The sequence below is a fragment of the Promicromonospora soli genome (assembly GCF_014653785.1).
GTDB lineage: Bacteria > Actinomycetota > Actinomycetes > Actinomycetales > Cellulomonadaceae > Promicromonospora > Promicromonospora soli.
Genome location: NZ_BNAS01000003.1, coordinates 426474 through 482244, shown reverse-complemented (window position 1 = coordinate 482244; position 55771 = coordinate 426474). Strand labels below are relative to the sequence as shown.

The following is a 55771-nucleotide window of genomic DNA, read 5'->3' as shown; positions in this document are numbered from 1 at the left end:
CGCGAGAATCGCGAGGACGATCTTCCAGGCCGACCACGGCCGCTGCCCCACCACCTCGGCCGTGCGTGCGTTGACCAGCACCTGGAACGGCTTGCCGCCGTACAGGTACGTGGCGATCCACGCCGGCAGCAGCAGGAGCTTGTACGTCACGTCGGCATAGCTCGTGCTCACCTGGTGCACGCGCTGCACGTCGCCGCCGATGTCCCGCTCGCAGTCGTTCTCGATGACGGGCGCCATCTCCTGCTTGGCCACGTCCAGCCCGGCCTCGGGCTCGACGTCGTACCGCAGGGTCTCGTAGCCCGCGAGGTAGTCGGGCTGGTACGACCGGGCCTGGTCGAGCGGCCACGGGCTGAGCTTCGCCAGGTGCTCTGGCATGACCCGCCCGGTCCCGGCGACGAGCACGTCGTCGAAGTCCCGCGCCACCGTGCCCGACGCGTGGTACCAGCGGGTCTTCTGCACCTGCCGGGTATGGGTCTGGCTCCGGCCCTCGGAATCGGTGGTGGTGTAGGTCTCGGTGACCCAGTAGTGCTCGCCCCGCTGCCCGGTGTAGTCGGACCGGGTCCGCGCGTCGAACGTCCAGTGCGGCAGGTAGACGCCGTGCGCCTGCTCCGCGGACACCACCTTCTTCAGGGCCGACGGCGCGAACCACCGCGAGCGCACCCATTTCTGCAGGGCGGCCTGCATCGACGCCCGGTCGACCTCGAAGGGCAGCACGGCCTCCGGTTCGACGAGTCCGAGGGACTCCACCTCGGCGACCATCGGCGACCCGCAGAACCCGCACTTCTGGGACAGGTGGTCGCTCGTCGTGAGCGCGCCGCACGTGCCGCACCGGTAGTCGTGCGTGGCCGGCGCGGCGGGACGCGGCTTGGCGGCCAGCGCCGCGAAGTCGTGCTCGCGCACCTCCCGGACGCCGGCGGTGACCAGCTGTGTGTGGCCGCAGTACGGGCAGGTCAGCGTTCCGGTCCCGGCCGCGAACTCGACGCTGGCGCCGCACTGCTCGCACGGGTAGGCGTGGTGGGCGGTCGTGCCGCCGTCGGTCAGCTCCGCCATCTCAGGCCTGCGGCGGGAGCGGCGGCGGTGTCGCGCCGAGGTGCTTCGCGATGTCGGGCACGGACGACGCCGGTTCCCAGCCCGCCATGCCGGCGCGCCAGATGAGCGTGCCGGCCGTCAGGGTGCCGGCGGCGGCCTGACCGGCCAGCGCGGCATCGTCGAACGGGCCGGTCTGCGCGCCGCCGTTGCCCAGGTACCAGCCGGGCAGCGGCGGCGGGCCTGACGGCGCCCCCGGCGCGGCGGGCGCGGACGACGCCGCCGGCACCGGCTGAGCGGGCGGCACGATCGCGTTACCCACCGACTGCCCGAGGCCCATGCCGACCACCGCGCTCGCCCCGCCGCCCGCACCGGCGGCGGCCTCCATCGCCTCGCCCGCCTGGAACTGCTGGAATGCGGCCATGCTCCCCACCGTCCCGGAGGAGACGATGCCCATGGACGTGCGCTTGTCGAGCGCCTCCTCGACCTCCGGCGGAAGCGAGATGTTCTCGATGACGAACTTCGGCACGGAGATGCCCAGGTCCGCCAGCTCGTCGGTGAGCTTGGTCGCCAGCTGGTCGCCGAAGTCGCTGTGGTGGGCGGCGAGGTCGATCACGGGGATCCCCGCCGACGCGAGCACGCTCGCGAGGTGGCTCACGATGTTCTGCCGCAGGTACTCGTGCACCTCGTCGGTGCGGAACTGCGGGTCGGTGCCGACGAGCTCGCGCAGCAGCTTCTGCGGGTCCGCGACCCGGGCCGAGAACGCGCCGAAGGCACGCACGCGCACCATGCCCAGCTCCGGGTCCCGCATCATGACGGGGTTCTTGGTGCCCCACTTCATGTCGGTGAACTGCCGGGTGCTGACGAAGTACACCTCGGCCTTGAACGGCGAGCGGAAGCCGTGCTTCCAGCCCTTCAGCGTCGACAGCACAGGCAGGTTCTGGGTCTCGAGCGTGTACGTGCCGGGCCCGAACACGTCGGCGATGACGCCCTCGTTGACGAAGACGGCGGTCTGCGACTCCCGCACGACGAGCCGCGCGCCCATCTTGATCTCGTTCTCGTAGCGGGGGAACCGCCACACGATGGTGTCCCGCGTGTCGTCGAGCCATTCGACGATGTCGACGAGCTCGCCCTTGATCTTGTCCAGCAGGCCCATGACGTGCTCCCTCTGTTCTCCCCGGCCGCGACGCTGCGCGCATTCGGACCTTACAAGCCGAGTACGACAGTGGAAACGAAAACAGCCTTGCCGCAGCCCACGTGGGCAGGCGATGACTGCCGGAGTCCCGGACTTGTGAGAGAGTTTCACCAGCAGGGGTGACAACCCGGCGAACCTGTCCGGAGGTGCAAAGGCCGATGACCGTCCTCGTGGCGTACAACGAGTCACCCCAGGGTGAGGCCGCGATGCGCGCGGCAGTCAACGAGGCGGTGCGACGCCGGCAGGAGCTGGCTGTCCTCGTGCTCACGCCGCAGGCGGACCGCAAGGTCCCCGCGGCGCTCGCGCACCTGCTCGACGCCATACCCCCCACCGTCACCATGGCGCCGATCACCTTCCGCGCCGAGCAAGCCGACGTCGCCGACGCGATAGTCGACCGGGCCGAGGCCGTCTCTGCGCAGCTCGTGGTCATCGGCTCGCGCAAGCACTCCACCGTCGGCACGTTCCTCGTCGGGTCGACGACGCAGCAGGTGCTGCTCGACTCGCCGGCCCCCGTACTGGTGGTCAAGGCCAGCTACGCCTGAGCGCCGGGCCGGCCCCGAGCCTTCTCACGTGAGGCGAGCGGTCAGGCGGCGGCACGGGATGCCAGGACGGCACCGATCTGCTCGCGGATGTCGGCAAGGACGGCGTCATCGCTGCGGTGCAGGTACACGGTGGCGGTCGTGCTGACGTGGATGACCGCGGTGATCACCCGCGCCAGCAGCGCCGCAACGGTGGCATCGATGGACCCGTCGCGGGTGAGCACGCCGATGACGCCGTGCTCGAGTCGAGCGGCAAGGACCAGGCCCTCCCGCCGGTAGGGCTCGGCAGGATCCCCGAAGACCAGCTCGTGCAGGTACGTGCGGCCGTTCTCGACGTGCTCCCGCACACACACCACAACCGGACGGATGAGGGCCACGGCGCTCTCGAGCGCGCCCTGCTCGGCGGCGTCGCTCGCGGCGACCAGGCCCTCGTCGATGGCGGCGGCGAACTTCTGGTTCTGGACCATGATCAGCAGCTCCGCCTTGGTGGACGCGTACAGGTACAGGGTGCCGATCGCGACATCGGCCCGATCGGCGATCTCCTGCGTAGTGACGCCGCTGACGCCGTGCTGCGCGAGCAGCTCCCGGGCCGCGGCCATGATCCGTTCGCGCTTGTCCTGCTTGGCCCGCTCGCGGCGCCCGATCGGCATTCGTCGGTGTTCCATGTGGTCCCCTCTTGACAATGTTTCTGAGTCTGCTCATGATTGAGCATACTCGGCTTCATCGAGCCGGACGAGACCCTCGGGAGAGAGACATGTCGCAGCAAGGAACGGTGCGGAGCTACACGGACGCACCGACACGCACGATCCCGGCCGCGGGTGCCCTGTTCGCCTACCGCGAGCTCGGCCCGCAGACGGGGATCCCGCTGGTCCTGCTGACGCATCTCGGGGCGAACCTCGACGGCTGGGACCCGCGCATCGTGGACGGTCTGGCGCAGGATCACCGGGTCATCGCGGTCGACTACCGCGGCGTCGGCGACTCCACAGGACGCGCCCGCGAGTCGTTCGAGGAGATGGCCGACGACGTCGTGGCGCTGATCCGGGCGCTCGGTCACGACCGCGTGGACATGTTCGGCCTGGCGGTGGGCGGGATGGTCGCCCAAGCCGTCGCCGCGCGGGCACCGCGGCTGATCGACCGGCTCATCCTCGCGAGCACGGGACCTGCAGGTGGGCCCGGCCTGGCCACCATCACCCGTACCGCCGTCATCACGGGGGTCCGCGCCGCGCTCAGGCTCAACGATCCGAAGACGCTGCTGTTCTTCACCTCCACCGCCACGGGGGCGCGCGCCGCCCGTGCCTACCTCGCGCGGCTGAAGCAACGCACGACGGGGCGCGACAAGCCCGTGACCCTGGGGGCGGTTCGCGCGCAGCTGACCGCGGTGCGCCGATGGGGCCTGCAGGCTCCCGTCGAGCTGTCGTCAGCCGTCGACGAGGTCTTCATCGTCCACGGCGACAGCGACCGGTTGGTGCCGCCAGCGAACGCCGCCGAGCTGGCCCGGCGATTTCCGGGCGCGGCGGTGACGGTCTACCCGGACTCCGGTCACGGCGCGGTCTTCCAGTACCACCGCGAGTTCGTCGACGCCGCGCGCGACTTCCTCCGCCGCTAGCCCCCAGCCCGCGGCAGTCACAAGCCATCAGCACAAGCCATCAGCACAACACCAGACCAAGAAGGAAAGTCACCATGCGTGCGTTTGTCATCAACAAGTACAAGGAGCCGCTGCAGGAAGCGGACGTTCCCGAGCCCGTCGTCGGAGAGCATGACGTGCTGGTTCAGGTCCAGGCCGCCGGGCTCAACGTCGTCGACGAGAAGATCCGGTCGGGAGCGTTCAAGTCGTTCCTCCGCTACGAGCTGCCGCAGGTCATGGGCAGCGACGTCGCAGGGACGGTGATCCGCGTCGGGGCCCAGGTGCGGGGGTTCGCGCTCGGTGACCAGGTGTATGCCCAGCCCCGCACGGACCGCATCGGGACCTTCGCGGAGCGCATCGCGGTCCCCGAGGCCGATCTGGCGCTCAAGCCAGCGACGGCAACTCTCGAGGAGGCGGGCTCGCTGCCGCTGGTCGCCCTGACCGCATGGCAGGCGCTGGTCGAGAGGGGCAACGTTCAGCCGGGTCAGCGGGTCCTCATCCACGGCGGCTCCGGCGGCGTCGGGACAGTCGCGATCCAGCTCGCCAAGCACCTCGGCGCCACCGTCGCGACCACGGTCAGCGCGGGCAACGTCGACTTCGTCCGGGAGCTCGGCGCCGACAGCGTCGTCGACTACCGGAACCAGGACTTCGAGCAGCTCCTGGACGGGTACGACCTGGTGCTGGACAGCGTCGGCGGCGAGAACCTCGAGAAGTCCCTCCGGGTGCTGCGCCCCGGCGGCAAGGCGATCAGCATCGTCGGGCCGCCCGACCCCGCGTTCGCCCGCGAGGCCGGCCTGAACCCGGTGCTGCGCCTCGCGATGGCGGCGCTCAGCAGCAAGATCCGCCGGCAGGCGAAGAAGCTCGGTGTGACGTACGAGTTCCTCTTCATGCGCGCCAGCGGCGACCAGCTGCGCAAGATCAGCGCCCTCGTCGACAGCGGCGTCCTGCGTCCCGTCGTGGGACGGGTCTTCGACTTCGACCAGACCGCGGAGGCCGTGCAGTCGCAGGGCAAGGGCGGCGTCCGCGGCAAGGCCGTCATCACCCGGGCCTGAGGAACCCGTCGCACATCAGACCGACCGGCCCTGGCGCCCTCGTCGGACCAGCCACCGCACCGCCTGGTGGACGAGGACGCCGACAGCCGCGTTCGCGGCGCCGAGGAGCGACGCTCCGATCACCTGACCGACGGACAACGGTCCCGCCGTCCAGGCGACGAGCGCCGGCCAGAGGACCGCGGCGGCGATCAGCGTGGTTCGCCACCAGCGGCCGAACACCAGCCCGACCAGCATCATCGTCGGGACCATCGCCGCCTCCTCCGCACGACCCCAGGTCAACGACGCTACTCCCGCTGCTCCAGGGGCTCTCGCCCCTGGAGCGCGGGCCGCTCGCTACTTGACCGCCCCGGAGGTGATGCCGGAGATGATCTTGCGCTGCGCGACGATGAACACGACCAGCAGCGGCAGGCTCATGAGCACCACGTAGGCGAAGATCAGGTGCCAGTTCTCGAGGTACAGCCCGGCGCTGGCGACCTGGAACAGGTTCAGCGGCAGGGTGTCCAGGCGCCCGCCGACGACGAAGAACGCGTAGAAGACGTCGTTCCACACGTACAGGCAGATCAGGATGGTCGCCGTCGACAGCACGGGGGCCAGCAGCGGCAGGATGATCTTGCCGAACACGCGCAGCGGGCCGGCCCCGTCCACGCGCGCCGCCTCCTCGAGCTCCATCGGGATCGTGCGGATGAATCCGGTGACGAAGAAGATGACCGTCGACATGTACATGCCCATGTAGACGCCGATCATCCCGATCGCCGTGCCTGCGAGGCCGAGCTGGCGCAGCAGCAGCACGACGGTCACGACGGCGGGCGGCAGCACTATGCCGCTGATGGCCAGGGCGTAGAGCACGGCCATGCGCCGGGAGCTGCGGCGCGCGAGGACCCACGAGGCGAGCGACCCGAGCGCGAGCACCCCGATGACCGCCGGGACCATGACCAGCAGGCTGCCGAAGAACGCGGCGGGTACCCGGCCCTGCTCCCAGACCGCCGCGAAGTTCTCGGCGTACTGCCACGTCGTGGGCAGGGACAGGTCGGGGTTGAGGGCCTCGCCCTGGGTCTTGCCAGCGGTGACGACGACAATCCACAGCGGCATGCCGATGAGCAGGACGACGGCCAGGATCGCGGCGACCGGCTGGATGCGCCGCCAGACTCCGTGCCTGGTGGTGTTCACAGGACTTCCTCTCGCTTGCGCAGGGTCCGGATGACGGGGAACGCGAGGGCCACGACGACGACGAAGAGCACGAGGCTCATGGTCGTGGCCTGGGCGAACAGGCCCTGTCCGAACGTGCGGAAGATGAAGATGTTGAGCAGCTCGGTGGTGCGGGCCGGCCCGCCGCCGGTGGTCGCCTGGACGATGTCGAACCCGTTCATCGAGCCGAGCAGAGCGGTGGCGACGTTGAACGTCAGCGCGGGCGCGAGGAGGGGAAACCGGATGTCGCGGAACATGGTCCACGCCGAGGCGCCGTCGAGCCGGGCGGCCTCGAGCACGTCCTCGCTGATCGTCTTCAGGCCCGCGAGGTAGATGAGCATGGACAGGCCCATCCACTTCCAGGAGTGGATCAGCGCGACCACCACCAGCGTCCACGTGGTGTCCCCCAGCCAGGGGATCGTGACCGGCTGTCCGCTCAAGGCGCTGAGGATCGCGTTGGCGGCGCCGTCCGGCTTGAGGATCGCCTGGAACACGTAGCCGGCGGCGAGCGCGGACATGACGACCGGGATGAAGAACATGACCCGGGCGAAGCGGTTGATCTTGGTGTCGCGCTCGAGCAGGAGCGCGAGCAGCAGCCCGAAGAGGTTCTGGAAGATCGCCACCAGGACCGCGTAGACCAGCGTGATCCGCAGGGACGACAGGAGGGTGCCGCTCGAGATGAGGTCCTGGATGTTCTGCAGCCCGACGAAGCCGATCTCGCTCTTGAAGCTCGACCAGTCGGTGAGCGCGTAGACGAAGTTGAAGATCGTCGGCAGGAAGAAGAACACCCCGAGGATCAGGAACGCCGGGATGAGGAACGTGGCCGGGTGGCTGGCGCGGTGGCGATGGTCGGTGCGCGCCGTCGGCCGGCGCGACGCCGAGGGTCCGGCGGGCGGCATCGGCGGGATGGCTGTGGTCTGTGCGGTCACGATCAGTCCTCGGACGGTGGGTGCCGGGCCGCCTCACGGCGGCCCGGCACCCAGCGGGTCTGGGTCAGAAGCCTTCGATGCCCTGGGCTCGGGCGAGCTGGGCGAACTGGTCCTGGGTCTGCTGCGCGACCTCTTCGGGCGTGGTCGTGCCCTGGATCATGTCGGCCAGGTAGATGTACAGGTCGGGGTTCGCCACGGCGAGCGCCTGCATGGACCCGACGGACTCACCGAGGGACGCGTGGACGTCCAGGAGCGCCTGCGGCACGGACTCCGGCGTCGGGACGCCGTCCTGCAGCGAGATCGTGTCGCGGTCCGCCACGAAGTCGGCGTACCCGTCGCCGAGCCAGTACGACAGCAGCTGGCGCGCGGCCGCCTCCTGGTCGGCGGCGCCGGTCTTGAAGGCGACGAGCGCGTTCGACTGGTCCGGGATGAACGTGCCGACGTTGCCGGTGGGCGAGATCGGGAAGAAGCCGATCTTCTCGTCGAGCTCGGCCGAGTCCGCCTTGGCCTGGAGCTGGCCGAAGAACGAGTTGACCTGGACCGCCATCGCGGCGTCCCCCGCCAGCAGGGCGTCCGCCTGGTCCTCGAACGTCGCGGTCTTGATGTCCTCGTTGAAGAGGCCCTCGTCGACCAGGCCCTTGTACGTCTCGATGGCGCCGAGGATCGTGGGGTCGGTGAACTTCTCCTCGCCGGTGTTCACGCGGTCCCACAGGCCGTCCTGGGCGGCGTCGGCGAGCTGGACCTGCACCCACCACTGCGTGGCCCACTGGTCGCCGGCCATCTCGAAGAACGGCGTCTCGCCGTCGGACTTCAGGGTGCGGGCGGTCTCGAGGAAGCTGTCCCAGTCGGTGGGCGTCTCCGTGATCCCGTGCTCGGCGAAGACCTCCTTGTTGTAGTACACGCCCTCGACCGCGGGGCTGGTGATCAGGGCCGCGTAGCGGGTGTCGTCCAGGATGCCGGTGATGTCGGCGAGGCCCTCGCTGTACGAGTCGACCCACGGCGCGCCGTCGAGCGGCTGCAGGTTGGTCGGCGCGTTGAGCGCGGTGAGCATCGAGCCGGTCGGCTGCCAGAACGCCAGGTCGGGCAGGTCACCCGTGGCGACCTTGGTCTGGACGCCCTGCTCGTACGGGTCGGGGATCGTGACGACCTCGACCTCGGCACCGGTCAGCTCCTCGAACCCGGCGACGACGGCGTCGGGCGCGGTGTTGGAGTTCTGCGCGGCCCAGATGGTGAGCGTGGTCCCGGTCAGGTCCGTGTCCTGCGCGGGCCACTCCGCCGAACCGGCGCTCGGGTCGGCGCCGCCGCTGCCCGCCGTCGGGTCGCTGCACCCGGCGGCGAGGAGGCCGACGGCGACAGCCGCCGTCGTGATGGTCAGATACCGCTTCATTTCGACTCCTTGGATGGACGCAGTCTTCGCCGACTGCGGGTCGAGCCGGGGCCGGCCAGCGGCCCCGATGGTCAGGTGAGGCCGGCGTGCCGGACTCGGAGGACGCGGGCCTGTGGGCCTGCGGGGATGCGGAGTTGGACGGGTCCGTCCGCGTCGCGCGTGACGTGCCACCCGTCGTCGGGCGGCCCATAGGCGATGTCGACCGCTCCCGCGGGAAGGTCGAGGTCGAGCTCGGTGGCCTCGGCCCCGCGCCACCAGACGACGACGAGCGACTCGTCGGCGCTGCGCAGACCGGCGGCCACCAGCGGCGCGCTCCAGGTCGGCAGACCCAGCGGCCAGAACGGCACGGAGTCGACCAGCCGCGACGTCCACTGCTTCGCCAGGTCGACCCCGGCGGCGACGAGCGCCGCCTGCTCGGGCGACATCTCGTGCAGCTTGCCGGAGAGGTAGAGCCGGCCGGCGAGCCCCGTGCACAGGGTGAAGACGATCTGCTCGTCGGTCATGTCGGGCTGGGGGTAGGCCCAGTTCGCCGCCTGCTCGGGGACGATCCCGACCAGCGCGCCGGCCGCGATCGGCGGGTAGAGCAGCGGGTTCTGCTGGTCCGACGTCGACTGCAGGTCGAGCCGGGACAGCAGCGCGTAGTCGGAGCGCATGGCTCCCGACGCGCAGTTCTCGATCACGAGGTTGGGGTGGCGCGCCAGGACGCCGTCGATCCAGTCGAGGTGGGCCCGGTTCTGCTGGAGGAGGCCGTCGCCCGGGCTGTCGGCGTCCTGGTCGGTGCCCACGCCGGGGGTGACGTTGTAGTCGAGCTTGAAGTAGCCGACGCCGAAGCACTCGACCAGGCGGTCGACCACCTCGTCCAGGTGCTTGACGACGTCGCGGTGCCGCAGGTCGAGCAGGTGCCTGCCGTGCTCGGTGATCCGCACGCCGTGGCGCTGCAGGAACGCCTCGTCCGGCAGCCGTTCGACCAGTGGGCTGCGCACGCCGATGACTTCGGGTTCGAGCCAGAGCCCCGGCACCATGCCGCCCGCGCGGACAGCGGCGGTGACCCGCCGCAGGCCGCCGTCGGGGAACCGCGACACCGACGGTTCCCAGAGGCCCACGGAGTCCCACCAGTCGCCGCCGTCGTCGTACCACCCGGCGTCGATGCAGAAGTACTCCGCCCCGGCCCTGGCCGCCCCGTCGATCAACGGCAGGAGCTTGGCCGTGGTCGGGTCGCCCATGAGCGTGTTCATGTAGTCGTTGAACACGACGGCGGGGCGGCGCGGGTTGCGGCGCAGCGCCCGGCGGTGCCGGGTCATCTCCGCCAGGGCATCCTGCCACCCCGACGACGCCGCGAGGGAGACCTGGACAGACTCGAACGACTCGCCGGCCCCGAGGACCCGGGTCCAGGCGTGGTCGTCGTCGGTGGGGCCGAACAGGCCCAGTACGAGCACCTCGTCGTCGCTCTCGTCGAGGCGGACCCCCAGCTCGGCGCGCCACGCGCCGTTGTGCTCGACCTGCCACGCGAGGCCGGGACCGCCTTCGGCCAGGAGGACGCCGGCCGGGTTGTACCGCCCCGACGACCACGAGCCTGTGCTGACCAGGCTGCGCGCGCCGCGCGCGTCCTGGTGCTGGTGCGCGGGCAGGTCGAGCCCGACGAGCCCGTCCTGGCCCGAGAGCGACGTCCAGGCCCAGCGGTTCTCGCCGACCCATTCGCTCCTGCCCTCCAGCGACAGCGTGTCCGCGACCGGGACCGCGCCGACCGGGCGGCCGATCATCAGCGACGACACCGTCTGGAGCACGACGGGCGCCGACCCGTCGTTGCGGACGGACGTCCACGACTGCAACGAGCTGCCATTCGCGCGGACCCGGAGGTGGGAGGTCACGTGCAGCCCGGTGACCGCGTCGCCCTGGAACACCCGGACGGTCGTCCAGCCGTCCTCCGACGTCACGTCATGGCCCAGGACCCGCAGCCGCGCACCGATCGCCGTCGCGGTGTTGCGGGTGTTGGCGTTGGCTCGGCCCTGCCCGACCGCGAGGATCTCCACGAGAGGCTGCGTCGGCGTTCCCGCGCCGGCGCTCGTGGCCAGGCCGGCCGGGGCGTCGTCGGGCAGGACGAGCACGAGCTCGCCCGAGTCCTCGGACCAGAGGATCAGTCGCGTCGCTGCGGAGCTGTGGTTCGCCGTCGTCGGCTGGCTTCCTTGCACGGCCCTATGAAAGCGCATATCAGAATCGAGCGCAAGACCCTCCGGGCAGGTCCCTTTCAGGCGGGCCCAGGGGGCGCAACCGCTTTCAGACGGAGTGGACGGCGCGCGGGGCCGCCGACGACCTCAGGATCAGGTCGGGCACAAAACGCACGGACGCGGGGACGGTGCCGCTGTCGATCTGCGCGTTGAGCAGGTGGAACGCCTTCTGACCCAGCCGGACGAAGTCCTGCCGCACGGTCGTCAGGGGCGGGGTCCACAGGTGGCTGAGCGGATGGTCGTCGAAGCCGATGACGCTGACGGCCTCGGGGACGCTCTTGCCGGCGTCGGTCAGCCCCTTGGTGAGCCCCATCGCGAGCTCGTCGTTGCCACACAGCACCGCCGTCACTTCGGGATCGAGCGCGAGCCTCGTGCCGGCGTCGTAGCCGGAGTCCGGCGCCCAGTCGGCGTAGAGCACGGGCGGGACGGGCGCGCCGGCCTCCGTGAGCGCGTCGCGCCAGCCCAGCATGCGGGCGCTCGGGCGGCCCGGCGACGGGATCGCCACGTGATGCACCGTGTGATGGCCGATCTCAAGGAGGTGCTTCGTCGCGCGGGCAGCCGCGAAGCGGTCGTCCATGAAGGCGTGCGCCACCTGCTCGTCCGCCGGCCGGCCCGAGGCCGCCGCCACGACGGGCAGCCACGGGGGGATCGCCGCGAGCGCGGCCACGCCCGGCGGGTCGTACTCGAGCACTATCGCGCCGGCCATCGGCTGGCCGAGCGCGTGGTCGATCGCCGCGTCGACGGTGCGCTTGTCGTCGGTCTCGACGACCGAGATGACCACCATGTAGCCGGCCTGGCGCGCAGCCTCCTCAATACCCTGGAGGGTCGAGGCGTAGCCGTACCGCGTGGTGTCCCCGGCGAACACGGCGATCATCGGCTGGCCGCCGGTCGCGAGCGCCCGGGCGGCGCCGTTCGGCCGAAACCCCAGCTCCTTGATCGCCGCCATGACGCGGGCGCGGCGCTCGGGGCCGACCGGCACGGAGCCGCTGAGCACGCGCGAGACGGTCGGGACGGAGACGCCGGCGACGCGTGCGACGTCGGCGATGACAGGCGGCTTCATCGGGCGGTCAGGTTCCACGAGGCCAGGTTACGTGCAAGTGCGGCAATCATCGAGGGCCCTCTTGCCAAACACGGATGATTAGCGCTTTCATGTTCCCGGCATCGCGTCTTCGACACGATTGCCGCCCCCTCCCGCCCTCTCGGCACGAATGACACCGCGCGGCACGGAGGGTCGACCACTGGTCCCGATCCACGAAGGACGATCCACGAAGGAGTGGAACACAGGTGAGCATTCCTGATAGCGCAGATCAGACTCAGCCCGGAGGCCGATCCAGGCGGCGGCGAGGATGGAGCGGCATCGCGGTGACAGCACTCGTCGCGACCACCCTCACGGTCGCGCAGCCGGCGATGGCAGAGACCGACGTCCTAACGGTGGACTTCGCTGCCACGACCGGCGCCTTCCGCGGCGGCGCGACCGGCACGCTGTACGGCTTCGGAGACATCGGCGTCCCGACGTCGGCGCTCGTCAACGGCGCCCACATCACCAACTCGTCCCAGCGTGCCCCGTTCGGCACCCAGCACCCCAGCGGTGACTCGCTGCGGATCGAGGACGGGTTCTTCGCCAAGCACGGTACGGAGCTGGCGATCTACATCCAGGACTACTACCCCGACTGGCCCTACAACGGCGGACAGCGCCCGGGGGACACGCGCACCTACAACCAGTCGACCGGCACGTTCACCAACCAGGCGAACGGCGTGTGGGACTACCTCGAGGTCGTCGAGTTCGTCACCGAAGCGGTGGCCTCGCAGTCCGACCGCCCCGAGTCCTACCTCTTCATCCCGTTCAACGAGCCCGACGGCGGCAACTGGTACCCGAACTGGTCGACCCAGCGCGACCAGTTCCTTGCCGACTGGACCGCGGTCCACGCGAAGATCCAGCAGGTCTGGCAGCGCCACGGCCTCGGGCACGCGCGCATCGGCGGCCCCGGCGACACCGGCTGGCGGGCCACACGCTCGGCCGACATCCTCCGGTACACGCGTGACAAGGGGAACCTGCCGGACGTGTTCATCTGGCACGAGCTGGGCATCAACAACCTCGCCACCTACCGGACGCACTTCGCCGACTACCGTGCGCTCGAGCAGTCGCTGGGCGTCCCGCCGATCCCCGTCAACATCACCGAGTACGGCATGTTGCGCGACATGGGCGTACCCGGACAGCTCGTCCAGTGGTTCTCCATGTTCGAGGACACGAAGGTCGACGCCCAGACCGCCTACTGGAACTACGCCGGCAACCTCTCCGACAACACCGCCCGTCCGGGCGGCGCCAACGGCGGCTGGTGGATGTTCAAGTGGTACGGCGACCTGGCCGGGTCGCAGACCGTCAAGGTGACACCGCCTCAGCCGAACGCGGTCGACAGCCTCCAGGGCATCGGGGCGATCGACACGGCCAACCGCCGCGCGACCGTGCTCTACGGCGGCACCGGCGACGACGTCCAGGTCGACCTACGCGGCCTCTCCTCCGCCGTCTTCGGCACCGCCGTCGACGTGGAGGTCCGCGAGGTCACGCTCACCGGCGCAGAGGGCCTCGCCGGCACTCCGCGCGTCGTCCGCGCTCTGGACGGGGCTGCGGTCAACGGCGGCAACCTGAGCCTCACCGTCCCGACGTACGACCGGTACGCCGCCTACCAGGTGGTGGTCACGCCGGCGCAGGATCGAGCGATCACCGTCGATCCGGTCTGGACGACGAGCGTGGAGGCCGAGGCTACCCAGCTCACCGCCGCCACGGCCTACAACCAGGACCCCCAGGCTGGCGGGGGCTGGAAGTTCCTCGCCTCAGGGAGCACCGACGTCGGGTCGTTCAACCAGCCGACGTCCAAGGCGGACTGGACGGTGACCGTTCCCCGAACCGGCACCTACCGATTCCAGGTCATCGGCTCCGCGCCGGGCAAGCCCGGCCGACACGCCCTCTTCGTCGACGGCTCCAACCGGACCACCATCCAGTACACGGGCGACCTCGCGCTCAACGCGACATCCAAGTGGCAGTACCGCGGCAGCGCCGAGGTCTCGGTGTCGCTCACCGCGGGGACGCACGTCCTGTCCGTCCGGGCGAGCCAGAACGGCACCCAGGTCCTCCCGGGCTCGGACATCACCCTCGACAAGTTCGTCCTGACCGACACCACCGACGGCGAGCCGACGGCGTACCCCGCGAGCACCCTGCGGTACTACGGCGGGGCTGCCCTCGGCTGGCAGTCCGGGACGCGAGGCTTCGGCAGCATCACCGGCCAGGCACAGCGGGCCGACGCCTACCTCAACGCGATGGAGACCGGCTACTACGACCTCGCGGTTGAGTACAACACCACGGGGGCGTCCGACCTGCGCCTCAGCCTCGGGGGCCGCGCCCTCCCGGTGGTCCAGGTCCCGAACGGCGGTAACCGCCGGACCACTGTCCGCGCCCACCTCACGGAGGGAATCAACGAGCTCGAGCTGAGGTCCAACCTTGGGGTTCGGGTCAAGTCGGTGACCGTCACGCGCGCGCCGGGGGGCGACGCCTCGGCGTCGACCATCGAGGGCGAGGCACTGACGCGTAACGGGAGCGCCGCGGTGGCGAACGTCGATCCCAATGCCGGCTCGAACGCCTCGGGCGGCCAGTACGTGGGGTGGGTCGGCAAGGGGAGCAACAACTACGTCTCGATCCCCCGTAGCGGCGGGTTCGCCGCTCCCGGCAGCTACGACCTCGTCGTCCACTACGCGAACGCCGAGCTGGCGGGTTCGCACGACTACAACCCACAGGTGGTCGACCGGCAGGTCGTCGTGACCGAGGGCACGGGGACGACGCCCGTCGGTTCCGCGTTCTTCCGGTACACCTACGCGTGGAACAGCTTCTGGCAGCGGACCGTACCGATCACCCTGACCACGAGCACCGGCGCTATCCGGCTCGGGAACCCCACGGCCTATGCTCCCGACATCGACAAGGTGACGGTCGCCCCGCTCGTCATCGGCTCACCCACCACGGTCCAGATCGGCTGACGCCCACCCGTAACTCGCCGAGGTAGTCATCTGGCGACGTAGTCATGCAGCGAGGTAGTCACCCAGCGCGAACCGGGTGGCTACCTCGCCGCATGACTACACCGCCACCCTTGCCAACACGGATGATTGACGCTTTCATGGTCCCGGCGCCACGTTTTCGACGCGGCCGCCGCCCTCCTCCCGACCCGGCACCGTTGCGACGTCGCAGGATGGAGGACCGACCGATGGCCCCGATCCACGAAGGAGTGGAACACAGGTGAGCAATCCTGATAGCGCAGATCAGACTAAGCTCGAAGGCCGATCCAGGCGACGGCGAGGATGGAGCGGCACTGCAGTGACAGTCCTGGTAGCAGCCACACTCACGGTCGCTCCGTCGGCCGCGGCCGAGCCCGAAGGCCTCGCGGTGGACTTTGGCGCCACGACCGGTGCCTTCCGGGGCGGCGCGACCGGCACGCTCTACGGGTTCGGCGACGAGGGCGCGCCCACGCAGGCACTGATCAACGGCGCGCACATCACCAACTCCTCGCAGAAGCCGCCGTTCGGGACGCAGCACCCGAGCGGGGACATCCTCAAGATCGAGGACGGTTTCTTCGCCAAGCACGGCGAGGAGCTCGCGATCTACATCCAGGACCACTACCCCGACTGGCCGTACCACCGCGGGGTGCGCGTCGGTGACGTGCGCACCTACGACCAGACCACCGGGGAGTACGTCGAGGAGCCGAACGGCGTCTGGGACTACCTCGAGGTCGTCGAGCTCATGGTGGAGGTAGTCGCCACGCAGTCCGACCACCCCGAGGAGTACCTGTTCATCCCCTTCAACGAGCCGGACGGCATCTGGTACCAGAACTGGCCAACGATGCGTGACACCTTCCTGACCGACTGGAAGGCGGTGCACGACAAGATCCAGGAGGTCTACGCCCGCCACGGGCTGGCGCCCGCGCGGATCGGCGGCCCCGGCGACGCGCGCTGGCAGCCCGAGCGGTCACGGGACTTCCTCACGTTCGCGAAGCAGCACGACGTGCTTCCCGACGTCTTCATCTGGCACGAGCTCGGCATCAACAACCTTTCCACGTACCGGACGCACTTCGCCGACTACCGCGCGCTAGAGCAAGAGGTGGGCGTCTCGCCGATCCACGTCAATATCACCGAGTACGGCATGCTCCGCGACATGGGCGTGCCCGGCCAGCTCATCCAGTGGTTCTCCATGTTCGAGGACACCAAAGTCGACTCGCAGACCGCCTACTGGAACTACGCCGGCAACTTCTCCGACAACAGCGCCCGGCCGAACGGGGCCAACGGCGGCTGGTGGATGTTCAAGTGGTACGGCGACCTGGCCGGGTCGCAGACCGTCAAGGTGACGCCGCCCGAGCTGAACGCCGTCGACAGCCTCCAGGGCATCGGGGCGATCGACGCCGCCAACCGCCGCGCGACGGTGCTCTACGGCGGCACCGACTCCGACGTGCAGCTCGACCTGCGCGGCCTCTCCCACGCCGTCTTCGGCAACACCGTGGACGTCGAGGTCCGCGAGGTAACAGTCACCGGCGCCGAGGGGCTCGCCGGCACCCCGCGCGTCGTCCACGCCGTCGACGGGGCGCGCGTGACGGAAGGCAAGCTGAACCTGACGGTGCCGACGTACGACCGGTACGCCGCCTACCAGGTGGTGGTCACGCCCGCGCAGGACCGGGCGATCACGGCGGACCCGGTCTGGTCGACCAGCGTGGAGGCCGAGGACACGGCGCTCACTGCTGCCCGGACCTACTTCCAGGACCCGCAGGCGGGCGGCGGCTGGAAGTTCCTCGCCTCGGGGAGCCACGACGTCGGCTCGTTCAACCAGCCGACCTCCAAGGCCGACTGGACCGTCACCGTGCCCCGCACCGGCACCTACCGGTTCCAGGTCATCGGCGCGACGCCGGGCTCGGCCGGCCGGCACGCCCTCTTCGTCGACGGCGCGCACCGGACCACCATCCAGTACACGGCGGACCTCGCACTCAACGCCACCTCCCGGTGGCAGTACCGGGGCAGCACGGAGGTCTCCGTGCAGCTCACCGCGGGCACCCATGTCCTGTCCGTCCGGGCGAGCCAGAACGGGAGCCAGGTGCTGCCGAACTCGGACATCACGCTGGACAAGTTCGTGCTGACGGACATCACCGACGGTGAGCCGACCACCTACCCGGCGAGCACCCTGCGCTTCTACGGCGGGGCGGGCCTCTCCTGGGATTCGGGTACGCGCGGCTTCGGCGGCATCGCGGGCTCAGGCCAGCGGGCCGACGCCTACCTCACCGCGATGGAGACCGGCTACTACGACGTCGCGGTGGAGTACCAGACCACCGGCGCGTCCGACCTGCGCCTCAGTCTCGGGGGCCGCGCGCTCCCGGCGGTGCAGGTGCCGAACGGCGGGCACCGCCGCACCACGGTCCGTGCCCACCTGACCGAAGGGATCAACGAGCTCGAGCTGCGGTCGAACCGCGGCGTCCGCGTGAAGTCGGTGACCGTGACGCGGGCGCCGGCCGGCGACGCGGCGGCGTCGACCTTCGAGGCCGAGGACCTGCCGCTGGGCGGGGACGCCGCAGTGGTGAGCGTGGACGCCGCGTCGGGCTCGAACGCCTCCGGCGGCAAGTACGTGGGCTGGGTAGGCATGGGGAGCGACAACCACATAGCGATCCCCCGCGGCGACGGGTTCGACGCTCCTGGTGACTACGACCTCGTGGTCCACTACGCGAACGCCGAGACGGCCGGGCGGCACGACTACAACCCGCAGGTGGTCGACCGTCAGGCCGTCGTGACGGAGGGAGCGCAGGCGACACCCGTGGGTTCCGCCTTCTTCCGCTACACCTACTCGTGGACCAGCTTCTGGCAGCGGACGGTGCCGATCACGCTGACCACGAGCACCGGCGACCTCCGGATCGGGAACCCTTCGGCCTGGGCTCCCGACATCGACAAGGTGACGATCGCCCCGCTCGTCGTCGGAACGCCCACGACGGTCCGGGTCGGCTGAGGCCCACCCCGGCTCGCCGAGGTGGCACATCCCGCTGGTCGAGCTTGTCGAGGCCCGGTCTCGACAGGCTCGACCAGCGGAGAGTTCTGCTTCGCCGGACGGCTACTTCAGCAGGCCGGCGTCGGTCAGCCAGTCCTTCGCGATGTCCGCGAGGGCCTCGCCAGAACCGGCACGGCCGTTCATCTCGATCAGGTCCTCAGTGGTCAGCGCCGCGGACACGTCGTTCAGCGTCGTGGTGATGGTGTCGTCCACCTTGTCGGTGCGGACGATGGGCAGGATGTTCTCGGCGGCGAACAGCGACTTGTCGTCCTCCAGCGACACGAGGTCGTTCTCGGCGATACCCGGGTCGGTGCTGAAGATGTCGCCCGCCTGCACCTGGCCGGAGGTCAGCGCCGTCATGGTGAGCGGCCCGCCAGCGTCCAGGCTGACGAACTCCTTGAACTTCAGGCCGTAGACCTCCTCCAGGCCGACGACGCCGCTGACCGTTTCTTCCACTCCGGCGGGCCGCCGAGAGAGATCTCGCCGGCCACCGGCTCGAGGTCGGAGATGGTCTCCAGGTCGTACTTGTCGGCCGTCTCCTGCGTCACCGCGAGCACGCCCTTGTCCTGCGCGTCCGAGGCGTCGAGCATCGTGAGGTCGTCGGGCAGGACCTCCCCGCCCGCGGCGAGCACGTCCTCGGTGGTGCTCGCGGTGGCCTTGGTGTCGAGGTACTTGAGCAGGGAGCCGGCGTAGTCCGGGACGAGGTCGATCGAGCCGTCCTGGACGGCCTCGATGTAGACCTCGCGGCTACCGATGTTGAACTTCTCGTCGACGTCGACGTCGGCGTCCTGCAGGGCCAGGGAGGCGGTGAGCGAGCAAGGGAACCTTTAGGAGTACCGGAGATCGGTGAGTTCTATTACCGCAACCAGTCCATGCCGGATGATGATCTCGTCACCCGCTGTGAAGAGGGCAGCGTCGAGGTATGCGAGTGCAACCGTGTCTGTGACGACATCGTCTGAGAGCGCCACGACCAGAAGGCTCTGCCCGGGGCTCGGCGCAAGTCGTGATCCTGGCGCGGCGCCGATCTTCAGGTCAGCTGTGCCGCGGTCGCGGGAGACGATGATGTTGAGGTCGGTGGTCCGATGCGTCACGTCGACGGCCCGGACGTCTTCCTCGCCCCGGAATCGGAGTGCGCCGAGTCTCGGCACATCGCGCGGGGTCCCGGCTATGGCGAGGCGTACTGCACCGTCGAGCGGGACGAGGACGCGGTCGCAGCCGGGGAACGGCGAGAACGTCCCGTCCTGCGTGATCGTGGCGATGCTCGCACGCCACCACCAGTCCGTCTCCGCACCCGGGGGGTGGTGGGCGATCTCGGAGGTCTCGCCTCCTCCGTTGCGCCACCGGCTCACCGGGCGCGAGGCGGCTCGGAGGATCTGCACCCGAGTCATGAGCGGCGACCGTCCTTCCAGACGGCGTAGGTCAACGGCGTCCCCGGCCGATAGGCCAGGTGCGTCGCCGACGGCGCATCGAGCGCGTGGAGGTCGGCGCGGTGACCGACGGCGATCGAACCGACACCGTCGCCCAGATCGGTCGCACCATTCATGCGATCACCGCCCTTCGAAATCGGGCACGTCGCGGGCGCGGAAGGCCCGCAGGCCCTCGTTCCGGTCGGCGCTGGCGGCGATGAGTGCGGACAGGGCCCGCTCGTGGGCGACACCTACCGTGAGGGGAGCGTCGAACGCCGTGAGCACCGCGTGCTTGGCCATCCGGGTTGCCAGAGGCCCGGCGGCCGCGATGCGGTCCGCGATCATGCGGCTCTCCTCGGTCAGGTCCACCAGGGGCACGACCCGACTCACGAGACCGGAGCTGAGGGCTTCGGCCGCGGTCAGGCGCCGTCCTGTGAGCAGCAGGTCCATCGCCATCGGCTTGCCGATCGCGCGCACGATGCGCTGGGTGCCGCCAGCGCCCGGCACGATGCCGATCGAGGTCTCCGGGAAGCCGAACTGAGCGTTGTCAGCCGCGATGACCACGTCGCAGATGAGCGCGAGCTCGAGTCCGCCGCCGAGTGCGTACCCTGCGACCGAGGCCACGAGCGGCAGCCGGATGGCGGCCACGTCGTCCCATAGCTCGCTGAACCCGCTGGTGTACAGCTCGATCGCCCCGGAGTCGCCGAGCGAGCCGAGGTCCGCGCCGGCGGCGAAAGCGCGCTCGTCTCCCTGGAGCACCACCGCCCGGGTCGTCTCGTCGCGGTCCAGCATGCGCAGGGTGTCGACGAGCTGCAGGAGCAGGTCGCGACTGAGGGCGTTGCGCTTCTCCGGCCGATTCAGAGTGATGACCGCGACGGCGCCGTCCTGCTCGAAGGTGATCGCTCCGGTCATCGTGCGCTCCTCCGCTCGGTCAGTGCCCGCACCGTGTCGTCGCGCTCGGCGACGGCGGAGGCGAGGGTCTCGGGTGTCCACTCGTAGAACCCGCGGCCGGCTTTCGCGCCGAGGGCGCCGTCGGCGACGAGCGAGCTGACGATCGCCGGTACTCCGGATGTCGTGTCGAGCTCGGGCATGATCACGGCCGAGACCTTCTCGACGGTGTCGAGTCCGGCGAGATCCATCAGACGCAGAGGGCCGGACGCCGACCACCGCGGCGCCAGCGTCGTCTCGACGGCGCGGTCGACGTCGGCGACGGTGGCGACACCCGATTCGACCAGGGCGATCGCCTCGCGCAGCAGCGCGTACTGCAGTCGGTTGATCACGAAGCCCGGCACCTCCCGCCGCACCTCGATCACCTCCTTGCCGATGGCGGCGCACAGCGCCATCACCCGCTCGACAGTGACGTCATCGCTTGCTGAGCCGCGAACGACCTCGACCAGGGGCATCACGGCCGGCGGATTGAACCAGTGCAGTCCGACGACGCGTCGGGGGTTCTCGAGCCCGGCCGCGATGGCGGTGATCGGAACACTCGAGGTGTTGGTGGTCAGGATGCAGTCCTCGCGCACGAGCTGTTCGAGCTCGGCGAACACCGCGCGCTTGAGCTCAAGCTGCTCGACGACGTTCTCGCTGACGAACCCGGCCTCCTCGGCGCAGGCAGCGAGGTCCGTCGTGACGGTCACGTGATCGACGGCGTCGCCGATGCGCGCCTCGATCGCGGTCAGGGCGGAGGTGAGCGTCGCACCGCTACGGGAGTAGAGCGACACCGGGTGGCCGTGGGCGGCGAAGACGCCGGCGACGCCGGCACCCATGGTTCCGGCGCCGATCACGGCGATCCTCGTCGGTTCGGGTGCTCTCATCGTCACACCACCCCGCTCGCGCGCAGATCCGCGATCTCCTGAGCAGAGAGTCCCAGGTCGTCCGCGAGGATCTCGTCGGTGTGCTGGCCGAGGGTCGGCGCTGCGAGATCCGTCGACCGGGCGGCCGCGCTGAAGTGCACGGGCTGCGGGACGACACCCACGGCGCCCGCGACGGGATGTTCGACCGACTGCACGAGACCGCGGTGCGCGGCGTGCTCGCTTGCCGCGACTTGGGCGATGTCCCAGATCGGGGCAGCGGGAACGCCGGCGTCCTCGAGCTCGGCGACGATGGTGTCGACGGACCGCGCGGAGGTCCAGGACTCGATCAGCGCGCGGAGGTCGTCCTGATGAGCCATGCGGGCCGGGTCGCTCGCGAAGCGCACGTCCGTCACCAGCTCCGGCTGCCCGAGGGCTCCGGCGAGCCGGGCGAAGAGCGGATCGTTCGCCACGGCGATCACGACGTGCCCGTCGGCGGCCGCGTAGCCGTCCATCGGCGCGCTGATCGGATGGCTGTTGCCGATGCGCCCGGGCAGTGGGGCGCCGCCGAGCAGCTGGGACAGCGACACCATCTGCAGCGAGAAGATGGAGTCGAGCATCGCCACATCGACGTGCTGACCGGTTCCGGTGGCCGCTCGCTGCAAGAGGGCGGCGAGCGCACCCCAGGACCCATAGATCCCGGCGACGACATCGCCGACGGCGTCGCCGATGCGGGTGGGCGGGCCGTCGGCCCAACCGGTGACGCTCATGATCCCGCCCATGGCCTGCACGATGTGGTCGTACGCGGCGCGCTTGGACAGCGGTCCGCTCTGCCCGAAGCCGGAGATGCTGACGTAGACGAGCTTGGGGTTGATGGCCTTGACGGTCTCCCAGTCGATGCCGAGGCGGGCGGTGACACCGGGCCGGAAGTTCTCGATCAGCACGTCGGTCTGCTCGATCAGCTTCAGGAGCAGGGCATGCCCCCGTTCCGATTTCAGGTCGATGGTGATGCTGCGCTTGCCCCGGTTGAGGAGCATGAAGTACGTGCTCTCGCCGTTCTGGTGCGGCGTGAAGTGCCGGGAGTCGTCTCCATGCTCGGGTAGCTCGACCTTCGTGACCGTCGCGCCGAGATCACCGAGCATGGCTGCGCACAGCGGGCCGGCGAGCACGCGCGCCAGGTCGAGCACTCTCACCCCGTCCAGCGGAGCGGTGGAGGGAGTCGTGTCAGGCATGCGCGTTGTCCTTCACGGTGGTGGCGATGATGCGGTGCAGCGTTCCGTCGACGACGAGAGTGCGCACCGACTCGATGTCGGGGGCGATCTCTGTGTCGATCGTGCGGTGGGAGACATGGGACCGGATGGCGTCGTAGACCGCGCCGGTGCCGGCGCCGGGGCGCAGCGGCACGTGGAACTCGACGGCCTGCGCGGCGCACAGGAGTTCGATGGCCACGATGATCTGCGCGTTCGCCGTCGCCTGGCCGGCCTTCCTCGCCGCCGTCGTCCCCATGCTGACGTGGTCCTCCTGCCCGGCAGACGTCGAGACGGTGTGCACTGTGGAAGGTGCGGCGAGCCCTCGGTTCTCGCCCGCGAGGGCGGCGGCCGCGTACGGAGGGATCATGAAGCCGGACGCGCCCGACGTGCCGTCCATGAGGAAGGCCGGCAGCTCGCTGTAGTGATGATTCGTGAGGCGATCGGAACGGGCCTGCGACATCGTGCTGAGCTCGGCCACGGCGATGGCCAGGTAGTCGAGAGCGAGGGCTGTCGGAGCCCCGTGCCCGTTTCCTCCGGGCAGGGCGGTGAGCTCCCCGTCCTCCACGACGAAGACCGGGTTGTCGGTGACCGAGTTGATCTCGACCCCGATGACCCGCTCCACCTCGGTGAGTGCGTCTCGTACTGCGCCGTGCACCTGGGGGATGCACCGCAGGCTGAGCGCGTCCTGCAGCCGGTGCGTGCGGTGGGCCGCGAGGATCTCGCTCGAGGTGAGGAGCGCCCGGAGCCGCTGGGCTGTTTCGACCTGGCCGGGGTGCGGCCGCACAGCCTGCAGCCGAGCGTCGTAGCCGCGGCTGTTGCCGCGCAGCACCTCGAGAGAGAGGGCGCCGGCAGCGTCGGCGACGTCGACGAGTCTCCGGGCCGCGTGCACGGCGAGTGCGCCGACGCCGGTGATCTCGTACGTACCGCTGATGAGCGCGTGTCCCTCGCGGGGTCCCGGCTCGATCCGTTCGACTCCGGCTCGCCGGAGCGCTTCGGCGCCGGGGAGCAACGCGCCCTCGAACCAGGAACGCCCCTCTCCGAAGACCGCCAACCCGATATGGGCGGTCGCCGTGAGGTATCCGACCGAGCCCTGCGCCGGCGCCCACGGCGTCACGCCCTTGTTGAGCATGTCGACCATCGTCTGCAGCAGGCGCACCCCCACGCCGCTGAACCCCTGCGCGAGCGCCTTGATCATGGTGGTCATGATCGCGCGCACGGCGCACTCGTCGTGGGGCTCGCCCACGCCGCTGGCGTGGCTGCGCAGCATGCCAAGCTGGACATCGGCGACCCGTTCGGTCCCCACCCCGACGGTGTAGAGGTCGCCCACTCCTGTGGTGAGCCCGTAGACGGGTCGTCCCGAGTCGAGAACGTCCGCGATCAAGGCGTGGGTGCGCGCCACTCCTGCCAGCGCGGCGGGGTCGAGTTCGACGTGCGCGCCCCGGGCGACGGCCACCACCTCGTCGAGGGAGGTGGTGGCTGCGCCGAGAATCACCGTGGTGCCGGAGTGCACGATCAGACGCTCTGCGCCGCGACGGCCGGCGTCTTCGACGCGGTGTCCGGCTCGGCGGCGGCGCGCGCCGCCTCGAGCATCGGAATGCGGACTCCGTGCTGCTCGGCTACCTCGATGGCCCGCTCGTAGCCGGCGTCGACGTGCCGGATGACGCCCGTGCCGGAGTCGTTCGTCAGCAGACGCTCGAGCTTCTCCGCGGCGAGCGGGGTGCCGTCGGCGACGGAGACCTGCCCGGTGCGGCTTCCGATCATGGTGGTTCCTTTTTCAGTGGTGCAGCAGCAGCGGGTGCCGGGCCGCGGGTCAGCCGAGGTCGTGCTCGCTCAGCCAGTCGGCCGCGACGTCGTCGATGCTCTCCTCATCGGCGAGACGGCCGTTCATCTCGATCAGGTCCTCCGTGGTGAGCGCCGCCGAGATGGCGTCGAGGACCGTCGTCACCTCATCGGAGGCCTGGTCCTCGGCGATGATCGGCACGATGTTCTGCGCGCGGAAGAGGTTCTTGTTGTCGACCAGCGAGACGAAGTCGTTCTCCTCGATCGCCGGGCTGGTGGAGTAGAGGTCGGCCGCGGCGATCTGGCCGTTGGCGAGAGCGCTGATGGTGAGCGGTCCACCGACGTCGAGGGTCCGGAACTCCTTGAAAGTGAGGCCGTAGACCTCCTCGAGACCGACGACGCCCTCGTGCCGGGTCTTCCACTCCGGCGGCCCGCCGAGCACCAGGTCGGACGCGTGGGGGACGAGGTCCTCGATGGTCTCGAGGTCGTACTCCTCCGCGGTGGCGCGAGTGACGGCGAGGACGTCGGAGTCCTGCGCGTCGGAGGGCGTGAGCATAGCGATTCCCTCCGGCAGAGCCTCGGCCAGCTCGGTGGCCACGTCCTCCGGTGCGGTGCCGGTGGCGTCGCTGTTGAGGTAGCTGAGCGTGGCTCCCGTGTACTCGGGCAGCAGGTTGATCGATCCGTCGAGCAGAGCCGGCATGTAGACCTCACGGCTGCCGATGTTCAACTTCGTGGTGGCGTCGACGCCGGCCGCGGTGAGCGCCTGGGCGTAGATCGTGGCGAGCAGCTGGCTCTCGGGGAAGTCGGCGGACCCGACGGTGATGCCGCCCGTCGACGCAGCGGGCGTGTCGGCGGCGAGCGGATCTCCGCCGGAGCTCGACGAGCACGCCGAGAGGGTGAGGGCAGTGGTGGCGGCGAGGGCGGCCAGGGCGAGGGCGGGGCGGGTTCTCATTGCTGTCCTTTGGTCGGATGTGAAGGGTCGGATGTGAAGGGTCGGATGTGAAGGGATGGAGCGAGGGAACTGAGGGGAGAAGGGGAGTCAGGCGGTCGCAGTCGTCGCGAGAACCGGTTGAGCGGCAGTGGCGCGGATGCGGCGGCGGGTGAGCCCGGGAGACACCGCGAACCGCCCGATCAGGCCGATGCCGAGATCGACCAGCAGCGCGAGGGCAGCGACGAGTACGGCTCCGGCGAGCATCTGGTCGTAGTCGTTCTGCGCTCGGCCGTCGATGATCAGCCGGCCGAGACCGCCCAGTGAGACGTAAGCGGCGATCGTGGCCGTCGAGATGACCTGCAGGGTGGCTCCGCGGAAGCCGGACAGGATGAGGGGTAGTGCGCACGGCACCTGCACCGCGAAGAGCACCTTCAGCGGCCGATAGCCCATCCCGACCGCCGCGTCGACCGCGGCGGCGTCGACGGCGCGGACGCCCGCGTACGTGTTCGTCATGATCGGGGGGATGGCCAGCAGCACCAGAACGATGAGACTGGGGATCACGAAGGCCAGCTCCGAGGCAAACGCCGGGGCGATGACGATGACCAGCAGGATGACCAGGCCGAGTGTCGGCAAGGCCCGCAAAGCGTTGGCGACACCTGCGATGAAGAACGTGCCCTTGCCGGTATGGCCCACGTAGAGACCGATCGGCACCCCGATGACAGCTGCGACGAGCAGCGAGAGGCCGGTGTAGATCAGATGCTGCACCAGGAGTGTGCCGATGCTGTCGCTGCCGGTCCAGTGCGCCGGGTCGAGGAGATAGTCGATCATGCGTGCACCGCCCTCGGCGTCCAGGGCGTGAGCCTGCGAGCAAGCAGCACGACGAGACCATCGAGCACGACCGCGAGCACCAGGCAGAGCACGATGCCCACGATGATCGGTGTGAGGAATCGAAGCTGCGCGCCCTGCGTGAACAGCAGCCCGAGCTGCTGGGTGCCGATCAGCGCCGCGATGGAGACCACGCTCACGTTCGAGACGACGGCGACGCGCAGGCCCGCCGCAATCACCGGCACGGCCACGGGGAGCTCCACGGACACAAGGCGCTGCAGAGTCCGGTATCCCATCGCCTGAGCGGCCTGCACGGTCTCCACCGGCACCGAGTCGAGGCCGTCCGACACGGTGCGCACGAGCAGAGCGACCGTGTAGACGGTGAGAGCGACGACCACATTGAGGGGGTCGAGGATGCGGGTGCCAAGGATCGACGGCAGCATGACGAACAGTGCGAGCGAGGGGACGGTGTAGAGCAGACCTGTCGTCCCGAGGACTACCGATTTGAACGCGCCGCTGCGGTGCGCGACCCATCCGAGTGGTAGTGCCATGGCAAGGCCGATGACAACGGGGACGACCGACAGCCCGAGGTGCCACACCAGCAGGACGAGGATGGAGTCGGATTCCCGCACGATCCAGTCGAGGTTCATGAGGCGGTGCCCCCGGTCGTGACGCCGGCGGCGTGGATCTCGGCAAGGGACCCGACGACCTCGGCGGCCGTCACTGAGCCCACCAGGGCGCCGTCCTCGTCCACCAGGACTCCGCGCCGGCTCGGCGCGCTGAGGCTGGCGTCGAGAACATGGCGCATCGTTCCCGTGCGGTGTGCCACGGTTCCACTGAGGTTGAGGTCGCTGAAGGAGATCGGAGCGCGCAGTGTGCGCGGTTCGACCCACCCCAGCGGATGTGCGCGTTCGTCGACGACGAGCAGCCAGTCGTCGTCGGTGGCGGCCCGCGCGTCCTCGACGCTGCTGCCGATCGGCACCGAGGGTTCGGAGCGCACCACGAGACCGGGAGCGGCGGCGACGAAGCCGAGCGATCGATACCCGCGGTCGCGTCCCACGAAGTCGGCCACGAAGGCGTCCGCGGGAGCGGTCAGCAGCTCCTCGGGGGTGGCGAGCTGAGCGAGCTTGCCGCCAGTGCGCAGAACGGCGACCTGGTCGCCGAGCTTGAGCGCCTCGTCGATGTCGTGCGTGACCATGATTATGGTCTTGCCGATCTCGCGCTGTAGTCGCAGGAACTCGTCCTGCAGCTGGCTCCGGACGACGGGATCGACGGCGCTGAACGGTTCGTCCATCAGCATGAAGTCGGGGTCGGAGGCGAGCGCGCGAGCGACGCCGACGCGTTGCTGCTGACCGCCCGACAACTGCCACGGATATCGGGAGGCGAAGGTGGCGGGCAGCCCTACGCGTTCGAGGAGCTCACCGGCGATCAGCCGCGCTTGGCGCTTGGATGCTCCGGAGAGCCGTGGGGTCGCAGCGACGTTGTCGAGAACGGTGCGGTGCGGGAAGAGGCCCGCATGCTGGATCACGTAGCCGATGCGACGCCGGAGCAGCGCCTCGTCCATGCCATTGGTCGATTCGCCGTCGAGCAGGATGTCGCCGGACGTGGGACGGATGAGTCGGTTCACCATGCGCAGCGAGGTGGTCTTCCCGCAGCCCGAAGGACCCACCAGCACCGTCAGCTTGCCGGTCGGGGCGTCGAAGGTGAGGTCGTGCACCGCGTGCGTTCCGTCGGGGTACACCTTGGAGACGTGCTCGAACGTGATCATGCCGTGGCTCCTTCGAGGTTCTGGCCCGCCGGACCACCGAGCTCCGACGAGATGGTGGCGACCTCGGCGGCGAGCAGCCGCCCGTAGCGGGCCGCGTCGTCCTCGCTCAGCCGGTAGCTCGGGACGACGAGGCTCATGGCGGCGACCACGCGCCGGCCCACCTGGATCGGTGCGGCGATCCCGGTGACGTCGCTCTCGACGCCGCTCCTGACGAGCGCCCAGGACCCGGGCGGGACCGCGCCGGTGAGGGCCTGCCCCGCGGCCGTACCGTCCAGCGGGATGGTGCCGCCCACCCAGCTTCGATGCCGGATCGAGTGCGAGCCCTCGACGATGGCGATGTAGAGCGCGGTCTCGTGGTGGCCGATGCTGCTCAGGTACACGGACTCGCCGGTCGCTTCCGCTAGCGTCTTCATCGCGGGTCGCGCGAGGTCGACAAGAGACTCGTTGCTCAGCGCCTGCGCGCCGAGCTGGATGATCCGCCCGCCCGGCGTGAACGAGGCGTCGTCGTCCCGGCGGACGAACCCCGCGCCCTCCAGCGTGCGCAGCAGCCGCAGGGCGGTGCTGGGTGCGAGCCCGGTGGCGCGGGCCGCCTCGGAGAGGTTGGCCCGCCCCCGCTCGCAGACCACGGCGAGGAGCGCGAGCACCCGCTCGGCTGTCCTGGTCCCGGCCTCTGCCATGTCTGGGTCCCTCCACGCGTCGTGTGCTGCCGTGTCCTGCGTCGAACTTTCTCCAGCGAAAGTAGGGGCCGGGAGTTTTCGGCAGATCGCCAGCACATTGCCACTGTGTAAAACTCTCTTGCCACTGGGCGGCACTACTCTGACCGGCACAATGGCAGGTGGTGGATACACGGGACACAAGAGAAAGGGCCGCGCCGATGATCGAGCTTGGCGGGAGCGCAGTACTGGCGGACGTGGTCGCCGTCGCCGACGGCGGGCGCGCGCGTGTGCCCGACGCCGCGATCGAGGAAGTGGGCCGGGCGCACGAGCTGACGCGCCGGCTGAGCGCGGAGGTGCCGATCTACGGCCGGACGACGGGCGTGGGCGCGAACAAGTCCGCCGCCGTCGTCGACGACGATGCCCACGGGCTCCGGCTCTTGCGCAGCCACGCGGTGGACGCAGGCCCGGAGCTGCCCGAACGGGCGGTGCGGGCGATGCTCGCGGTGCGGCTCAACCAGCTCTGCACGGCCGGGTCGGGCGTGGACCCGGCGGTGCTGCGCGCGCTGGAGGGGATGCTGAACGGGAATGCCCTGCCCACCGTCCGCGCGCACGCCTCGATCGGTACCGGCGACCTCGGGGCACTGGCCGGCACCGCCCTGACCCTCATGGGCGAGCGCCCGGCGACGGGGCCGCTCGAGCCCATGGGGCCCTGGAGCAGCGACAGCGCGCTGCCGTTCATCAGCTCGAACGCCCTCACGATCGGGCGCACCTGCCTCGTGGTCGACGCCCTCGGCCGGCTCGACCGTGCCGCCGCTGCCGTCTACGCGCTCAGCTTCCGCGGGCTCGACGGCAACCCGTCGGTTCTCTCGCCCGCCGCCGTGCGAGCCGCTGCCGCCCCCGGGGTGGACGTCGTGGCCGAACGTGCGCGGCGCCTGCTGGAGGTCCCGGCCGGGCCCACGGGGCAGTCCGCGGTGCCGCCGGCCCGGATCCAAGACGCCTTCGGGCTGCGGGCGTTCCCGATCAGCCAGGGAGCCTTCACGCACGCGCTCGGGGTGCTGGCCGAGCAGGCGGGCCGGGTCCTCGGCGTCGCGCAGGAGAACCCGCTGTTCGACCTGGCCGGCGAAGCCGTGGTCCACCACGGCGCCTTCCACCAGGCCGCGCTCGGGCTGGCGCTGGACGGGTGCAACCTCGCCCTCGCCCAGACCGGGCCGCTCGTGATGTCCCGGATCGGGATGCTCAACGAGCCCGCCCTCACCGGGCTCCGGCCGTTCCTCGCGACGGGTCAGGTGGGCGCCTCGGGCCTGATGATGGTCGAGTACGTCGCCGCGAGCGCACTCGGCGAGCTGCGCGCGGCGGCGCAGCCCGCCTCGCTCGGCACCGTCGTGCTCTCCCGCGGCGCCGAGGAGGACGCGAGCTTCGCATCGCAGGCCGTCGTCCAGGCGGAACGGGCGGTCGCCGCCTACCGGACGCTGCTCGCCTGCGAGCTGGTCGGAGCCGTGCGGCTGCTCCGCCAGCGCGGTGTCGTGCTGCCCGCTGGACCGCTGAACGACGCGCTCGAGCTGGCCGCCGCGCTGCCGGCCGACGACGCCGACCGGGACCAGCGGGACGACCTAGAGATCGCCCAGAAGCTGCTCGACGCGCTCGCGTGGGTGTAGTGCCGACAGGTGGTCGGGCCAGCGGGCAGCGGTACGGGCTGGACTACTCTCGGGGAATGGCCGCTGTCACTCTCGGGATCCCGTCGGTGCGCGGCGTGCCCCGGCGGGCCGCCGCCCCGGGGGGCAAACCGCGCCCCGAGACCCCGCTGCTCGTCGACCGGTACGGGCGCGTCGCGCGTGACCTGCGCGTCTCGATCACGACTGCGTGCTCGCTGCGCTGCACCTACTGCATGCCCGCCGAGGGCCTGCCCCTCGTGCCGCGCGACGAGCTGATGACGCCGGACGAGATCGGCCGGCTCGTCGGCATCGGCGTCCGCGACCTCGGCATCCGCGACATCCGGTTCACCGGCGGCGAGCCCCTCATGCGGCGCGACCTGGAGCAGATCATCGGCGCGGCGCGGACCGCGGCCGACGACGGCATGGCCGCCGTCCGCGGCTCCGGGGCGACCCCGTCGCCGTCGGGCCCTCGCGCGGCCCCCGAGCGCGTCCGCATCGCCATGACCTCCAACGCGCTCGGGCTCGACAAGCGTGTGGACGCCCTGGTCGCGGCCGGGCTGGACCGCGTCAACGTCTCGCTGGACACGGTGGACCGGGAGGCGTTCGCGACCCTGACGCGGCGCGACCGCCTCGACGACGTGCTCAAGGGGATCCGCGCGGCCCTCGCCGCCGGGCTGGCGCCGGTCAAGATCAACGCGGTGCTCCTGCCCGAGACCCTGGTGGGCGCGGCCGACCTGCTCGCCTGGGCCGTAGAACACCGCTGCAACCTGCGCTTCATCGAGGAGATGCCGCTCGACGCCGACGGGCAGTGGACGCGCGACGACGTCGTGAGCGCCGCCGACCTGCTGGGCGTGCTGCAGTCCCGCTTCACGCTCACCCCGGCGGGCCGCGAGGACCCGTCGGCCCCGGCGGAGGAGTGGCTGGTCGACGACGGCCCGGCCACCGTCGGGATCATCGCGTCGGTGACCCGCTCGTTCTGCGGGGCCTGCGACCGCACCCGGCTGACGGCCGAGGGCACCGTCCGGTCGTGCCTGTTCGGCAACGAGGAGACCGACCTGAAGGCGCTGCTGCGCAAGGGCGCCACGGACGACGAGGTCGGCGACGCGTGGCGCGCCGCAATGTGGGCCAAGCCCCGCGCGCACGGCAGCGACGCCGTCGAGCTGGCGGCCGACGCGTTCGCCGAGACCCAGCGCAGCATGGGCGCCATCGGCGGCTGACCCCTCTGGCTGTGGGCGTCTTACGGGCTTTCCGGGCGGACGTGGTTGAATCACGCCCGTGATTACAGCGACCGATCGGCCGCATCGCATCATGATCGTGACCGACGCCTGGGAGCCGCAGGTGAACGGCGTCGCCACGGCCCTCTCGCGCACGGTGGTCGAGCTGCGCCTGATGGGCTGCGCGGTCGAGGTGGTCACGCCCTGGGACGGCTACCGGACCATCCCCCTGATCACCTACTCCGAGATCCGCGTGCCGATCCTGGCCCGCGACGACGTGGAACGGCGGTTCCTGGAGTTCGCGCCCGACGCCGTACACATCGCCACCGAAGGCCCGCTCGGCTGGTACGCGCGCGCTGTCTGCGACCACTTCGGCTTCCCGTTCACGTCCAGCTATCACACCCAGTTTCCCGAGTACCTGAGCGCGCGCTGGTCGTGGATCCCGCTCTGGGCCGGGTACCAGTACATGCGCAGGTTCCACGACAAGTCCGGCCGCGTGCTGGTCGCGACGCCGACCATGCGCGAGCAGCTCACCCACTGGCGCATCCGCAACGTGACGCCGTGGAGCCTCGGCGTGGACACCGAACAGTTCCACCCCCGCCGTCGCGCCGCCGACGCCTCCGCAAGCTCCGGGCAGCGCGGCGTGTTCGCCGGCCTGCCCGGACCGATCTTCCTGTACGTGGGGAGGCTGGCCGTGGAGAAGAACGTCGAGGCGTTCCTCGCCCTCGACCTGCCTGGCTCGAAGGTGGTGGTCGGCGACGGCCCCGCCCGCGCCGACCTGCAGGCCCGCTACCCCGACGCGCACTTCCGGGGGCGCCGCTCGGGCGACGACCTGGCCCAGCACTTCGCCGACGCCGACGTGCTCGTCTTCCCGAGCCGCACCGACACGTTCGGCCTGGTCATCCTGGAGGCGATGGCTTCGGGCACACCGGTGGCCGGGTTCGACGCGCCCGGCCCCCGCGACCTCATCCCGGGCTCCGGCGCGGGCGCCGTCGACGACGACCTGCGCGCCGCGTGCCTCGCCGCGCTCGACTGCTCCCGCGAGGACACCCGCCGGTACGCCGAGCTCTTCTCCTGGCGGGCCTGCGCCGAGGCGTTCTACGCCCAGCTCGACGTGCCGCCGCCGCCGGTGCGGGAGCGCATCTGGCGGCGCGGGATCCAGCGGCTGCCGAGCCTCAGCCTGTCCGGCCTGAGCATGCCGAGCCTGACCATGCCCGGCCTCACCCTGCCCGGTCACACCCTCTCCGGACTTTCGAGGCCCAGCCTGACCCTGCCGGGCCGCACGATCGGCCGGGCGGTCACGCGGGTACGCCGGATCGCTACAGGCCTACCCATTCGGACTCGCCGTCGGTGAACTGCTGCTTCTTCCAGATCGGCACCTCGGCCTTGATGCGCTCCACCAGCAGGGAGCACGCCTCGAACGCCTCCTTGCGGTGCCCGGCCGACGCCGACGCCACGAGCGCGACGTCCCCCACCTCGAGGTGCCCGTACCGGTGCGTGGCGGCTACCCGCAGGCCGGTCTCGGCGGCCACCGCCTGACACACTTTTTGCAGGACGGCGGTCGCGTCGGGGTGCGCCTCGTAGTCGAGGCTGGTGACGTCGCGGCCGCTGTCCTCGTCGCGCACCACGCCGCGGAACGTGACCACGGCACCGCACTCGGGTGCGGCCACCGCCGCCTCGACGGCCCGCCCGACGGCCTCGTCAAGAACGTCCTGCGTCACGCGCACTACCTCGTCCATCACGTATCCCTCGTCGTCCGTCGGTGCGACGTCACAGCGGCCACGCGGCCACCTCGGCACCCGGTTCGAGCGTAGTCGCGGCCGCGGGGACGTCGATCAGCACGTCCGCCGCCGCCATCGACGCCACGAGGTGCGACCCCGGCCCGCCGACGACCGCGACGCGCGGTTGGGCGCCGGCGTCGTGCACCCACCGCCCCCGCAGCAGCTGCCGCTTCCCGGCCGGCGAGACGACGGCGTCGTCGAGCACCGCGCGAACCCGCTCGACCGGCGGCAGGCCGCCCGCCCGCCGCAGGACGTCCCGGAGGAACACGACGAACGAGACCTGCGCGCTGACCGGGTTGCCCGGGAAGGCGAGCACGGGCGTGCCCGCGATCCGGCCGAACCCCTGGGGCCCGCCGGGCTGCATCGCCACGGAGCGGAACGTGACCTCGGGCAGGGCGTCCTTGACCACCTCGTACGCGCCCTGGCTGACGCCCCCGGTCGTGAGCACCAGGTCGCACAACGCGGCCGCGCGCTCCAGCCCGACGCGCACGGTCTCCGGGTCGTCGGGCACGGTCAGGCGCAGGCCCACCCGCCCGCCCGCGGCACGAACGGCGGCGCTGAGCGCGGGACCGTTGGCGTCCCAGATCTGCCCGGGGCCGGGCTCGCCGTCCGGCGGGACGAGCTCGCTCCCCGTGGACACGACCGCCACCGAGACCGGCACCAGGACAGTCAGGCGGGCGATGCCGCACGCGGCGGCAGCCGCCACGTGGTGCGGCGCGAGGACGGTGCCGGCGCGCAGCACGACGTCGCCCGCGGCGACGTCGGACCCGGGCTCCCGCACGAACTCCCCGGCGGCCCGCCGGCGCGCGACCTCGACCTTCGTAGCCGGAGTGTCCCCCGCACCGTTGAAGGTCACATGGTCGGTGTCCTCGACGGGGATCACGGCGTCCGCGCCGTCGGGCACCGGGGCGCCGGTCATGATCCGGACCGCCGTGCCGGGCTCCAGCGGGGCCGGCTCGCCGGGCGCGGCAGCGACGTCGCCCGCGACGGGCAGGGTGACGGGCGCGCCCGGGGCGGCCGAGGCGACGTCGGCGGCCCGTACCGCGAAGCCGTCCATCTGCGAGTTGCGGAAGCGGGGCAACGGCCCGGGGGCTACGACGTCGTGCGCAAGCACCCGGCCGAGCGCGTCCCGGTGGATCGATACCTCTTCGGTCGGCCGGTCGGCGAGCTCCGCGAGAAGCTCCGCGACGTCGGCCCGGTGCAGTTCCACGTCCACGCGCTCGCTCATGTCCGCAACCTACCCGGCGCTCAGCGCGGGAGGCACGCCCGCAGGGGCCGCACCCGGGTCGAGCACGCTCGGCCCGGGTGCGCATGCCCGGCCACGCTCCGGCCGCCGCTTCACCCGTCGGTCATGCGCCCGCCTCCGGACTATTCGTGAACGTGCGCCTTGTGCCCGACCGCCGCGGAGACGTCCGCCTCGGCCATGGCGATCAGTCGGTCGGCCAGCCGCCGCAGCGCCCGGGCGGCTGCGATCTCGTCGCCGATCTGCGGAACCTCCGGGTCCTCCGGTGCCTTCCTGGCGTGCCCGACGCCGCGCAGCGCACCCGGTGGGCCCTTCACCACGGTGGCCTCCGCCGTCGTGCTGCCGCCTGACTCGACCACGGTGACCCGGACGTCCCAGGTGAGCGAGCGCCCCGGCCGATGCTCCTCCCACTCGCTCGATTCCAGGCGAGCCTGCGGTTCCACGAACGTGTCCGGACCGGGGTAGACGAGCGTCTCCTCGCCGGTGTCGGACCACTTCACGCGGAAGGGCGGCGAGCCGTCGCCGTGGGGACACTCGGTCACCACGCCGTCGCGCACCGCGCCGCCGACCACTCCAGAGGCCGTGACTATCCGGTCGCCCACTGCTGCCTTCATAGGTTCCTCCTCGCGTCGCTGCGGTTCCTTCCATCATGGCCCCGCGCCCCGGTCTGCGACACCCAGGTGCCGCGGATCCGGCGAACGGCCGATGACCCGCGCCGGCGGGGCGAGAATGGAGGCTCTCGCTCACAAGGAGGCCCGCATGCGGGATGTGCTCCCACAGCTGCTCGACTGGTGGCGTGCCGACGAGCGCGCGGCCGTGGCAACGGTCGTGCGCACGTTCCGGTCCGCGCCGCGCGAACCCGGCGCCGCGATGGCCGTGGGCCCGGGCGGCGAGGTCGTCGGATCGGTGTCCGGCGGGTGTGTCGAGGGCGCCGTCTACGACCTCTGCCTCGAGGTCGCCGAGACCGGTCGCCCGGTCCTGGCGCGCTACGGCGTCTCCGACGATGCCGCCTTCGAGGTGGGCCTGACCTGCGGTGGGACCATCGAGGTCCTTGTCACGCCCCTCTCCCGGCAGACCTGGCCGGGCTTCGAGAGGTTCGCCCAGGCCGTGATGGGCACGGGGATCCCGCTGCCCGACGGCGGCCTGCCCGCATCGGGCGTCTGCCTCGCCACGGTCATCGCTGGGCCTGACGACGGCGTGCTCGGCCGCCATCTCCTCCTTCCCCGCGCAGAGGCAGGCGCGGACGAGGGACTCCCGGACGGCGGGCTCGGGCACAGCGGGCTCGATGCCGCGGTGACCGTGGACGCCGTCGGACAGGTCGCGGCCGGTGTCTCCGCCGTACGCGAGTACGGGCCGCGCGGGGAGCGCACCGGCACCGGGACGCAGGTGTTTCTGCAGGTCTTCGCCCCGCGCCCGCGGCTGCTGGTGTTCGGCGCCATCGACTTCGCGGCGGCCATGGCGCGCGTTGGCCGGCTGCTCGGGTACCGCGTCACGGTGTGCGACGCCCGCCCCATCTTCGCGACACCCGCCCGTTTCCCGGAGGCCGACGAGGTCGTGACCGAGTGGCCGCACCGCTACCTCGCCGCCGAGATCGAAGCCGGGCGGGTGACCGCGCACGACGCGGTGTGCGTGCTGACCCACGACGCCAAGTTCGACGTGCCGCTCCTGCGCACGGCGCTCACCAACCTGCCGGCCGGTACCTACGTGGGCGCCATGGGCTCGCGGCGGGCGCATGCCGAACGGGAGGCGCGGCTGATCGAGGACGGTGTTCCGCCCGAGGCGCTGGCGCGGCTGCGCAGCCCGATCGGACTGGACCTGGGCGCGCGCACTCCGGACGAGACGGCTGTATCCATAGCGGCGGAGATGATCGCCGCCCGGTCGGGCGCCTCCGCCCGCCCGCTGCGCGAGACGGACGGCCCGATCCACGGCTGAGCGTGATGCACGTCCGAACGGCGCCCCGTGCACACTCGTACGCCGCCGAGGTGCGAGAGCCGAGGAGAAGACGTCGCCCTAGGCTGCGGGCATGTTCGAGTCAGCACAGACCGTCGTCCCGCCCAAGCTCCGTCCCGGTGACACCGTCCGGGTGGTCGCGCCCGCAAGGTCGCGGTCGATGATCATGGAGCACGACAACACCCGGTGGATCGACGAACGGTTCGCCGCCATGGGGCTCACCCTCACGTTCGGCGAGCATGTCGACGAGGACGACCAGTTCCGCAGCACCTCGATCGAGCACCGGGTGGCAGACCTGCACGCCGCGTTCGCCGACCCTGGCGTGGCGGGGATCATCACCGTGATCGGCGGGTTCAACAGCAACGAACTGCTCCCCCACCTGGACTTCGACCTCATCGCGGCCAACCCGAAGGTCTTCTGCGGATACTCGGACATCACCGCGCTGCAGAACGCGATCCTGGCCCGCACCGGCCTGGTCACGTACTCCGGCCCGCACTGGTCGAGCTGGGGCATGCGCGACCACTTCGAGCCCACCGGCGACTGGTTCCGCGCCGCGGTGACCAACGACGCCCCGATCGCGGTCGAACCCGCGCCCGCCTGGACCGACGACATGTGGTTCGCCGACCAGGACGCCCGCACCCCGGTCCCGAACGAGGGCTGGTGGCCGCTGCGCCCGGGGCAGGCCTCCGGCCGGATCGTCGGCGGCAACCTCGGCACGCTCAGCCTGCTGCAGGGCACCGCCTACATGCCGTCGCTGGACGGCGCACTGCTGTTCCTCGAGGACGCCTTCGAGTCGGACGCTGCCCACGTCGCGCGGCAGCTCACCTCGCTGCTCCAGCTGCCCGACGCCGACGGCGTGAAAGGGCTGGTCATCGGCCGGTTCCAGGCCGCCTCCGCCGTGACGCGTGAGGCGCTCGACGAGATCGTGGCGCGCCAGCCGGCGCTGCGCGGCAAGCCTGTCCTGGCCGGCGTGGACTTCGGGCACACGAGCCCGCTGCTCACGTTCCCGGTCGGCGGCGAGGCGGAGCTCGTCGTAGGCGAGGACGGGACAAGGCTGACGATCACGCGGCACTGATGCGGTCGGCACCTCGGGCGGCCAAGAGCCGGTCGGCAAGAGCCGCCGTCGCGACCAGCCCTGCAAACGCGACGACCGCACCTCGGCCGAGTGCCTCCTCGACATACGCGACCGTCCCGACGGCGGCCGCGACCGCCCCGAGCGCGCACCCCACTACCAGCGACGCCGCCACAGCGACAATGACAAGACCCGCCAGCCGGGGCGTGAGCCCACGCAGCGTCTCGCGTGCGGCCAGCACCACTGCGGCAAGGGCGATGGCCAGCACCAACGCCACCCCGGCCCACAGCCCGCCGAAGTACGACATGACGTACCGGATCGCGAGGGCCCTTGCCGCAGCGCTCCTCGACACACTGCCTGCTCACCCGGTCTTCTCGTCCGAGGATGCAGAGGCCATGACTGGTGGCGCGATCTCCACCGTGCATGCGGCCATCGGCCGGCTGCGCGACGGCGGAATCATCCGGCCGCTCACAGACCGCACGCGAAACCAGGTCTGGGGCACGGTCGCTCTGCTGGACGAGCTCGGCGACCTCGGCCTACGCATCGGAGTCCGCGCCCGCGCGGCCTGAACCCAGCCGTCGTCGTCCGCCGTCAGCGAATCCGGAAATTGAGTCGGGTCGACTCAGGTTGTACCGATCATCAATCCGATCCGGAGGAGAACAACATGACCACCGTTCTGACCCGTTCACCGTTCGCCCACACCTGGCTGCGCGACTCGTGGAGCCCGCAGCTCGCCGTCAACGAGGGCCCCGTGCCCGCGGCCGACGTCTACCGTGAGGGCGAGGACCTCGTCGCCCGCCTCGACCTGCCCGGCGTCGACCCGGCCGACGACATCACCGTCGAGGTCGAGGGCCGCAAGCTCGTCGTACGCGGCGAGCGCAAGGACCAGCGTTCGGAGGAGTCCGAGGGCCGCCGCATCTCGGAGGTCCGCTTCGGTTCCTTCCGCCGTGTCGTCACGCTGCCGAAGACCGTGGACGGCGACGCCGTCCGCGCGTCCTACGACGCGGGCGTCCTGACGGTCACCGTGCCCGGCGTCTTCGCCGGCACGACGCCGCAGCGCATCGAGGTCACCACCGCCGCCTGACCAGCCGGCGCGGCGCAGGCTGCCGCGCCGGGGGAATCATGATCCCGCCGGGTGGGTAACGCACAGGGAGCATTGCTACCTGTCCGTTACCCACCCGGCGGGTATCTGTTTCCCCCGGCGTCAAGAGCCGACACGTCCAGTCAGTCGTCACAGCCCGCTCCTCGCCAGGGCCGCCGCGCCCACCACCGTCGCGTCCCCGCCGAGCACCGCCGGGCGCACCTCGACCGTGTGCCCCGACACCGGCGGTTCGTCGCGGATCCGCGCCAGGAGCGCCGGTTCCAGCAGGTCCCAGGCGCGGGCGAGGCCGCCACCCACCACCACGCGTCCGACGTCGAGGAGCGCCGCCAGCACGAGGACCGCCGACCCCACGGCCCGCCCGGCGTCGGCGAGCACCCGGACCGCCGTCCGGTCGCCGGCGCGCGCTCGGGCCTCGATCTGAGTGGCGCCAACATCCCCAGCACCACCACCGGCGAGCTCCGCGTACCGCCGCTCGACGGAACGCCCCGACGCCAGCGTCTCCAGGTGACCGCGCTGGCCGCACGTGCACCTCGCGTCGCCGAACCCGGGCATGTGCCCGATCTCCCCGGCCGCGCCGGCACCGCGATACAGCGCGCCGTTCAGCCAGAGCGCTCCCCCGACACCGGTCCCGAGCGCGATCCCCGCCGCCGACCTGACGCCCCGGACGGCGCCCCAGGTCGCCTCGCCCACGAGGAACGAGTCGACGTCGTTCGCGGCAGTGACCGGCAGGCCGGTCCGGGACGCGAGACCGGCGCGCAGGTTCGTGCCGACCCAGGCGACAAAGGAGTCGCTCGCCGCTAGCACCTCGCCCGTCCCGGGGTCGACGACGCCCGCCGCACCGACACCGACGGCCGCCACCGGCGTCCCGGCCGAGGCCGTTGCGCGCGCGACGAGGTCCGCCGAGACGTCGAGCATCGCCTCGCCGCCTGACGGAGTGGGCGCGGTCGCCGAGGCGAGCACCTCACCGTCGGGCGTGACGACGGCGGCGCGGATCTTCGTACCGCCGATGTCGACACCCGCTGTGGCCCCTCCCGTCATCGGGCGGCGCCGGACGCGGCACCCGATACCAGCCGCAGCCGAGCCTCGCGGCGCTCGCGCTGCGCCCCCGGGTCCGGCGTCGGGACGGACGCCAGCAGCTCAGCCGTGTACTGCTCGCGCGGCGCGCTGAACACCTCGGCTGTCGGGCCGCTCTCCACGAGGCGCCCCGACCGGAGCACGGCGACGCGATCGGTCAGCTCGTGCACCACGCCCAGGTCGTGGCTGATGAACAGGCAGCCGAACCCCAGCTCCGCGTGCAGGTCGCGCAGCACCTGCAGCACCTCGGCCTGCACGGAGACGTCGAGGGCGCTCGTCGGCTCGTCGGCCACCAGCAGGCGCGGGCGCAGCGCCAGGGCGCGCGCCAGACCGATGCGCTGGCGCTGCCCGCCGGAGAACTCGTGCGGGTAGCGGCGCGCCGCGCCCGCGGGCAGCCGCACCGCGTCCAGCAGCTCGCCGACCCGCGCCCGGCGCTCCGTCGCCGACAGGCGCCGCCCGTCGCGACCGTGGATCGCCAGCGGCTCGGCGATCGACTCGCCCACGACCTTGCGCGGGTCCAGTGACCCGCCCGGGTCCTGGAACACGACGCCGACGTCGGCCAGCAGGCGCCGGCGCGCCCGGCCCCGGGCGCGCGCGACGGAGGCCCCGAGCAGCAGCACCTCGCCCTCCGACGGCGCGAGCAGGCCGAGGCAGGCCCGCCCCGCCGTCGACTTGCCCGAGCCGGACTCGCCGACCAGCCCCAGCATCTCGCCCGCGCGCACGGTCAGGTCGAGGCTCTCCACCGCGCGGACGTGGCGGCCCTGCACGCGGTAGTCGAGGCTGACGCCGCGCAGGTCGAGCACTACTTCCCGACCGCTGGCCGAGCCTGTCGAGATCTCCGGATCGTTGATCGAGCCCGTCGACCCCGTCGAGCCCGTCGGGACCGGTCTCGACAAGCTCGGCGCGCGAGTGGCCGCGCTCGCCGGCGGGGCGGCCGGGACGGCGTCGAGCAGGGTACGCGTGTACTCGTGCGCAGGATCGAGCAGCACCTGCTCCACCAGCCCGTGCTCCACGATCCGGCCGCCGCTCATCACCGCCACCTCGTCGGCGATGTCCGCGACCACGCCCATGTTGTGCGTGACGAGCAGCAGCGCGGTGTCCCGCTCGGCGACCAGCTCGCGCAGCAGGTCCAGGATCTCGGCCTGCACGGTGGCGTCGAGGGCCGTCGTCGGCTCGTCCGCGACGATCAGGCGCGGCTCGCAGGCCAGCGCGATGGCGATGACCACGCGCTGCCGCTGCCCGCCGGACAGCTCGTGCGGGTACTGGCGCGCGCGACTCTCGGGGTCGGGGATGCCGACCGACCGGAGGAGGCCGACCGCCCGTTCGCGGGCGACGGCGCGCGGGACGCGCTCGTGATTCATCACCGCCTCCGCGACCTGGTCGCCCAGGGTCATGGTCGGGTTCAGCGCGGTCATCGGCTCCTGGAAGACCATGGACGCCACGCGGCCCCGCAGGTCCACGAGCTGGTCCTCGGCAGCGGTCACGACGTCGCGCAGCGTGCCGCCGTCGGCCAGCGCGACCGAACCCGTGATCCGCGCCGTCGAGGGCAGCAGGCCCAGGACGGACAGCGAGGTGACGCTCTTGCCGGAGCCCGACTCGCCCACCAGGGCGACCACCCGGCCGCGCCGCACCTCGAGATCGATGCCCCGCACGGCGGGCACCTCGCCCGCGTCGGTGGCGAAGGTGACGTTCAGGTCCCGGATGCGCAGGACAACCTCGCTCATGCCGTCCTCCCCTTCACGTCGACGACGTCCCGCAGCCCGTCCCCCACGAAGTTCAGGGCGCACACGACCACGACGATCGCGAGGCCAGGCGGCAGGATGAGCCACCACGCGCCCTGGTAGATGTAGTTGATGCCGTCGTTGAGCATCGCGCCCCAGTCGGTCGTGGGCGGCTGGATGCCCATCCCGAGGAAGCTGATGTACGCGACGAGCAGGATGGCGTCCGCGACCTGGAAGGTCGCGTTGACGACCACGGTGCCGACGGTGTTCGGGATGACGTGCGACAGGACCGTGCGGCGGTGGGTGGCGCCCATGGCGCGGGCGGCCACCACGTAGTCGCGGGTCCGGACCGACAGGGCCTCCGCCCGGATCAGCCGGGCGGGCACTAGCCACGACACCATGCCGAGCACGACGATCATCATGCCGACCGTCGGGCGCACGATCGTGGAGAGCACCAGCAGCAGGAAGATCGCGGGGATCGCGATGCCGGCGTCGACCACTCGCATCATGACGGCGTCCACGACCCCGCCCACGTACCCGGCGACAGCACCCCAGAGCGTGCCGACCACCGTCGCCAGCGCCCCCGCCAGGACGCCGACCAGCAAGGACACCCGGCCGGCGACCATGAGCCGGCCAAGGTTGTCATAGCCGAGCGCGTCAGTGCCCAGGGGATGCCCGTCGACGCCGGGCGGCAGGTTGGCGGCGCCGAGGTCGGTCGCCACCTGCTCCGTCGGGTAAACCAGCGGGCCCAGCAGGGCGAACAGCACAAGAATCGCGAGGGCCACCGCGCCGACCACGGCCAGCTTGTTGGTAGCGAACCGGCGAAGCGCGGTCATCGCAGACCTCCCCGGGTGCGCGGGTCCAGGAGCGCCTGGACGACGTCGGCCAGCAGGGAGCCCATGACGGTGGCGACCGAGATGACCAGCACGCAGCCCAGCAGCACCGGGAAGTCGCTGCTCTGCGCGGCGCTCCAGAACAGCAGGCCCATGCCCGGGTAGTTGAACAGCTGCTCCACGACCAGCGCGCCGCCGAACATGACGGGCAGGTAGTAGCCGAGCATCGCCACGACCGGCGTCAGCGAGTTGCGCAGCACGTGCCTGACCACCACGTCCCGGTAGGCGGTGCCCTTGGCGCGGGCGGTGCGGACGTAGTCCTCGCCGAGGTTGTCCAGGGTCGAGGACCGCATGTAGCGGCTGAACGTCGCCACGATGGGCACGGCGCCCGTGAGCACGGGCAGCACCAGCCCGGCCGGCTGGGACAGCACCTCCAGGACCCCGTTGCCCTGCGGCGCAGCCGCGGGGAACAGCCCCGCGCCCTGGCTGAGCAGGAGGATGAGCAACATCCCGAGAAAGAACGTGGGGGTCGAGTAGGCCACGATCGCGAGGGTCGAGAGCCAGTAGTCGACGGCGCGGTTGCGGCGTACTGCCTGGTAGACGCCGACCGGCACCGCGATGATCACCGCGGCGACCAGCGAGAGGCCGGTCAGCAGCAGCGTCTTGGGCAGCCGCAGGCCTATCGCGTCGGCGACCGACTGGTTCAGCAGATACGACTCCCCCAGGTCGCCCGTGAGGGAACGCCCCAAGAACGAGAGGTATTGCAGCACGACTGGCTGGTCGAGGCCGTTCGCGGCCTCGAACGCCGCTACCTGCTCCGGTGTGGCCTGCTGGCCGAGGACGCCGCGGGCGGGGCCGCCCGGCAGTGCGTGCAGCAGCGCGAACACAATGACGCTGACCACGAGGATCACGGCGAGCGCCTGGAGCACGCGCCGGACCAGAAAGCGGCCGAAGCCGCCGCGCTGGGATGTGGCAAGCCCTGGCGCGGCGACTCCGGATCCTGCGGGAGATGCGGGGATGGCTGTCGTCATATCAGCCGGCCCAGCTCCAGCGCTGCGGGTGGAAGCTGGCGAGCGGGTCCTGCGTGGTGCCCTCAAGCCCGTCCTTGATCACCGACACCTGGTAGACGGGGTTCGGCAGCCACATCACCGGGAGGTTCTCCGCGCCGTACTTCGAGTACGCCCGCATCACCGACGGGTCGGTGCTCTCGGTCGAGTCGCGCATGAGGGTGTCGAGCTCCTCGTCGGAGTAGGAGCCGAAGTTCGACGCCGCTTCGGTGCCGAACACCCGCTCGCCGCTCGGGTAGCCGCCGAAGTACCAGCTGCCCGCCGTGCCGAAGAACGGCAGCTCCCAGTCGCACTCCGGCTGGTCCGCCGTGCACCGGGGGATGGACGAGAGCACGGTGTTGAGCGGTGCGCTCTCGACGGCGACGGCGACGCCCGCCTGGTCGAAGGTGGACTTGATCTCGGCGAACATGTTGTCGGTCTCGGCCGACCCGCTCTGCGACAGGATCGTGATCGCGAGCTTCTGCCCCTGCTCGATGCCCTCGCCGCACTCCTCGTCCCCGTCACCGGGAGACGTGCACTCGAGCACGCCGTCGGAGCCGGCGGTCCAGCCGTGGTCGGCCAGCAGCTTCGCCGCTGCCTCCGGGTCGAACGGGTACGGGTTCTCCTTCTGCTCGTCGGAGAGGAAGTCGCTCTCGGGGTTCTGCGGCACGGGGCCGTAGCCCGGCAGGGCGGCACCCTTCCAGATGACGTCGGAGATCTGCTCCTGGTCGACGAGGTGCTGCAGCGCCTGCCGCACGTAGAGCTGGCGGTAGACCGGGCCCATCTCGGGGTGGTTGAAGTTGTACGGCATGTAGGTGATCGACCAGCCCGCCCACGGCTCGACCGTGTAGTCCAGCTGCTCGTACTGCTCCGGCGCGTCGAGCCCCGTCGTCGGGATGTACCCGTAGTCGACGGCGCCGGACCGCACGGCGTTCACCTCGGCGTCCGTGGACGTGTACGGCAGCAGGTTGACCGTGTCGATCGAGGCGACGTCGTCGCCGTCGTACTTGTCGTTCTTGGTCAGCTCGACCTTTCCGGCGTCCGTGAACCCGGTGAGCGAGTACGGGCCGTTGATCGTCTGCCACAGCGGGTTGGAGGCGTAGGTGCCCAGGTCCTCGCTCTCGGTCACGAGGTAGTCGAAGATCGCCTTCGCGCCCTGCTCGGTCTCCGCGAGCGCCGGGTCCGGCTCTTCCTCGTCGGCCGTCTTGGCCCAGGCGTGGGCCGGCAGCGGAACGATGAGGTTGAGCTGGGAGGCCTGCAGCCACTCCGGGTTGTAGACCTTGTCGAAGGTGAGCTCGACGGTCGTGTCGTCGGGGGTGGCGACCTCGGTGACGTTGTCGGGCATTCGGCCCTCGGAGTAGCTGGCCCAGATGTCCGTGTTGGCAGAGACGAGGTCGAACCAGAACTTCACGTCGGCGGAGGTGACGGGCTCGCCGTCGCTCCAGGTGCGGTCGTCGAGGGTGATGGTCACGGACCGGCCGTCGTCGGAGAAGGTGATCTCGTCGGCGAGATCGGCCTGCGCGACGCGTCCCACCTCGCCCTCGGAGCCGTCGTAGGCGACGAGCGGCTCCCAGAGGGTGCGCATGATCGCGGAGTTGTGGGTCGCGAGCTTGCCCGCGATGCCCAGCGGCACGATCCAGTTGGGGGTCGCGTTGGCGGGCAGGGCGTAGTTCACGTCGGTGCGGCGGGCCGCCCCGTCCTCACCGGAGGACGTCGAGCATCCGGCGAGGAGGGCGACGGCGGCGGCCGCGCCGACGGCCAGCCTTGCGGCCCGTCCGGCATGCGTGGTGCGCATCTGAGGTCTCCTTGGGTTCGCGTGGCCGTCACCACCGGAGCCTCTGGGGCCTGGGCGCTTTGTTCGGCGGCCGAATGCTCCAGAACCGTAGACGCACTAAGTTCCGGACATCTATGCGGAATCCGTAACAAGACTGTTAATTCGGGAGCGCAAAAAGCGGTACTTGTTCGGATCTGGGTCGGCCGTGGTGCAGACTCGTGCCAGCACTTGTTCCATGTCGATGAAAAGTTCGAAGGAGGCCCGTGGCCCAGCTCGCGCGTCCCCGCGTCGCCGCCCCGCGGCTCGAGCGGGAGATCCTCGTGCTCGTGTCGAGCGGACGCGCACGCTCCCGCAAGGAGATCGCCGAGTCGCTCGGCATCGCGCCGTCCACCGTCTCGCAGCGGGTGCAGGCGATGCTCGCCTCCGGCGCCCTGGAGGAGACGGGCGAGGGCGCGTCCAGCGGCGGACGCCGCCCCCGAGCGCTGCGGGTGCCCGGCAGCACCGGGTACCTCGGCGTCGTCGACATCGGCGGCACCCACGCCCGGCTCGGGATCCTGCGGCACGGCGGCGAGCTCGCCACGACGACGGAGGTCGCGCTCTCGGTGGCCGACGGCCCCGAGCCGGTGCTGATGCAGGTCACGGCCGCGCTGCGGGAGCTTGCCGGTACGCCCGAGGGCGGCCGGCTGCTCGGGGTCGGCATCTCCCTGCCCGGCCCCGTCGACGTCGCCCGCCGCGCCCTCGACACGCCGTCGCGCATGCCCGGCTGGTCGGGGTTCGACGTCGGCTCCTGGCTGGAGGACGCCCTGGACGTACCCGCCGTCGTCGAGAACGACGCCAACGCGATGGCCGTGGGCGAGCACTTCGGGCACGCCCGCCGGACGCGGCACTCCGTGTCGGTCAAGGCGGGCAGCGCGATCGGGGCCGGGATCCTGGTCGACGACCGGCTGCACCGCGGCGCGGGTGGCGCCGCCGGCGACATCACGCACACGCGCATCGCCGCCGCCGGCGACACCCCCTGCTCCTGCGGGAACCGCGGCTGCCTGGAGACCGTGGCCTCGGGCGCGGCCCTGGTGCGGCTGCTCCGGGAGCAGGGGTACGACGTCGCCGCGACCGCCGACGTCCTCGCCCTCGTGCGCGACGCCGAACCGGTGGCGACCACCCTGACCCGGACCGCGGGCCGGCACCTGGGCGAGGTGCTGTGCGCCGTCGTCAACTTCTTCAACCCCGGCGCCGTGTACCTGGGCGGAGCCCTGTCCACGCTCGAGCCGTTCGTCTCGGCGATCCGCAGCCAGATCTACGAGGGCGCCCACCCGCTCATGACCCGCGACCTGGTGATCGCGCCGTCCGCCCTTGGCGCCGACGCGAACCTGGTGGGCGTGGGCCGCCTGCTCGAGGACGCGCTGGTCCCGCACGCCCTGGAGCTGGAAGGACCACGATGACAACCTCCCGCCCGCGGGTGGCGATCGCCGGCATGTCGATCGAGTCCAGCACGTTCTCGCCGCACCGCTCCGGCTGGGAGGCCTTCACGCTCCGCCGCGGCGACGAGCTGGTCCGGCACTACCCGTTCCTGGCCGACGGCGCTCCCCTGCGCGACGCCGCCGCCTGGACCGGCGTGCTGCACGCCCGGTCGCTGCCCGGCGGGGCGGTCCCCGCCGAGGTCTACGAGTCGGTGCGCGACGAGATAGTCGCGACGCTCCGCGCCCAGCAGGCCGAGCACGGGGCGTACGACGGTGTGCTCCTCGACATCCACGGCGCCATGACCGTCGTCGGCCGGGACGACGCCGAGGCGGACCTCGCGGCTGCCGTGCGCGCCGCGATCGGGCCGGGAACCCTCATCAGCACCACCATGGACCTGCACGGCAACGTGCCCCGGGAGCTGGCCGAGGCCAGCGACCTGATCACCTGCTACCGCATGGCCCCGCACGAGGACGTGTGGGAGACGCGGGAGCGCGCCGCCGCGAACCTGCTCTCGCGACTACGAGAGGGCGGCGCGCCCAAGAAGGCGTGGCTCCAGGTGCCCGTGCTGCTCCCGGGCGAGAAGACCAGCACGCGGATTGAGCCCGCGAAGAGCATCTACGCCGACGTCGCCCGCGTGGCCGAGCTGCCCGGCGTGGTCGACGCCGCGCTCTGGGTCGGGTACGCGTGGGCAGACGAGCCGAGCTGCCGGGCCGCCGTCGTCGTCACGGGCGACTCCGCCGAGGTCATCGTGCGCGAGGCCGAGCAGCTTGCCCGGCAGTACTGGGAGGCGCGCGACGACTTCGAGTTCGTCGCGCCCGCCGCTCCCTACGAGGAGTGCGTGGCAAAGGCCCTGGCGAGCGCCGAGCGACCGTACTTCCTGTCCGACTCGGGCGACAACCCGACCGCCGGCGGCGCGGGCGACGTCACCTGGACGCTGGCGCAGCTCCTGGCTGAGCCCGCGTTCCGGACCCTGCCGGAGGAGGGCGGCCGCACGGCCATCTACGCCTCCCTGCCCGACGCCTCCGCCGCGCGCGCCGTGGCCGACGCCTTCGCGGCGCACGGCGCGGGGGCCGCTGTGGACGTCGAGGCCGGCGCCCGGGTCGACGACGGCCCGCACGGGCCCGTCCGGCTGCGCGGCGTCGTGGAGCACGTGAGCGAGGGCGACCCCGACGCCGGGATCGTCGCCGTGGTCCGCGTGGACGGGCTGCGCGTGATCCTCACGGAGCGGCGCAAGCCGTACCACCTGGAGTCCGACTTCACCTCTATCGGGCTGGACCCGCGCGGCACCGACGTCGTGGTCGTCAAGATCGGCTACCTCGAACCCGACCTCTACGACATGGCGGCCGACTGGATGCTCATGCTCACCCCGGGTGGCGTGGACCAGGACCTGCTCCGGCTGGGCCACCACCGCCTGGCGGCCCCGGTCCACCCCTTCCACGACTTCGAGGCAGAACCACCCCTCCGCGCCCAGCTCCTCTGACAAACACCTTGTTGTGGGCGCGATCGTTGCGCCTAAACCGGGCAGGTAGTCGCAACGATCACGCCCACAACAAAGGCGTCAGGCGTTTGCTACCAGGGAGAACAGGTCCTTCGGGTCCTCCGGCTCCGCAATCAGGTCGAGGTGCTGGAGCAGCTCCGGCGCGTTCGCGGTGACGTCGTCGAGCACGAACTTCAGCGCGGTCCAGTCCTCCACGGCGAAGCCGACGGAGTCCCACACGACCAGCTCGTCCTCGCTCTGCCGGCCCGGCAGCTGCCCCGTGACGACCTGCCAGAGCTCGGTGACCGGGAAGTCGGCAGCCTGGCGCTGGATCTCGCCCTCGATGCGGGTCTGTTCCGGGAGCTCCACGAACACGCTCGCGCGGGCGACGGTGGCCGGGTCCAGCTCGGTCTTGCCCGGGCAGTCGCCCCCGATCGCGTTGATGAACACCCCGGCGGGCACGTCGGCGTCGTGCAGCACCGTCGCGTTCTGCTTGTCGGCGGTGCACGTGGTGATGACGTCGGCGCCCCGGGCCGCGTCAGCGGCGTCGTCGGCCAGCACGACGTCGAAGCCGAGCGCCTTGGCGTGCCGCGCGAGCTTGTCCATCGCGTCCCGGTCGACGTCGAAGATGCGCAGCGTCTCGATGCCCAGCTCCGCCCGCATGCCGAGCGCCTGGAACTCGGCCTGCGAGCCGCAGCCGATCAGGGCCAGCGTCCGGGACTCGGCCGGCGCGAGGTAGCGGGCGGCCAGCGCCGACGTCGCGGCCGTGCGCAGCGCGGTGAGCAGCGTCATCTCCGCGAGGAACGTCGGGTACCCGTTACGGACGGAGGCCAGCATGCCGATCGCCGTCACCGTCTGGAACCCGAGCGACGGGTTGAGCGGGTGCCCGTTGACGAGCTTGAACCCGTAGGTCTCGGCGTCGGAGGTGGGCATGAGCTCGATGACGCCCTCCTTCGAGTGCGAGGCGATGCGCGGCCGCTTGTCGAGCTCGGGCCAGCGGGCGAAGTCGCGCTCCAGCGCGTCCGTGAGGGCGGCGATCGCGGCCTCGGGGCCGCGGCGGGCGACCCAACGGGCGGTGGCGGCGACGTCGAGGTACGGGACGGTGGTCATCGCTGGTCCTCCTCGGGGGTGACGGTGATGGCGGCGATCGCGTCCGGCGCCGGGCGCAGCTCGAGCGTGCAGCACTTGACGGAGCCGCCGCCCTTGAAGATCTCCGACAGGTCGATGCCGACGGGCACGAACCCGCGCTCCTTGAGCGCGTCGGCGTAGTCCTTGGCGTGCTCGCTGAGGAACACGTGCAGCCCGTCGGAGACGACGTTCAGGCCGAGCACGGCGGCGTCGTCCGCGCCCACGAGGATCGCGTCGGGGAACAGCGCGCGCAGGGTCTCCTGGGCGGCGGGGCTGAACGCCTCGGGGTGGTAGGCGACGACGGTCTCGCCGGAGACGGCGCCGTCGTCGAGCACCGAGAGCGCCGTGTCGAGGTGGTAGTAGCGCGGGTCGACCAGCTCGAGCGGGACCAGCTCGATCCCCTGCGCGGCCAGCTCCAGGCGCTCGGCGACCTCCGCGTGCCCGGCGGGCGTGGTGCGGAAGCCGGTGCCGGCGAGCAGCACCTTGCCGACGAGCAGCAGGTCGCCCTCGCCCTCCATGGTCTCGACGGCCTCGCCCAGCCGGCGGTAGGCCGGCTCGCCGGACGTCTCGAACCAGCGGTCGTAGGCGGGGCCTTCGGCCGCGCGCTCGGCGTGAGTGAACCGGGCGGCGAGCGCCCGCCCGCCGACGACGATGCCGCCGTTGGCCGCGTAGACCATGTCGGGCAGGCCCGGCTCGGGCTCGATGACGTCGACCCGGTGGCCGCGCGCCTCGTAGGCGGCGCGGAGCGCCTCCCACTGTGCGAGCGCCTTCGCGCTGTCGACCGGCGAGGACGGGTCCATCCACGGGTTGATGGCATAGACGACGTCGAAGTACGTGGGCGGGCACATGAGGTAGTGCCGCGGCGTGGCGGTCCGCTGCGCGGTGGTCTGCGTCATGCCGTGAGGCTACGGCCCCGCCGATTCACAACAGGCGAACATCCGTTGCGCATTCAGCAGCGAATTCTTGCGCAATCGCACGCAGTATTGAACGATTCGTTCATGGATGCTGTGAACCGGGCGATCGTCGGAGAACTACTGCGCGACGGGCGCGCCACCTACCAGGAGGTCGGCAGCGTCGTGGGGCTCTCGGCCCCCGCCGTGAAGCGGCGCGTGGACCTGATGCTCGCGCGCGGGGAGATCGCCGGCTTCACCGTCCGCGTGGACCCGCAGGCGATGGGCTGGACCCTGGAGGGCTACGTCGAGATCTTCTGCTCCGGCATCGTGTCACCCGCCGTGCTCGAACGCGACTTCGCCCCCATCCCCGAGGTGGTGCGGGTCTCGACGGTGACCGGCGACGCCGACGCGATAGTGCACGTCATGGCGGCGAACATGGAGCAGATCGAGCACGTGGTGGAACGTATCCGGACCGTCACGCACGTGGTCAAGACGCGTACGGCGCTCGTGATGTCCCGCGTCGTCGACCGGCCGGGGGCGTGACCGGACCGGGCGCCGAACGCCTTAGGGTGTCCTAACAGGACTTTCCTGTCAGGACCGGAGGACACCCACGATGATCAGAACCACGGTGTCCGACGACGTCGCCGGCTGGCTCGACGTGCTCGGCCCCCTGACCTTCTACCTGGTCGTCTGGGGCCTGGTGTTCGTCGGAACCGCGTTCTTCGTCGGCGTCTTCATCCCGTTCCTCACCGGGGACGGGCTGCTGTTCGGGGCAGGGATCGTGGCCGGGACCACCGACCGCATCGACATCTGGGTGCTCGCGATCGGCGTCGGCATCGCGGCCGTGGCGGGCGACCAGGTCGCGTTCCTGCTGGGACGCCGGTACGGGCGGCCGTACCTGAGCTCCCGCAAGGGTCGCTGGGTACAGGCCACGGTGGTGCGCACCGAGCGGTTCTACGACCTGTTCGGCTGGTGGTCGGTGGTGATCGGCCGCTACATGCCCTGGGCGCGCGTGTTCGTGCCGGTCATCGCGGGCGTCGCGGGGATGCCCTACCTGCGGTTCCTCACGGCGAACATCTTCGGGGCGGTGAGCTGGGGCATGCTCATCACGGTGCTCGGGTACTTCGCGGCGTCGGACCCGTCGGTGCGGCCGATCGCGTACGTCGTGGCCGCCGTGGTCATCGCGGCGTCGGTGGTCGCGGGGATCCGTGCCTGGCGGCAGGACCGGGCGGGGCGCGCGCCGACCGGCGCCTGAGGTCGGGCGATCAACAGCGCCCGCCGCACGATCAACCACCGAGCGCACGCCGCGCACAGGCTGGGGACCATGCCGACCCAGAGCGCCGCACCGAGCGTACCGACCAGCGCCCGGATCACCGCCCCGCCGGGCAACCCGACCTGGACACCCGTCGTCGCGCTCTCGTTCGGGATCGCGATGCTGGTCGCCAGCGAGTTCCTGCCCGCGAGCGTGCTGCCGGCCCTCGCGGCCGACGTCGGCGTCACCGAGGGCACGGCCGGCCTGGCCGTGGCCGCGACGGCGATCGCCGGTGCGCTCACCGCGCCCAGCATCGCGGTGCTGCTCCCCCGGACCGACCGGCGCACAGTGTTGCTCGCCCTGCTCGCGGCCGCCGCCCTGTCGAACCTCGCGGTCGCCGTCGCGCCCAGCTTCGCCGTGCTGCTGGTCGGCCGGCTCCTGCTCGGGGTGGCGATCGCCGGGTACTGGTCGTTCGCCTTCGGCGCGGGTACGCACGCGGTCCCGGGCAGGAACCACGTGGTCTCGTCAGCGCTCTCGTTCGGCGTCAGCATCGCGACGGTGCTCGGCGTCCCTCTCGGCTCGCTCGTGGGCGACGCCGTCGGCTGGCGGACGGCGTTCGGCGGCGCCGCCGCCCTGTGCGCGCTCAGCGCCGTCGCGCTCGCGGTGGCTCTCCCGTCCGTTCCCGCCCACCCGACGGCGGGCCTGCGGATGCTGCGTGAGGCGCTGCGCAACAAGCGGCTGATGGCGGGCATCGGCTGCGTGGTGCTGGTCGCCTTCGGCAACTTCGCGGCCTACCCGTACATCCGCATCGCCATCGACCAGGTGGACCCGGGCGCCACCATGTGGATGCTGCTGGCGTGGGGCGTCGGCGGCGTCGCCGGGCCGATCCTGGCCGGGATGCTCTCGGGCCGGCTGCGGCAGCTGGCCGCGGCGGCGCCCATCGCGCTCGGCGCCGCCCTGCTGCTGACGGCGACCGCCTCGTCCGTGCCGGTGCTGACGGTCGCTGTGGTGCTGTGGGGCTTCGCGTTCAACATGGTCCCCGTCGCCACCCAGCTGTGGGTCACGCGGGTGGAGTCCGAACGGGCCGAGTCCGCCATAGCCCTGCAGGTCACGGCCTTCCAGATCGCGATCACCGCGGGCTCTGCCCTGGGCGGGGTACTACTGGACGGGCACGGCGTCGGCCTTCTGCTCGTGGTTGGCGCGGGCGCGACGGTGGCCGCCGGTATCGGCTGGGCGTTCATGCGCGTACCTCGCACCTGACGCCCCGCGAGCGGGCGGGGTCTCCATGCGCGACGTCGCAAGGTCCAGGGGGCCCGGCGCCACGGGTGACGGCGCGGCGCGCCACGCCAGCGGCGACGCGCCGTGTTCCGCGGCGAACGCTCGGCTGAACGCCGCGACCGAGCCGTACCCCACGTCGAACGCGACCCGCGTGACCGGCAGGTACTCGTCGGCGAGGAGCAGGCGAGCCCGGTGCATCCGCACCTCGCGCAGCATCCGCATCGGGCTGTGCCCGGTCGCCCGGCGGAAGCGCTCCGTCAGGGCGGAGCGCGAGAGGTGCACCATTCCCGCCATCCGGTCGAGGGTCCACGACTCGCCCGGCCGGGCCGCCAGGGCCGCCACAACGTCGGCGACCTCGGCGTCGGGCGGGCCGTTCGGATCGTCGCCCGCGTCGCCCGCGTGCCCCGGGTGGTCACCGAGCCGCTCGGCCGCCTGCCACAGCGACGTCACCGCCGCCCCGATAAGGCCCGCGTAGCTCCGGGCGAACAGGTCGGGGCTGGACTTCGCCTTGAGCGGGCAGGTGGTCACCAGCGCGACGACGCCGCGGTGCTCAGCGGCGAACCCAGGCAGGATCAGCGGGCTCGGCAGCGGCGCGGTGGGGACGACCTGCCGCAGGTCCCCGTGCGCGATGTCGGTCTCGACGTCGGCCGTGAGCCGGTGCGCCGTCCGGGGATCGACGAGCACAGCGTCGCCGGGCAGCACCTGCCGGCGGGCACCCGCCGTCTCGAGGGTCGCGGCGCCGTCGAGCACGAGCGCCCAGAGCGCACCTGCCCCAGACCGCGTAGCACCGGCAGGCAGCCACTCGCGCCGCAGCGCCGTCATCTCCCACTCCATAAGAAACGGAGCCATCTGGGCGCGCAGGCTATTCCCGACGCGCCCCGCTCGGCGGCTCGGCCACCCGGTCGAGCACGGGCCGCAGCCGCCCCGTGGCCATCGTGATCGGGATCGCCACCACGCCGATCAGCGCGCCCACCGCGACGGCGGCCGGGGCGCCGAACCCACTGATGGCCAGCCCGCCGACGGCGGCGCCCGTCGCGACACCCACGTTGGCGGCCGACGCCGGCAGCGACTGGGCGAGCGCCGCGCCCGGTCCGGCCAGGCTGACCACCCGGTGCTGCAGCGACGACGCCATGCCCATGGTGCACAGGCCGAGCAGCGCCAGGATCACGGCCACCGCTACCGGGGAGGAGCCCAGGAGCCAGAGCGCGACCAGGGACAGCGTCAGGCCGAGCATCCCGAGGACCAGGGCGCCCCTGAAGGCGCACCTCGAAGGCCGGCCGCCACCGGCGCGCTGAGCCGGCACGCTCCCTGACATACTGCCGATCACACGCCCGCCTCGAGAAGGAAACCATCGTGCTCATCGCAGGACTCGTACTCGCGGGCATCGCGGCACTCATCCACGTCTACATCTTCTATCTGGAGTCCTTCGCCTGGACCGACCGGAAGACGCTGGCGACGTTCGGCATGACAGCGCAGCAGGCCGAGGCCATGCGGCCCATGGCCCTGAACCAGGGCTACTACAACCTGTTCCTCGCGATCATCACGGTCGTCGGCATCGTCCTCGCCTCCGTCGGCTCGACGGCGGTGGGCGCGGCGCTCGTGTTCGCCGGCGCGGGCTCCATGGCGGCCGCGGCGGTGGTCCTGGTGGTCTCTGACCCGTCGAAGCGCAGCGCGGCGCTCAAGCAGGGCGCCGCCCCGCTGCTGGGTGTGATCGCCCTGGCCGTCGGCCTGCTGGTCTGACCCGGGGCTTGACCTCAGCCGGCCGGCCTGCGGAGGCGGCGGAGCATTCGCGGGTCCTGGAACCCGACGGTGTGCGCGGCCGACTCGACGGTGGCGCCGTGGCCGATGAGGTGCTCCGCGCGTTCGAGCCGCAGGATCTGCTGGTAGCGCAAGGGCGTCACCCCGGTGGCCCGGGTGAACAGCCGGGTCAGGGTCCGCTGGGCGACGCCGGCGTGCGCGGCCAGGTCGGCGAGCGGGAGGGCGCGCGTGAACTGCGCGTCGATCCGGTCCTGGACCCGGTGGACCGTGTCGTCGACGTGCGACCGGTGCCGCAGCATCGCGCTGACCTGTGGCTCCGTCCCGTTCCGGCGGGCGTAGACCACCATGTCCCGGGCCACCCGGGCGGCGAGGGCCGGCCCGTGGCGCATGGCGAGCAGGTGCAGCGAGAGGTCGATGCCGCTGGCGATGCCGGCGGAGGTCACCACGCCGTCGTCGCTGGTGAACAGGACGTCCCGGACCACGTGCGCCCGCGGGTACCGGGCGGCGAGCTCGTCCTGGACGCCATGGTGCGTTGTGCAGCGCCGGCCGTCGAGCAGGCCCGCCTGGCCGAGGGCATCCGAACCCGCGCACACGCTCGCGACCGTGCCGCCCGCCGCGTGATGTTCGCGGAGCCGCTCCCGCACCGTCTCGCTCAGGCGGGGCCAGGCGGTCCGGTCGTTCCCCACGCGCCATCCGGGCACGACGACGAGATCCCCCGGGCCCAGCGCCGGCCAGTCCGTACCCGCGACCAGCGGGAGGCCCTGCGCCGAGGCGACCACACCGGCGTCGGACACAGCGCCCGACACGTAGTGCAGCTCGTAGGGGTGGCCGAAGTCCCCCGCTGTGAAGAACGCCTGCGCGGGGCCCGCCAGGTCGAGCAGGTGGACCCCGGGCAGGAGCACGAAGACGACGGTGGTCACACGGCTGATGCTGCCACGTCGGCACCGGCCTCGGCCTCGAGCTCGGCGACAGTGGCGATGCGCGCGAAGCGGTCGCGGAGCACGGCCTCGGTGCGCTCCAGGATGTCGGCGGCGCTGAACCGGCCGAGCCGGTCGGTGCTGGTGGCGTCGCTGACGAACGTCACCGCGTAGCCGAGGTCGGAGCCGACCCGGGTGGTGGTCTCCACGCACTGCTCGGCCCGGATGCCGCAGACCCGCAGCTCGCCCACGCCGCGCGCGGTGAGGATCTGCTGCAGGTTGGTCGTGGTGAAGGCGTTGTGCGAGGTCTTGCGCAGCACGGGCTCGCTGGGCCGGGGCTCGCTCAGCTCGCCGAACAGCCGGACGTGCCCGGACTCGGGGTCGAACGGGGTGCCCGAACCCGGCTCGGTGTGCAGCACCCAGACGACGAGATCCCCTGCCGCACGGGCGAGGTCGACCAGCCGGTTCACGGGCTCCGCGATCCCCGGGTTGAGGGTGTCGGCCCATTCCGGGCGGACGCG

General features: G+C 71.5%; 53 protein-coding genes and 2 pseudogenes (2 of these 55 only partly in view). 18 read left to right on the top strand and 37 right to left on the bottom strand.

Features of this window, described 5'->3' with window-relative positions; genetic code table 11:
• Both IE250_RS12250 and IE250_RS12245 read right to left on the bottom strand, forming a co-directional pair.
• On the bottom strand, positions 1 to 1050 hold the 5' portion of the coding sequence (locus IE250_RS12250; protein WP_229872385.1) for a TFIIB-type zinc ribbon-containing protein. The gene continues 153 nt to the left of window position 1, outside the view; only the first 1050 of its 1203 coding nucleotides appear in the window; it begins with the start codon at positions 1048 to 1050; its stop codon lies beyond the left edge, outside the window.
• A gap of 1 nt (position 1051) precedes the next feature.
• Positions 1052 to 2182 carry an SPFH domain-containing protein gene (locus IE250_RS12245; RefSeq protein WP_189669551.1) on the bottom strand — a complete coding sequence of 377 codons (1131 nt, stop codon included), beginning with the start codon at positions 2180 to 2182 and terminating at the stop codon, positions 1052 to 1054.
• Between the two features lie 197 nt (positions 2183 to 2379).
• Here IE250_RS12245 and IE250_RS12240 point away from each other — a divergent pair, with 197 nt between their 5' ends.
• Positions 2380 to 2763 (top strand): universal stress protein, encoded by a 384-nt coding sequence (locus IE250_RS12240; RefSeq protein WP_189669550.1) that lies wholly within the window; start codon positions 2380 to 2382, stop codon positions 2761 to 2763.
• A gap of 41 nt (positions 2764 to 2804) precedes the next feature.
• Here IE250_RS12240 and IE250_RS12235 read toward each other — a convergent pair whose 3' ends face one another.
• Positions 2805 to 3425: a TetR/AcrR family transcriptional regulator gene (locus tag IE250_RS12235; RefSeq protein WP_189669549.1), complete on the bottom strand. Its 621-nt coding sequence runs from the start codon at positions 3423 to 3425 to the stop codon at positions 2805 to 2807.
• Between the two features lie 89 nt (positions 3426 to 3514).
• Here IE250_RS12235 and IE250_RS12230 point away from each other — a divergent pair, with 89 nt between their 5' ends.
• Both IE250_RS12230 and IE250_RS12225 read left to right on the top strand, forming a co-directional pair.
• Positions 3515 to 4366 carry an alpha/beta fold hydrolase gene (locus tag IE250_RS12230; RefSeq protein ID WP_189669548.1) on the top strand — a complete coding sequence of 284 codons (852 nt, stop codon included), beginning with the start codon at positions 3515 to 3517 and terminating at the stop codon, positions 4364 to 4366.
• A 74-nt stretch (positions 4367 to 4440) separates the two neighbouring features.
• Positions 4441 to 5436 (top strand): NADP-dependent oxidoreductase, encoded by a 996-nt coding sequence (locus IE250_RS12225; protein ID WP_189669547.1) that lies wholly within the window; start codon positions 4441 to 4443, stop codon positions 5434 to 5436.
• A 15-nt stretch (positions 5437 to 5451) separates the two neighbouring features.
• Here IE250_RS12225 and IE250_RS12220 read toward each other — a convergent pair whose 3' ends face one another.
• From IE250_RS12220 to IE250_RS12195, 6 genes are all read right to left on the bottom strand, one after another.
• Positions 5452 to 5685 carry a hypothetical protein gene (locus IE250_RS12220; protein WP_189669546.1) on the bottom strand — a complete coding sequence of 78 codons (234 nt, stop codon included), beginning with the start codon at positions 5683 to 5685 and terminating at the stop codon, positions 5452 to 5454.
• 84 nt (positions 5686 to 5769) lie between these two features.
• A complete protein-coding gene (locus IE250_RS12215) occupies positions 5770 to 6603 on the bottom strand; it encodes a carbohydrate ABC transporter permease (RefSeq protein WP_229872384.1) in 834 nt (277 codons plus the stop codon).
• A complete protein-coding gene (locus tag IE250_RS12210) occupies positions 6600 to 7550 on the bottom strand; it encodes a carbohydrate ABC transporter permease (protein WP_229872383.1) in 951 nt (316 codons plus the stop codon). The genes IE250_RS12215 and IE250_RS12210 overlap by 4 nt, the downstream gene beginning before the upstream one ends.
• Before the next feature lie 64 nt (positions 7551 to 7614).
• Positions 7615 to 8937, bottom strand: a complete 1323-nt coding sequence (locus IE250_RS12205; RefSeq protein WP_189669545.1) for an extracellular solute-binding protein — start codon at positions 8935 to 8937, stop codon at positions 7615 to 7617.
• A 71-nt stretch (positions 8938 to 9008) separates the two neighbouring features.
• Positions 9009 to 11126, bottom strand: coding sequence for a glycoside hydrolase family 36 protein (locus IE250_RS12200; protein ID WP_189669544.1), 2118 nt, complete (start codon positions 11124 to 11126; stop codon positions 9009 to 9011).
• An 85-nt stretch (positions 11127 to 11211) separates the two neighbouring features.
• Positions 11212 to 12240, bottom strand: coding sequence for a LacI family DNA-binding transcriptional regulator (locus tag IE250_RS12195; RefSeq protein WP_229872382.1), 1029 nt, complete (start codon positions 12238 to 12240; stop codon positions 11212 to 11214).
• 284 nt (positions 12241 to 12524) lie between these two features.
• On the opposite strand from IE250_RS12195, the gene IE250_RS12190 reads away from it, so the two are divergent.
• Positions 12525 to 15188: a carbohydrate-binding protein gene (locus IE250_RS12190; protein ID WP_189669543.1), complete on the top strand. Its 2664-nt coding sequence runs from the start codon at positions 12525 to 12527 to the stop codon at positions 15186 to 15188.
• 334 nt (positions 15189 to 15522) lie between these two features.
• Positions 15523 to 18183, top strand: coding sequence for a CBM35 domain-containing protein (locus IE250_RS12185; RefSeq protein ID WP_189669542.1), 2661 nt, complete (start codon positions 15523 to 15525; stop codon positions 18181 to 18183).
• 102 nt (positions 18184 to 18285) lie between these two features.
• On the opposite strand, the pseudogene IE250_RS12180 reads toward IE250_RS12185, so the two are convergent.
• The 13 genes and pseudogenes from IE250_RS12180 to IE250_RS12120 all read right to left on the bottom strand — a co-directional run bounded on the left by IE250_RS12180 (position 18286) and on the right by IE250_RS12120 (position 28648).
• Positions 18286 to 18977 (bottom strand): annotated as a pseudogene (locus IE250_RS12180) (ABC transporter substrate-binding protein).
• A gap of 72 nt (positions 18978 to 19049) precedes the next feature.
• The gene (locus tag IE250_RS12175) at positions 19050 to 19610 is read right to left on the bottom strand and encodes a HutD/Ves family protein (protein WP_189669541.1); all 561 of its coding nucleotides are present in this window, start codon (positions 19608 to 19610) and stop codon (positions 19050 to 19052) included.
• Positions 19607 to 19735, bottom strand: a pseudogene (locus IE250_RS12170) (imidazolonepropionase); the annotation flags it as partial. The gene IE250_RS12175 and the pseudogene IE250_RS12170, both read right to left, overlap by 4 nt.
• Before the next feature lie 34 nt (positions 19736 to 19769).
• Positions 19770 to 20540: an enoyl-CoA hydratase-related protein gene (locus tag IE250_RS12165; protein WP_189669540.1), complete on the bottom strand. Its 771-nt coding sequence runs from the start codon at positions 20538 to 20540 to the stop codon at positions 19770 to 19772.
• Positions 20537 to 21442 (bottom strand): 3-hydroxyacyl-CoA dehydrogenase family protein, encoded by a 906-nt coding sequence (locus tag IE250_RS12160; RefSeq protein WP_189669539.1) that lies wholly within the window; start codon positions 21440 to 21442, stop codon positions 20537 to 20539. Before IE250_RS12160 ends, IE250_RS12165 begins: the two co-directional genes overlap by 4 nt.
• A gap of 2 nt (positions 21443 to 21444) precedes the next feature.
• Positions 21445 to 22650 (bottom strand): CaiB/BaiF CoA transferase family protein, encoded by a 1206-nt coding sequence (locus IE250_RS12155; RefSeq protein WP_189669538.1) that lies wholly within the window; start codon positions 22648 to 22650, stop codon positions 21445 to 21447.
• Complete coding sequence (locus IE250_RS12150) at positions 22643 to 24178, bottom strand: HAL/PAL/TAL family ammonia-lyase (protein WP_189669537.1); 1536 nt, start codon at positions 24176 to 24178, stop codon at positions 22643 to 22645. The genes IE250_RS12155 and IE250_RS12150 overlap by 8 nt, the downstream gene beginning before the upstream one ends.
• A 2-nt stretch (positions 24179 to 24180) precedes the next feature.
• On the bottom strand, positions 24181 to 24429 hold the full coding sequence (locus IE250_RS12145) for a urocanase-related protein (RefSeq protein ID WP_268247817.1): 249 nt from the start codon (positions 24427 to 24429) through the stop codon (positions 24181 to 24183).
• A 49-nt stretch (positions 24430 to 24478) separates the two neighbouring features.
• Positions 24479 to 25399 (bottom strand): ABC transporter substrate-binding protein, encoded by a 921-nt coding sequence (locus IE250_RS12140; RefSeq protein ID WP_189669536.1) that lies wholly within the window; start codon positions 25397 to 25399, stop codon positions 24479 to 24481.
• A gap of 87 nt (positions 25400 to 25486) precedes the next feature.
• Positions 25487 to 26206: an ABC transporter permease gene (locus tag IE250_RS12135; protein ID WP_189669535.1), complete on the bottom strand. Its 720-nt coding sequence runs from the start codon at positions 26204 to 26206 to the stop codon at positions 25487 to 25489.
• Complete coding sequence (locus IE250_RS12130) at positions 26203 to 26853, bottom strand: ABC transporter permease (RefSeq protein ID WP_189669534.1); 651 nt, start codon at positions 26851 to 26853, stop codon at positions 26203 to 26205. Before IE250_RS12130 ends, IE250_RS12135 begins: the two co-directional genes overlap by 4 nt.
• Positions 26850 to 27971, bottom strand: coding sequence for an ABC transporter ATP-binding protein (locus tag IE250_RS12125; RefSeq protein ID WP_189669533.1), 1122 nt, complete (start codon positions 27969 to 27971; stop codon positions 26850 to 26852). The genes IE250_RS12130 and IE250_RS12125 overlap by 4 nt, the downstream gene beginning before the upstream one ends.
• Complete coding sequence (locus tag IE250_RS12120; protein ID WP_189669532.1) at positions 27968 to 28648, bottom strand: IclR family transcriptional regulator; 681 nt, start codon at positions 28646 to 28648, stop codon at positions 27968 to 27970. Before IE250_RS12120 ends, IE250_RS12125 begins: the two co-directional genes overlap by 4 nt.
• Positions 28649 to 28845: 197 nt before the next feature.
• On the opposite strand from IE250_RS12120, the gene IE250_RS12115 reads away from it, so the two are divergent.
• Genes IE250_RS12115 through IE250_RS12105 form a run of 3 tightly spaced genes read left to right on the top strand, consistent with a single transcriptional unit; the run spans position 28846 to position 32847 of the window.
• Entirely contained in the window at positions 28846 to 30282 is a 1437-nt protein-coding gene (locus IE250_RS12115; RefSeq protein ID WP_189669531.1) for an aromatic amino acid ammonia-lyase, read from the top strand.
• A 56-nt stretch (positions 30283 to 30338) separates the two neighbouring features.
• Positions 30339 to 31496 carry a GTP 3',8-cyclase MoaA gene (locus IE250_RS12110; protein ID WP_189669530.1) on the top strand — a complete coding sequence of 386 codons (1158 nt, stop codon included), beginning with the start codon at positions 30339 to 30341 and terminating at the stop codon, positions 31494 to 31496.
• A gap of 58 nt (positions 31497 to 31554) precedes the next feature.
• The gene (locus IE250_RS12105; RefSeq protein WP_229872381.1) at positions 31555 to 32847 is read left to right on the top strand and encodes a glycosyltransferase family 4 protein; all 1293 of its coding nucleotides are present in this window, start codon (positions 31555 to 31557) and stop codon (positions 32845 to 32847) included.
• Here the strand turns inward: IE250_RS12105 and IE250_RS12100 are convergent.
• The 3 genes from IE250_RS12100 to IE250_RS12090 form a co-directional block, all read right to left on the bottom strand.
• Positions 32813 to 33232, bottom strand: coding sequence for a molybdenum cofactor biosynthesis protein MoaE (locus IE250_RS12100; protein ID WP_189669528.1), 420 nt, complete (start codon positions 33230 to 33232; stop codon positions 32813 to 32815). The genes IE250_RS12105 and IE250_RS12100 overlap by 35 nt on opposite strands.
• A 31-nt stretch (positions 33233 to 33263) precedes the next feature.
• Positions 33264 to 34502, bottom strand: coding sequence for a molybdopterin molybdotransferase MoeA (locus IE250_RS12095; RefSeq protein WP_189669527.1), 1239 nt, complete (start codon positions 34500 to 34502; stop codon positions 33264 to 33266).
• A gap of 140 nt (positions 34503 to 34642) precedes the next feature.
• Positions 34643 to 35131, bottom strand: a complete 489-nt coding sequence (locus IE250_RS12090) for a dsRBD fold-containing protein (protein WP_189669526.1) — start codon at positions 35129 to 35131, stop codon at positions 34643 to 34645.
• 145 nt (positions 35132 to 35276) lie between these two features.
• Between IE250_RS12090 and IE250_RS12085 the strand changes: the two genes are divergently transcribed.
• Together IE250_RS12085 and IE250_RS12080 are read left to right on the top strand one after the other, a co-directional pair.
• Positions 35277 to 36449 carry an XdhC family protein gene (locus IE250_RS12085; RefSeq protein ID WP_189669525.1) on the top strand — a complete coding sequence of 391 codons (1173 nt, stop codon included), beginning with the start codon at positions 35277 to 35279 and terminating at the stop codon, positions 36447 to 36449.
• Positions 36450 to 36540: 91 nt separating this feature from the next.
• Positions 36541 to 37542: a S66 family peptidase gene (locus tag IE250_RS12080; protein WP_189669524.1), complete on the top strand. Its 1002-nt coding sequence runs from the start codon at positions 36541 to 36543 to the stop codon at positions 37540 to 37542.
• Here IE250_RS12080 and IE250_RS12075 read toward each other — a convergent pair.
• Positions 37529 to 37891, bottom strand: a complete 363-nt coding sequence (locus IE250_RS12075) for a hypothetical protein (protein ID WP_189669523.1) — start codon at positions 37889 to 37891, stop codon at positions 37529 to 37531. The genes IE250_RS12080 and IE250_RS12075 overlap by 14 nt on opposite strands.
• A 43-nt stretch (positions 37892 to 37934) precedes the next feature.
• Here IE250_RS12075 and IE250_RS12070 point away from each other — a divergent pair, with 43 nt between their 5' ends.
• Positions 37935 to 38108 (top strand): hypothetical protein, encoded by a 174-nt coding sequence (locus IE250_RS12070; protein ID WP_189669522.1) that lies wholly within the window; start codon positions 37935 to 37937, stop codon positions 38106 to 38108.
• Between the two features lie 95 nt (positions 38109 to 38203).
• Positions 38204 to 38623 carry an Hsp20/alpha crystallin family protein gene (locus IE250_RS12065; RefSeq protein ID WP_189669521.1) on the top strand — a complete coding sequence of 140 codons (420 nt, stop codon included), beginning with the start codon at positions 38204 to 38206 and terminating at the stop codon, positions 38621 to 38623.
• A gap of 147 nt (positions 38624 to 38770) precedes the next feature.
• On the opposite strand, the gene IE250_RS12060 is transcribed toward IE250_RS12065, so the two are convergent.
• From IE250_RS12060 to IE250_RS12040, 5 genes are read right to left on the bottom strand one after another with little or no spacing between them, the layout of a single operon-like run.
• Complete coding sequence (locus IE250_RS12060) at positions 38771 to 39679, bottom strand: ROK family protein (protein ID WP_189669520.1); 909 nt, start codon at positions 39677 to 39679, stop codon at positions 38771 to 38773.
• Positions 39676 to 41439, bottom strand: coding sequence for a dipeptide ABC transporter ATP-binding protein (locus tag IE250_RS12055; protein WP_189669519.1), 1764 nt, complete (start codon positions 41437 to 41439; stop codon positions 39676 to 39678). Before IE250_RS12055 ends, IE250_RS12060 begins: the two co-directional genes overlap by 4 nt.
• Positions 41436 to 42272: an ABC transporter permease gene (locus IE250_RS12050; protein ID WP_189669518.1), complete on the bottom strand. Its 837-nt coding sequence runs from the start codon at positions 42270 to 42272 to the stop codon at positions 41436 to 41438. The genes IE250_RS12055 and IE250_RS12050 overlap by 4 nt, the downstream gene beginning before the upstream one ends.
• On the bottom strand, positions 42269 to 43300 hold the full coding sequence (locus IE250_RS12045) for an ABC transporter permease (RefSeq protein ID WP_229872380.1): 1032 nt from the start codon (positions 43298 to 43300) through the stop codon (positions 42269 to 42271). Before IE250_RS12045 ends, IE250_RS12050 begins: the two co-directional genes overlap by 4 nt.
• Before the next feature lies 1 nt (position 43301).
• Positions 43302 to 45110, bottom strand: a complete 1809-nt coding sequence (locus IE250_RS12040) for a peptide ABC transporter substrate-binding protein (protein WP_189669517.1) — start codon at positions 45108 to 45110, stop codon at positions 43302 to 43304.
• A gap of 242 nt (positions 45111 to 45352) precedes the next feature.
• On the opposite strand from IE250_RS12040, the gene IE250_RS12035 reads away from it, so the two are divergent.
• Positions 45353 to 46528: an ROK family transcriptional regulator gene (locus IE250_RS12035; protein WP_189669516.1), complete on the top strand. Its 1176-nt coding sequence runs from the start codon at positions 45353 to 45355 to the stop codon at positions 46526 to 46528.
• Complete coding sequence (locus IE250_RS12030; protein WP_189669515.1) at positions 46525 to 48027, top strand: M81 family metallopeptidase; 1503 nt, start codon at positions 46525 to 46527, stop codon at positions 48025 to 48027. Before IE250_RS12035 ends, IE250_RS12030 begins: the two co-directional genes overlap by 4 nt.
• A 78-nt stretch (positions 48028 to 48105) precedes the next feature.
• Here the strand turns inward: IE250_RS12030 and ocd are convergent, their stop codons facing one another.
• Together ocd and ddaH are read right to left on the bottom strand one after the other, a co-directional pair.
• Positions 48106 to 49134 (bottom strand): ornithine cyclodeaminase, encoded by a 1029-nt coding sequence (gene ocd / locus IE250_RS12025; RefSeq protein ID WP_189669514.1) that lies wholly within the window; start codon positions 49132 to 49134, stop codon positions 48106 to 48108.
• Entirely contained in the window at positions 49131 to 50048 is a 918-nt protein-coding gene (gene ddaH, locus IE250_RS12020; RefSeq protein WP_189669513.1) for a dimethylargininase, read from the bottom strand. The genes ocd and ddaH overlap by 4 nt, the downstream gene beginning before the upstream one ends.
• 102 nt (positions 50049 to 50150) lie before the next feature.
• Between ddaH and IE250_RS12015 the strand changes: the two genes are divergently transcribed.
• From IE250_RS12015 to IE250_RS12005, 3 genes are all read left to right on the top strand, one after another.
• Positions 50151 to 50588: an Lrp/AsnC family transcriptional regulator gene (locus IE250_RS12015; RefSeq protein ID WP_189669512.1), complete on the top strand. Its 438-nt coding sequence runs from the start codon at positions 50151 to 50153 to the stop codon at positions 50586 to 50588.
• Positions 50589 to 50658: 70 nt separating this feature from the next.
• Positions 50659 to 51300 carry a DedA family protein gene (locus tag IE250_RS12010; RefSeq protein ID WP_189669511.1) on the top strand — a complete coding sequence of 214 codons (642 nt, stop codon included), beginning with the start codon at positions 50659 to 50661 and terminating at the stop codon, positions 51298 to 51300.
• A 69-nt stretch (positions 51301 to 51369) separates the two neighbouring features.
• Positions 51370 to 52557 carry an MFS transporter gene (locus tag IE250_RS12005; protein WP_189669510.1) on the top strand — a complete coding sequence of 396 codons (1188 nt, stop codon included), beginning with the start codon at positions 51370 to 51372 and terminating at the stop codon, positions 52555 to 52557.
• Here IE250_RS12005 and IE250_RS12000 read toward each other — a convergent pair.
• Both IE250_RS12000 and IE250_RS11995 read right to left on the bottom strand, forming a co-directional pair.
• Entirely contained in the window at positions 52456 to 53424 is a 969-nt protein-coding gene (locus IE250_RS12000) for an AraC family transcriptional regulator (protein ID WP_189669509.1), read from the bottom strand. The genes IE250_RS12005 and IE250_RS12000 overlap by 102 nt on opposite strands.
• 13 nt (positions 53425 to 53437) lie before the next feature.
• The gene (locus IE250_RS11995) at positions 53438 to 53902 is read right to left on the bottom strand and encodes an MFS transporter (RefSeq protein WP_189669508.1); all 465 of its coding nucleotides are present in this window, start codon (positions 53900 to 53902) and stop codon (positions 53438 to 53440) included.
• A gap of 26 nt (positions 53903 to 53928) precedes the next feature.
• On the opposite strand from IE250_RS11995, the gene IE250_RS11990 reads away from it, so the two are divergent.
• Positions 53929 to 54315 (top strand): DUF1304 domain-containing protein, encoded by a 387-nt coding sequence (locus IE250_RS11990; RefSeq protein ID WP_189669507.1) that lies wholly within the window; start codon positions 53929 to 53931, stop codon positions 54313 to 54315.
• A 14-nt stretch (positions 54316 to 54329) separates the two neighbouring features.
• On the opposite strand, the gene IE250_RS11985 is transcribed toward IE250_RS11990, so the two are convergent.
• Positions 54330 to 55253: a GlxA family transcriptional regulator gene (locus IE250_RS11985; RefSeq protein ID WP_189669506.1), complete on the bottom strand. Its 924-nt coding sequence runs from the start codon at positions 55251 to 55253 to the stop codon at positions 54330 to 54332.
• Positions 55250 to 55771: the 3' portion of a cysteine hydrolase family protein gene (locus tag IE250_RS11980; protein WP_189669505.1), read on the bottom strand. 42 nt of this gene lie beyond the right edge of the window; only the last 522 of its 564 coding nucleotides appear in the window; its start codon lies off the right edge, out of view; it ends in the stop codon at positions 55250 to 55252. Before IE250_RS11980 ends, IE250_RS11985 begins: the two co-directional genes overlap by 4 nt.

Excerpts from the sequence above, each read along its gene's own strand:
- IE250_RS12245 (WP_189669551.1), bottom strand. The coding sequence starts at position 2,182 with ATGGGCCTGCTGGACAAGATCAAGGGCGAGCTCGTCGACATCGTCGAA.
- IE250_RS12240 (WP_189669550.1), top strand. The coding sequence starts at position 2,380 with ATGACCGTCCTCGTGGCGTACAACGAGTCACCCCAGGGTGAGGCCGCG.
- IE250_RS12235 (WP_189669549.1), bottom strand. The coding sequence starts at position 3,425 with ATGGAACACCGACGAATGCCGATCGGGCGCCGCGAGCGGGCCAAGCAG.
- IE250_RS12230 (WP_189669548.1), top strand. The coding sequence starts at position 3,515 with ATGTCGCAGCAAGGAACGGTGCGGAGCTACACGGACGCACCGACACGC.
- IE250_RS12225 (WP_189669547.1), top strand. The coding sequence starts at position 4,441 with ATGCGTGCGTTTGTCATCAACAAGTACAAGGAGCCGCTGCAGGAAGCG.
- IE250_RS12220 (WP_189669546.1), bottom strand. The coding sequence starts at position 5,685 with ATGGTCCCGACGATGATGCTGGTCGGGCTGGTGTTCGGCCGCTGGTGG.
- IE250_RS12205 (WP_189669545.1), bottom strand. The coding sequence starts at position 8,937 with ATGAAGCGGTATCTGACCATCACGACGGCGGCTGTCGCCGTCGGCCTC.
- IE250_RS12175 (WP_189669541.1), bottom strand. The coding sequence starts at position 19,610 with ATGACTCGGGTGCAGATCCTCCGAGCCGCCTCGCGCCCGGTGAGCCGG.
- IE250_RS12165 (WP_189669540.1), bottom strand. The coding sequence starts at position 20,540 with ATGACCGGAGCGATCACCTTCGAGCAGGACGGCGCCGTCGCGGTCATC.
- IE250_RS12160 (WP_189669539.1), bottom strand. The coding sequence starts at position 21,442 with ATGAGAGCACCCGAACCGACGAGGATCGCCGTGATCGGCGCCGGAACC.
- IE250_RS12155 (WP_189669538.1), bottom strand. The coding sequence starts at position 22,650 with ATGCCTGACACGACTCCCTCCACCGCTCCGCTGGACGGGGTGAGAGTG.
- IE250_RS12145 (WP_268247817.1), bottom strand. The coding sequence starts at position 24,429 with ATGATCGGAAGCCGCACCGGGCAGGTCTCCGTCGCCGACGGCACCCCG.
- IE250_RS12140 (WP_189669536.1), bottom strand. The coding sequence starts at position 25,399 with ATGAGAACCCGCCCCGCCCTCGCCCTGGCCGCCCTCGCCGCCACCACT.
- IE250_RS12135 (WP_189669535.1), bottom strand. The coding sequence starts at position 26,206 with ATGATCGACTATCTCCTCGACCCGGCGCACTGGACCGGCAGCGACAGC.
- IE250_RS12130 (WP_189669534.1), bottom strand. The coding sequence starts at position 26,853 with ATGAACCTCGACTGGATCGTGCGGGAATCCGACTCCATCCTCGTCCTG.
- IE250_RS12125 (WP_189669533.1), bottom strand. The coding sequence starts at position 27,971 with ATGATCACGTTCGAGCACGTCTCCAAGGTGTACCCCGACGGAACGCAC.
- IE250_RS12120 (WP_189669532.1), bottom strand. The coding sequence starts at position 28,648 with ATGGCAGAGGCCGGGACCAGGACAGCCGAGCGGGTGCTCGCGCTCCTC.
- IE250_RS12115 (WP_189669531.1), top strand. The coding sequence starts at position 28,846 with ATGATCGAGCTTGGCGGGAGCGCAGTACTGGCGGACGTGGTCGCCGTC.
- IE250_RS12110 (WP_189669530.1), top strand. The coding sequence starts at position 30,339 with ATGGCCGCTGTCACTCTCGGGATCCCGTCGGTGCGCGGCGTGCCCCGG.
- IE250_RS12100 (WP_189669528.1), bottom strand. The coding sequence starts at position 33,232 with ATGGACGAGGTAGTGCGCGTGACGCAGGACGTTCTTGACGAGGCCGTC.
- IE250_RS12095 (WP_189669527.1), bottom strand. The coding sequence starts at position 34,502 with ATGAGCGAGCGCGTGGACGTGGAACTGCACCGGGCCGACGTCGCGGAG.
- IE250_RS12090 (WP_189669526.1), bottom strand. The coding sequence starts at position 35,131 with ATGAAGGCAGCAGTGGGCGACCGGATAGTCACGGCCTCTGGAGTGGTC.
- IE250_RS12085 (WP_189669525.1), top strand. The coding sequence starts at position 35,277 with ATGCGGGATGTGCTCCCACAGCTGCTCGACTGGTGGCGTGCCGACGAG.
- IE250_RS12080 (WP_189669524.1), top strand. The coding sequence starts at position 36,541 with ATGTTCGAGTCAGCACAGACCGTCGTCCCGCCCAAGCTCCGTCCCGGT.
- IE250_RS12070 (WP_189669522.1), top strand. The coding sequence starts at position 37,935 with ATGACTGGTGGCGCGATCTCCACCGTGCATGCGGCCATCGGCCGGCTG.
- IE250_RS12065 (WP_189669521.1), top strand. The coding sequence starts at position 38,204 with ATGACCACCGTTCTGACCCGTTCACCGTTCGCCCACACCTGGCTGCGC.
- IE250_RS12060 (WP_189669520.1), bottom strand. The coding sequence starts at position 39,679 with ATGACGGGAGGGGCCACAGCGGGTGTCGACATCGGCGGTACGAAGATC.
- IE250_RS12055 (WP_189669519.1), bottom strand. The coding sequence starts at position 41,439 with ATGAGCGAGGTTGTCCTGCGCATCCGGGACCTGAACGTCACCTTCGCC.
- IE250_RS12050 (WP_189669518.1), bottom strand. The coding sequence starts at position 42,272 with ATGACCGCGCTTCGCCGGTTCGCTACCAACAAGCTGGCCGTGGTCGGC.
- IE250_RS12045 (WP_229872380.1), bottom strand. The coding sequence starts at position 43,300 with ATGACGACAGCCATCCCCGCATCTCCCGCAGGATCCGGAGTCGCCGCG.
- IE250_RS12040 (WP_189669517.1), bottom strand. The coding sequence starts at position 45,110 with ATGCGCACCACGCATGCCGGACGGGCCGCAAGGCTGGCCGTCGGCGCG.
- IE250_RS12030 (WP_189669515.1), top strand. The coding sequence starts at position 46,525 with ATGACAACCTCCCGCCCGCGGGTGGCGATCGCCGGCATGTCGATCGAG.
- ocd (WP_189669514.1), bottom strand. The coding sequence starts at position 49,134 with ATGACCACCGTCCCGTACCTCGACGTCGCCGCCACCGCCCGTTGGGTC.
- ddaH (WP_189669513.1), bottom strand. The coding sequence starts at position 50,048 with ATGACGCAGACCACCGCGCAGCGGACCGCCACGCCGCGGCACTACCTC.
- IE250_RS12015 (WP_189669512.1), top strand. The coding sequence starts at position 50,151 with ATGGATGCTGTGAACCGGGCGATCGTCGGAGAACTACTGCGCGACGGG.
- IE250_RS12010 (WP_189669511.1), top strand. The coding sequence starts at position 50,659 with ATGATCAGAACCACGGTGTCCGACGACGTCGCCGGCTGGCTCGACGTG.
- IE250_RS12005 (WP_189669510.1), top strand. The coding sequence starts at position 51,370 with ATGCCGACCCAGAGCGCCGCACCGAGCGTACCGACCAGCGCCCGGATC.
- IE250_RS12000 (WP_189669509.1), bottom strand. The coding sequence starts at position 53,424 with ATGGCTCCGTTTCTTATGGAGTGGGAGATGACGGCGCTGCGGCGCGAG.